The organism is Caldifarcimen microaerophilum (genome assembly GCF_055387105.1).
The window spans coordinates 745,080-802,750 of the sequence record NZ_AP038914.1; the positions used below are offsets into that span (position 1 = coordinate 745,080).

Here is a 57,671-nt window from a genome sequence, read left to right on the forward strand (position 1 = left end):
ACTCACGGATTCACACTCCCTTCGTGATCGGAAACGGCCTTATGATACAGCCCCCTGCCCGTACGGTTGAACCAGAACTGGGTCCTTCAGACAGGTTCCCTTTTCGTTGAGCAAAAGGGATCTCCAATGTCGATTTCCAGAATGGAGGATCACCATGGATGGTTCCTCCCTCATCCCCTATGCTGACTGCGTCAAACAGGAGGTGGAAAGGATGAAATCTCTCATCGGACTCGTCGGGCTTGCTCTGGTGATGGAGGCCTGCTCACCATCTCCTCCCCACCTTACACCCACCGAATGGTTCGCAGGGGGATATGAACAGCATCAGGGAAAAACCGTGTGGCTTGGAGGTTTCCTCCACGAAGCCGGTCCCATTCTGATGGACACCATGCAGGGATCGGACATCCTGGGCCTCCGGGGGACCTACCTCCTCTGGATTCTGGATGGCCATGACACCGTATGGGCCTTTGTCCTGAAGGGACCTATCCCCCAGAACCTCGAACCCGGGATGGGTGTATGGGTGCGTGGGAAAGGGGATGGGGAGATCCTTGTTGTGGAACAGGGGACCGACATTGTCCCCCACCCCGCCACCCACTACACCGGCGAAGTCCTCTCACCCCAGGCTCTGCGCAAACGCCTCCCTCCACCGGAAAAATAGCCGGAGAGAACCCTCAGTCCCCCCCGGCATCCTCCCGGGCAAACTCCGCCTCAAGCTCCTCGATCTCCCGGCGCAGACGTTCCAGACGGTCCTCCGGTGTCTCCCGTCGGCGGATTTTCTCCCGCACCTCCTCTCCCGAATAGGGGGTGAAGAGGCTCGCCAGGGCCGCCCCGAACACCGCACCGGTGAGAAAGGCCAGAAACCGTTTCATATCGCCTCCTCAGTGATGCTCCGGATGAAGGGAGTCCTCCAGATGGGGATCGGAAACCGGAACCACCGGAATGTTCCGGAGAAACAGGGCATAGAGGAAAAGGAAGAGCCCTGCAAAGCCCAGGAATCCTCCGATCTCCCAGATGCCCACAGGGGCCCCGGGATTGCCGTGAACCGTCGTCCAGACGGTGGGGACAATCTCCAGCACCCGTGCGAGATAGATTCCCAGAAGGACCACCAGGGCCACCGGCCCCACAATCCAGGGGGTCACCTTCGTCTTTTTCGGAATAAGCACAATGAAGGGAAGAAACCAGGCAGTCGTGAAGGCGCTCCAGAGATAGGGCTTCCAGGGCTCCACAAACCGGGTGAACAGGTATTCCGTCTCTTCCGGCAGACGACCGTACCAGATCACGAGAAGCTGTGACCAGAACAGATAGGCCCAGAAGGTGGAAAAGGCAAACACCGCCTTGCCGAGGTCGTGGAGGGTGGCCTCGTGGAACACCTCCCGAAGGGCGCCCTTTCGGAGAAGAAGCACCACCAGAAGGGTGGCCACCACACCCGCCAGGAACAGGCTCCAGAAGAAATAGCCCCCGAACATGTTGGAATAGAAAATGGGGTCCATGCCCATCACCATGTCAAACCCCACGGTGCTCCATCCCCAGGCAAACACCAGGGCATACACCACTCCCACGTTCACAAGCCGCTTCCGGATGCCTGCAAGCTCTTCCTCCGTGAGATCGCCGAACCGGGCAAGCCATCCCTTCCGCATCTCCGGCAACACCCCCGCATCCGCCTTGAGGGAAAGATACAGGAGATAGAGGGCGAGACCGGAAATCAGGGTCACGATCACCAGGTTGCGCACCGTGAAAAAGGGCAGGTTAACCCACACCTCCGGGTGGTGATGATGAACGTGTCCACCCACCCAGTAATAGAAGTCTCCCAGTTTCAGGAACAGGAGGAGCCAGAGGAAATAGGCCACGGGGATCAGGGCACCCAGGGCTTCCGCGGGACGGATGACGTGACGGCCCCAGCGGGCATACACCACCCGAATGGCCGTGGCAAACAGCACGCCCCCGTGGGCAAGCCCCAGCCAGAGAAACCCGTTGGTCGCCAGAATAAACCAGAGACGCTCATGGTTCAGCATAAAGGCGACCGGAAGACTGAGGATCCCGATCGCCATCAGGACATACGCCACCCAGAGCATCCGGTTCACACTTCCCTCCTTCACGTGGAGAAAGGCCAGTTCTTTGCGATCCAGGGTCATGGATTTCCTCCCTGCTGAACAAACCGGAGATACCGGATCACCGACCAGCGTTCTTCCGGGGTGAGGGTGTAATAGTACGGCGGCATCAGGGCTTTTCCACCCTGACGGATCACCTCATAAAGGTAACCGTCGGGACGAAGGCTGGGGTCCGTGTAGATCCCTCCCCGAAGGTCCGGAGGTGTGAGGGCAGGGATGCGCTGGGGAACGGGTCCGGCTGTCCGGAAATCGCCATGACAGGGCCGGCACGCCCGCATCCAGAGGGTTCGGCCCCGATCCACCACCTCTGGCGTCGCAGGCAACGGATTCCTCAGGATTTTTCCGGCCTCCTCATGACTCCGCTTGGGCTCCCACACCACGTTCCGGGGGATGGCTCCCTCCGGAGGGGCGGGATGAAGGACCTCATAGGGCTTCACGGAAGCCTGATCCACCATGTTATCCCACCACCAGGGCAAACGCGCCGTCTTCGGCGCCGGTGCGATCTCCACTTCCGGACCCTTAGGGGTCAGGTTCAAAAATCCGAGAACGAGCAGGATGGTCATCCCTCCACCTCCCAGCTGTGAATGTCCACCGCCTGAAAAGACCGGAAGATTTCCCGAACCGTCTGCTCCTTCTCCCCCGAAACGCCTTCCACCAGCACGCCGAAGTGATCGTCGGAAACGCGGGGGTCATAGGGCGCATACGACGTCGCGTCCCGCCGGGGAATCCGGGCCGTCCAGAGGAGTCCCACCAGGTTGAAGATCGCCCCAAAGAGCACCATGAGCTCGAAATAGATGACCACGTACGGAGGGATGGACACCACCGGCTTTCCGCTGAAGATCATGGGCCAGGATACGGAAACCCAGGTGGTGAGCACCACGGCGGTGAGGATGCCCAGAAGCGCCCCCGTGAGGGTGAACCACTTCACCCGGGAATCCCGGGGCATCCACCGATCTTCCAGACCGGGAAAGGTGGTGGGCCCGAAGAAAACCGGGTGAAAGCCCCGCTCCCGGAGGGCATCCATCGCCTTTTCCGCATCGTCCAGAAAGGCGAACACCCCCAGAAGGTTCTTCATGCCACAGCCTCCTCTTTTGCCCTCTCCCGGCGGGGAGGCGGCGTGATCTCTTTGAGCTCGGCGATGGGGAGATAGGGGATCAGCTTCATGCCGGAGAGCCACCAGAAGAAGAACCAGCCAAAGCTTCCTGCAAGGATCGCAAGTTCCACCAGACTGGGCGCGTAATAGCCCCAGGCGAAGGGGATGAATTCGTGGGAGAGGGACTGGGCCACGATGTTGTAGCGCTCAAAATACATCCCCACGTTCACAAGCAGGGAGATCACAAACAGGGCAAGTTCGTTCCGCCGGATTTTCTTGGAGAACACGAAAAGGGGCGTCACCACGTTGCAGAACACCATGAGCCAGAAGGCCCAGGCGTAGTGTCCGGTGGCCCGAAACACGAACTGCTCCCACTCGTAGGGGTTTCCACTGTACCAGGCAATGAAGAACTCGGTGATGTAGGCATAGGAGACGATCATCCCCGTGAGAAGCATGAGTTTGGCCAGGTTTTCCAGGTGGTTCAGCGTGATGTGGTCCCGGAGATAGGGGAACACCCAGCGCAGGATCACCGAAAGGGTGATCACCATGGCCACGCCAGAGAAAATGGCACCCGCCACGAAATAGGGGGCGAAAATGGTGGCATGCCATCCCGGCACGATGGACATGGCAAAGTCCCAGCTCACCACCGAGTGCACGGAAAGGACGAGGGGCGTGGCGAAAGCGGCGAAATAGAGATAGGCCTTCCGGTAGTTCTTCCACTCCAAATGGGAGCCCTGGAAGTTGAGAGAGAGCAGTTTGTAGAGGGTTTTCTTCCAGCCGGTTGCACGGTCCCGCGCCGCAGCAAAGTCCGGAATGGAACCCACATAGAAGAAAATGGCCGACACGGTGAGATAGGTGGTCACCGCGAACACGTCCCAGACCAGGGGGGATTTGAAGTTGATCCAGAGCTTCCGGCCGAAGTCAAAGGGGAAAAGCCAGTAGAACTTCCAGATCCGCCCCAGGTGGATGAGGGGGAAGAGCCCTGCCGTGAGCACGGCGAACACGGTCATGGCCTCGGCCAGGCGGTACACCGCCGCCCGCCACTTGCTCCGGAAAAGATAAAGAATGGCGGAGATCAGGGTTCCGGAGTGGGCGATCCCCACCCAGAACACGAAGGTGGCGATATACACCCCCCATCCCACCGGATTGTTCAGGCCCGTCACCCCCATGCCGGTGCGGATCTGATAGGCCAGCGCAAGCCCGGCCAGGGCGATCAGGGCCAGGTTGATCCCCTGGACCAGAAGATACCGGGGCCCCGGAGGCTCAAAGAGAAACCGCAGGGCGTCATCCGTGATCTTTCTGTACGTCATGGCCCTCCTCCCAGAGCTCTTTCAGATACACCACCGAAGGCTGGGTGTTGGTTTCTTCCAGAATCCGGAACCGGCGAGGATCCCGGGACATGGACACGATCTGGCTTTCGGGGTCCCGGAAGTTTCCGAACACGAGGGCTTCTGCGGGGCATGCCTGCACGCAGGCCGGGAACACGTCACCGTCCTTCACCAGACGCCCTTCGTCTTTGGCGTGGTCCTTGGCATACCGGATCCGCTGATAGCAGAAGGTGCACTTCTCCATCACGCCCCGTTCCCGCACGGAAATGTCCGGGTTGAGCTGCCAGTTCAGGGGTTCTGGCCACTCAAAGGTGAACCAGTTGAACCGCCGGACCTTGTAGGGACAGTTGTTGGCGCAATACCGGGTCCCCACACACCGGTTGTACACCTGCTCGTTGAGACCATCCGGGTCGTGATAGGTGGCGATCACCGGGCAGACGGATTCACAGGGGGCGTTTTCGCACTGCTGGCACATCATGGGAACGAAGTGAACCCGGTGGGACGATTCGGCGAAATACCGCTCCACCCGGATCCAGAACATCTCCCGGCCCTGGGCCATGGGCTGTTCACCCACCCAGGGGATGTTGTTCTCCGACATACACGCCACCACGCAGGCCGAGCATCCGGTGCACTTTTCGGTGTCCACCACCAGGCCCCAGTGATAGGGACTCTCTTTGTAGCGCTCCGTGTAGGCGTCGTGGCCGTACGATTCCCAGAAGGCGGCACTCCTCGGATGCTTCTCCCGGAACTCCTCTTCAAAAGAGGGAAGTTCTTTCCCCCGATTTTTGTGCCACTCTTCCAGGGTCATCACCCCCACCACATCCCGTCCACCCGTGGTGGTGGCCCCATCCGTGTGGGCCAGGATCACCCGTCTTCCGGTAGGTTCCACCGAGACCGGCAGGGTGTGGGAACCGTTGACCAGGGCAAAGGTGTTTACACCCCGTCCCCGGGCATACCGTCCAAAGGACCGGTGACCCTGACCGCTTTCCACCGCCAGAACCTTCCGGGGGAGACGGGGGTTGAAGCGAACGGGCACCTCCGCTTCTCCTTCGGATGTTTTGACCCGGATGACCTGGCCTTCCTTCACGCCGAGTTCCCCGGCATCCTCCGGATGGACCTCGGCGACATTCCGCCAGGAGACCTTGATCACCGGGTGGGGTACCTCCTGAAGCCAGGGACGGTTTGCGAGCTTTCCGTCCCAGAAGCGAAGGGAAGGATAGGCCACCAGCGTCCACGCCCTTTCCGCCAGCGTGGGACGTTCGGGAGGCTCGTGATTCCGCAGGCGGAGGGGTTTCGCCGGGACGTCCACGAAAAGCCCGCCCCGTTTGCGTACCTCCACCCAGAAGGACTCAAAATCACCCTGGCCATATCGGGCATGAATGCGCCGCCAGCGCGCCGTGAGGGCTTCCTGGAAGGAACCGGGAAGGGAAAGGCCATAGCGGCGCCCCACCTCCAGCAGGAGATCGCCCGTGCTCCGGGCGTCAAAATGGGGCACGGGTTGCATCCCCGGCTGAATGAGCGTGAATACACCGGGACGGGGCTCCAGGTCTCCCCAGTCCTCAAAGGGATGGCGGGAGGGGAGAACCAGATCCGCCTCTTCGGCCGTCTCGTCCAGGAAGGGCGAGAGCACAGCAAGGAAGTCCAGTTTCTTCCGGAGTTCTCCGAAGTCTTTCCGGACATAGGCCGGGTTCCGGTCCACCACCAGAAGGCCCCGGATCCTCTCCCCCAGAGAGGCATAAAAAGCTTCCCACTCCTCGGGGTCGGTCACCCGGTCCCAGGCCTGCGGACCCTCAAAGCGCAGGGCCTCCTCGCCGCCCAGAAGCACCGTCAGGGCCAGGGCCGCATACCAGAGGGCCTCGTCTCCCGCCCGGGGAGCCAGATCTCCTCCCAGGACCAGGGGTTTCCGGGCGTGGAGGAGATCGTCGGCGAGTTTCTCAAACGCCTGAGGATCCATGCCTGCAGCCCGGAGGTCTTCCTCGTGGTACTGGGCGGCAAAGGTGGCGATGGGACCGGTGATTCCTTTCTTCTCGACGACCTTCTGGAGCAGAAGCCCGGCCACCATGTGTTCCGTTCCGGGCCGGACGGCGAACCGCCGATCTGCCTTGAGTCCCGTGAGGGACGTCCGGCTTTCCACCTGGACGTGGCGAAGTCGGGGATTCTCCACCCGACGACGGGCATACACCCGGGTGATCTCCACCGGCGAAAGCCAGGTGTCCAGAAAATCCGCCCCGAAGGAGACCACGAGATCGGGGACCTCGAAGTCAAAGCGGGGCGTTTCATCATAGCCCAATAGCCTGCGGGAAGCCCGCCGGAGAGCGGTGGGGGCAAAGGCCTCCTCCATCACCACCCAGGCCCCATGCTCCCGGAGAAGATCCAGGAGTTCTCCGAGGGCTCCCGTCACCGGACCGGCCAGCACCCCCAGAGCGCGGAGGTCTTGAGGAAGACGGTCCCGGAGGACCTGGAGGGCCTCCTCCCATTCAATTTCCACAAGGTTCCCGTTTTTCCTCAGGAGGGGTTTCTTCACCCGGTCGGGGTTATAGAGCCCCTGCAGCGCACTCTCCCCCCGCATGCAGTGCCGTCCCCCCGAGATGGGATGATCGGGGTTCCCCTCCACCTTGATGAGACGCCCTTCCCGGGCCTTCAGGAGAAGGCCGCACCCTGCCGGGCATTCCGTACAGGCAGAGGCGTACCAGACCGGCTCCCCTGGGATGATGTTTTCGGGGGGCACAAGCTGGGAGATCAGTTTCTCCACGTTGTCCTGACCGGGTTTGCACGCCGCAAGACCGGCCGCCGTGGCTCCCGTCAGTTTCAAAAACTCACGCCGACTCAGCTTCATCTCGACCCTCCTCACTTGTGACAGGTCCAGCACTCAAGGGGTGCGTTGTTTTCACGGTGGCAGCTCACACACCAGCCCATGGTGAGGGGGGCCTGTTTTTCCACCACCACCATGGTCTCCACCGGACCGTGACAGGTCTGGCACTCAATCCCGGCTTTGACATGACGTTTGTGAGAAAAATACACGTGATCGGGCAGGTCGTGCACCTTGATCCATTCAATGGGCCGCTGCTCGTTCCAGTAGGCAAGGAGTTTGTCCACCTCTTTCTGTTTGGCGGTATCCGCCAGGGGAAACCGGTGGCATCCCACACAGCGCATCACCGGAGGAACACCGGCATGGGGGGATTTGTCCGCATAGGCGTGGCAGAACTGACAGTCGATCCCGAGCTTTCCCGCATGGGTCGCGTGGCTGTAGGCGATGGGTTGCTGGGGGGCATAGGGCCGGGTGCGGCCTCCAATCCCCCACATGGCTCCGGCCAGCAAGAGAACAGCGATCAAGCCTCCTGTTCCCACAAGTACCCCTTTCAAGACTCCGCTCCTTGTTCAGGGATCATCCGACCGAACCCCTCCGTGCTGGCTGGCGTTCCCGCCAGGCCACGATCTCCTTGATCAATACTTCCGCCTGAATCACCGTCTCATTGGCCTTGTTGAAGAAATAGTTCCGGACAATCAGGGCGGGGATGGCGATGATGAGGCCGAAGGCCGTGGTGAGCAGGGCTTCGGCGATTCCACCGGCCACCACCTCCGGACCGCCGCTTCCCGTAACCACGATGCTGTAGAAGGCGTTGATGAGCCCGATCACCGTTCCCAGGAGCCCCAGAAGGGGAGAGATGGCCACGATGGTGGAAAGCATCGGGAGGGAACGCATCAGGCGAGGACGCTCCTGGATCAGGGCGATCTCCATGATCTCCTGAAGACTCCCGGCATCCAGGTGGAGGTTCTGCAGTCCAGCCTGGACCACCCGGACGAGGGGAGCATCTCCCGTGAGAAAAGGCGCCAGGGCCTGCTGGGGCTTCCCGGTCTGAAGCCCGGCCCGCAGAGCGCTGTGAAGGCGATCAAAGTTCACCCGGTGGGTGAAGAAAAACACAAACCGCTCCAGGGTGAGGGCCACAAACACCACGGACGTGAGAAGAAGGGCCATCATCACCCAGGAGGAAAGAAAGATGTCCACGACGCTCCGACCGAGAATCATGCTACCCTCCCTGTGAGGTCATCCCGTACTGTTCCATCAAACGAAGCACACGGTTCCGGAGATCCTGGTCCGGGGCCACACTGGCCGCATATTGAAGAAGCTGCTGGGCCTGACCGGTGTCCCCTTTCTTGAGATAAAGATCGGCAGCCAGCATGAGGGTTTCCACCCCGTCCCGGGTGCGCCCCGCTTTGAGATAGGCCACCGCAAGATTTTTCATGGCATCCGGCATCACGTCCGAATCCGGAAATTCCTCTCGCAGGGTTTCCAGCACGGAAACGGCTCTGGGGTATTCCCCCATCTGGATGAGGACCGTACCATACCCGAAGAGGGCCTGCTCCCGCCGCTCGCTGAAAAAGGTGAGGTATTTCTCATACGCGGACGCGGCCTCCTTCCACATGGAAAGGGCCATGTAGATCTGGGCTGCGTTCATCAGGGCTTTTTCCGCCAGGGGGCTTTTCGGAAAGTCGATGGCCACCTGTTCAAACACCCGGGCTGCCTCCTCTTTGTCCCCCTGCTGATAGAGGGCTGCCGCCCGATCAAAAAGCGCCTGGGCCGCAAGATCGGACGAGGCAAACTTCTTCCCGAACTCCCGGACCCGCGTGGAATCCTGCGATGAAAGGGCATAATAGGCCTGTTCCATCGCCTGCTGGACGTTGTCTTTCATGGGATGGTAAGGGTAGAGCTGGAGAAACTTTTCATAGGTGGCGATGGCAGCCTGGTAATCCCCCTGGTTATAGTGGATCTGCCCCAGACGGAAGAGGGCTTCGGGGGTGCGGGGGTGATCGGGATGGCTTTCGATCAGCCACTGGAGAAGGGACTGGGCCTGCTCGTATTTCCCCGCCCGGGCATAGAGGTCCCCGGCACGAAAGGCGGCTTCCGCCGCCCGGGGGGAGGAGGGAAAGGTTTTGACCAGTTTCTCCCAGACGTTCACCGCATCGCCGTAATATTTGAGGGCAAAGGCGGACAGCCCCTTGTAAAACATGGCCTGGGGCGTGACCTGTTCGTCTTTCGGCGCCAGCTGCTCCACGGCGGTGAAGGAAGCGTAGGCGGAATCATACGCCCCCGTGTTGAACTGCGCCACCCCGAGACCCAGGTAGCTCTGGACCAGAAGGGCGGTGTCCTCCGCCACCCGGACCACCTCCTGAAAGGTCTCTTTGGCCACGCCATCCCGGTTCTGACGGAGATAGCACCAGGCCAGACCGCTCCGGGCATACCCCATGAGGCGGGGATCGGGGGGTTCGGCATCCACCACCTTGCGGTAGAGGGTTTCGGCCACCGCCACACTCCCCACATTATACAGGGCTTCCGCAAGGGCGAAGGTGTAATAGGCGCTCCACAGGGGATTGCCTTCCCCCAGAAGACGCTGGTACATTCGTCCGGCCGCCGTGGCCACCTCCCCGGGCCGGGAAGCCACCAGGGCTTCTAGGAGGAGGGCGGCACCGGGACCGACCAGGGGATGATTGGGCCGTCCGTTTTTCACCAGGTCGTCGGCAAACCGGATGGCCTCATCCCACGCCTGCAGTTCCTTGGCCACCGCCGCAGCCAGGTAGTTCCCGGTTTCCCCCTCACCGAGGAGGGCAAACATGGAGGGGAGCTGCTCCAGCAGGTCCATCACCCGGCCGGTGTCGCCGTTGGCCCAGGCAGCGTTCACCATCTGGACCGTGGCCATGGCGTTGAGGAGGGCGTCTTCCTTGAAGGCGCGGGCCTGCTGAAGCAGGGCATACACCTGAACGGTGTCCGTCCGCTCCAGATGAAACCGGGCCACACCGGCGAAATAGGCTGCGTAAGGGGCATAGGAAAACGTGCCGTCCTGGGCAAGGTTTTTCAGGGTGGTGTACGCCTCTTCATGGTCGTCGTTGAGGAACGCCCCCACCCCCAGGAGAAACCGGACCCGCGGGACGAAGGGGTGATCCGGGTAATCGGCAAGAAACCGCCGGGCCTTGAGGACGGCACCCGAGGGATCCCCATACAGCAACAGGGTTTCGATCATGCCGTAATCGGCCAGGGCTTTGAGATCGCCCGGGAGGTCCGCCTTGAGTTTCTGATACACCTCCAGGGCTTCCCGGGGTTCCAGCAGCTCGGTCATCACCCGGGCGGCCAGGAGCTGTCCGAGGGGCGTGGGCACTGAGGAGAAATCCGCTTTGGCCGCTTCGAGATCTCCGGCCAGGTAATGATAGATGCCCTGAACCAGAGGGTACCCCCAGTATTCTTCAAAGAGGGGATAGTTTTTGAGACGTTCCGCCACGTCCCGGAGACGGAAGGTGTCCCGATCAAAGAGATAGGTGAGACCCAGGACGACCAGCACGGGAGGTTCCAGATAGGAGCCCCGAACGTCCTTCGCAAGCCTTTCCGCTTCTTTCCTCACCCTCCGGAAATCGCCCCGGTGGAACTGGACCTCAAGGAGACGAAACCGGAGTTCGGGCTCAAAGGGGGTGCCCCGGAATGTCCCCACAAGATCCTGATACAGGGATTCGGCCCGGGCCACCTCACCCCGGGCAAAGGCCGCCTCTGCGCGGAAAAACTGATCCGCCACTGAAGGAGAAAGGGAAACCACCAGCACCAGTCCGAGAAGTCCCATCACCCTTCCAGAGAAAGAATCCGCACAAGTCTGCCACGGGCCCGGTGCACCTGTCCCGTGATTTCCTCCACCATGAGTTCATACCCGTACATTCCTTCCGGCACCACCCGCCCCGAGGCATCCCGTCCATCCCACTCCACCTGCAGGGGAGGATCACCTGTGCCTTCAAACACTCGCACGAGTTCCCCGGTGGACCGCCGGAGGGTCATGCGCCACCGGCGCACGGGCGTCCGGGTGGAAATGAGGAGACGGATCCTGACCAGTTCCCGCCCGGGCTCCTCCACCACATCCGGTGTGGCCTGGGCCCGCACACCAAAACGGATCTGACGCATTTTCAGGGCCACCCGCTGGGAGGGGTCGAACACATCCCGCCGGCCGTAGGGGTAACTGTAGGCATACTGGATGTCCAGCACCCAGGGGTCCATGGTGTAGGAGAGATTCAGTCCTGCCGAAACGTTCCGGTTGTCCACACCCCCGGCCAGGGCAAAGAAGGACAGAGGCTGGAACCGGGCGCCGATGCCCCAGCTGGCATCGTATCCCGCCGGCCACACCACCGAAGCCATCCAGGAAAGCCAGGGATAGGGTTCCAGAAGCAGGCCTCCCCGGAGGGTCACGGGGAAGGTGACCTGTTCGGTGTTCATCCGGACGGCCGGGGGCACGAGGTTGTCCACCGCGAGCCCCAGGGCCAGCATCTCATGAAGCCGGAACACAGTCCCCACATTGAGTCCCACTCCGGCACCGGTGTAGGGGTGGGCCTGGGCATACACCACCTTCATGGAAGCTCCCATGCCCCACCGCCAGGAAAACCGCCAGGCGAAGCCCACCAGGGCCTTGGCGAGAAGGAAGCGAAACGTTCCCTGAGGCTGCTGCACATCGTTGAAGCGCTGGATCTCGTCCGTCTGATAAGCCAGAAGATGGAGACCATACCCTCCCTGTCGGAAAGGCACGGCCATGAACCCCGCAAAATCCTGGACCAGTCCGAAATGCCGGCCATAGCCCGCCGCGGTCTCCAGGCCTTCCAGGTCATACAGCACGGCCGGATTGTAGAAAAAGCCCTCAGCACCGTGGAACCAGGCTTCCAGGGCATGCCCCACCGCATAGGTGGAGGCAAGACCGCTTTCCGTGTCCATATAGGACCAGGAACCTCCGGCCACAGCCACCAGCATCCAGATCACCATACCACGGCCACCATTCGTTTGGCAAAAAGAATCACCCGTCCACCGGAGCCCACCACCCGGTAGGTGAGCATATAGGGTCCCTGGGCCACACGACGGCCCTTCCCGTTGGTTCCATCCCACACCACCACCTGACGGACACCCGGAGAAAGCTCACCGGAGGAAAGGGTTTTCCGCCAGGCCGGTGCACCGGTAAGGTCATACAGCACGAGTTCGGCATAGGCGATGTCCTGCACCGCAGGCACAAAGATCATAATGTTGGCTTTTCCGGGTGGGCTGGTGAGGGGGTTGGGATACATGAGGAGCACGCTGTCCGTCACCGTGAGGGTCCAGAGTTCCGCGGTATCCTGGAGGGCACCGTGAGACACCACAACACGGGCCTGCTGAAGCCCCAGGGTGAGGGGGGCCTGATAATAGAACCGGGCCACCCCCGATGAGTCCGTGGTGGCCACCGTTCCCAGGAGCGTTCCCGGTCCGGAGAGGCTTGCCTGAACCTGCGCGGCCGGAACCGGGACACCGCCCGCCGCCTCCACGTGGACCTGCAGGGTTTCCCACCCGCCCGGACTCACCGTGTCCGTCTGGGGGAAGACCCACAGGGTCTCTGCCAGAAGGGTCACGGGGATCAGAGTGACACCCGACCGGACGGAAGGGCTGTCCACATCCACCCCTTCCACACCCCAGGTCCCCACCCGGTTGAAGGAAACCTGAAAGGTCAGGGTGTTTCCTGTGCCAAAACTGGCCTGAGGGGGTGTGCTGGCCCCCACAGCTGGCACAGGCGAAAATTCCAGAGCAAAGGTATGGGATCCAAAAGGCGTCGTGGAGGCCACAGGGTTAAAAAGGGAATCCACCAGCACGAGATCCACGTTGAAGGGCACGTTCACACTCTGGCTTGCGGGCGTTCCCGTCTTGCCCCGGCCGGTTGTGTCCCCGGGAAACAGCGTCTCGCCCGGTGCGAGAAGAACCACGCCCCGGGCCGCAGAGGGAAAGGCCACCACAGAGGCAGCGGTGTCCTCGCCCGGACCTCCCTGAAGGATCACGAAAAAGGACGAGTCGGCCACACGGGGGCGAATCCGCAGGGTGTCACCCGTGGACAGAACCGGCCCTCCCTGCACATCGGCCAGTCCGCCAGTACCCTGACCGTTCACCGGAACGATTATGAAGGAGTCCGAGGCCCCGGGGACCGGATTCCCGAAGGTGTCCACAAGTTCAACCACGTAGGGGATGGGCTGGTCCACGGGATACCGGTCCGGCGCCGGGAGGCCCACCCGTCGCCATCCCGGATATCCTCCATCCAGGCTCTGCCCCGGAAGAAGGAGGACCACGTCCGCATAGGGGCCGGGAGAGACGGTGAAGGAAGATGAGGTGTCCGTAAGGCCTCCGGGAGCCGTGGCCGTCAGCGTGTACGTCCCGGCACGGTAGACCTGAAGACTTCCCTGCGCCACCCCCTGCTGCATGGCCAGAGAAAGAGGAGTGTAGTATTGCGTCCCCATGGGCACCCCCGCCTCCAGAAGCTGGAGGCTCACCACGCCCGAAAGGGAGGTGTCCAGCCCACCAGCCGTGAACCGGGCCTCAATCCGGACGGGCACACGGTCCACCGCCTGAAACGCAGACGGGACCTGAATGATCAGTGTGTCGGCTGCGAACAGGAGAAGCCCCCACATGATGGAGGTGAGTATACGCAATCCGTGCCAAACTTTCAATCCTTGAAGGTTCCGCTTCCTTACACCATAATTGAGCCAACACACCGCAAAACAGGAGGTAGCCCATGCGGCGAATGATCATGGTGGCGGCGATGATGTTCGGGATCGGGCTTCTCGGAGCCCAGGGAGCCTGCGGTCAGCAGGTGGACCTCACCCCTCTCCAGAACCAGATCGCCGAAATCCAGAAACAGGTGCAGGACCTCTCCTCCAAAGTGGAAGGGCTCCAGGTGGTGGAAGGCGAGGGGGGGAAAGCCGTGGCCGTGGACACCAAACCCCTTGAGGACAGGATCGCCAAACTGGAAAAGAAGGTGTCCACCCTTGAACAGCAGGTGAGCAGCCTCTCCGCCAAACTGGACCGGGTGGAAAAGGCGGTGAAGTCCCTTGCCAAATAACAGGAGGTGGGACATGAAATGGACCCAACGTCTTCTTCCCGTTGCCGTGGTGGCCCTGTCCTTCTGGGCCTGCCCTGACGGTGACACCACGAATGGGGATGTGCCCGGGATGCCGGAAAATTTGACCGCCACGTCCAACTCCGGGACGGACCTCATTCTGACCTGGAGTGTGGGTGCCGGTCCGGTGGATCCGGAAAGCTTCTTCATCTATTTTAACAACACCAAGATCGCCTCGGTCCCCGGCACCCAGACCACCTACACGGTGTCCAGTGCGGATCTCGGAACCTATGGCGTGAGCGCCTGGGCCAACGGGAACGAGAGCGACAAAGCCACGGTTTCCACCGTTCCCGTGGAGACTTCCAACCTCCAGGTGTACGAACTCAACTCCACCGGCGGACCCAGCGGGATCTATGTGGATAACAGTTTCAACGCCCAGACCATCAGTGTGTGCGATGCCAGTGCGCCGTCCATGATGGACCTCTATTTCACGGATGACGCGGCTGGAGTGGATGTGGGCCTGGTGTATTTCAAGAGCGCTTCGCTGATCACCCAGGATGGCGGCTGGCCTGCCTGCAACAATCCCCCCTCCGGCCAGTGGAAAACCGCCTATGTGGCACGGGTTCAGAGCTTTAACGGCATCGCCGACCCCGGAAACAGCCAGGAGACCCAGGTGTTCTCCGGCGCTGCCGAGTTCGTGTTCAAGGTCAACGTGGGCGGAAACTGGCACTACGGCTATTTTGCCACCAGCACACCCGACGCCGCATCCCAGAGCGTGACCCTCACCACCTTCAAGGTCTCGCCCATTCCGGGATTCAAGAAGATCCAGTGAGCCGTCCCCTTTTAGCGGACGAACTCTTCGGGGGAGGCTTTGCCTCCCCCTTTTTTTCTCCGGGTTTCCTTGAGGCCCTCCAGGAAACCTTCGGACCCCTCCAGAGGGTTTCCTCCGTCCACGTCATTCTCCGGAAACGCCCCGGCTTTGCCCACCTCCAGGCCCTTCCCCACGGCCATCCCGGCATCCCCCCGGATGCGGAGCCCCTGGATCTCGACGCATGGAAAGGGGGCTTTTCGGGGCGGATCGGGCGCATTGAGGTGGTGGATCGGTTTCAGCGAGCCCACGGTACGACCTTTCGACGGATCGATCTGGTGGAGACGGTCATCCTGCTGGACGGAACGTGGGCAGAGGCGGAACGGCAGATGCGGAAAAGTCTCCGGGAACAGGTGCGACAGTCCCGTCGAAAGGGGGTGGAGGTTCTTCCCCTCACGGACGAGGACCTCCCTCGCTTTTTCGCGCTGGTGGAACACACCCACAGGAAGCGCCACGGCGTGAATCCGCCCCCCAAAACGTTTCTCCGCGCCCTGTGGAACCATGGCCAGGACCACCTGGTGGCCCTCAAGGCCGTCCAGGGGGAGCGGATGCTCTCGGGGCTGTGGATCCTCACATCCCGGGACGAGTGGTTTGCCTATCTCCAGGGGACCGATCCGGAAGGGTATCCCCTGCGGGCAAGTCCCCGTCTGTTCTATGAGGCCATCCGCATGGCCCATGCAGCGGGGGTCCGCCTGTTCTCCATGGGGGTCACCCCTCCGGGAAACGAACGCCTTCGTTTCTTCAAAGAGAGTCTGGGGGGACGACCCTACCGTTATCCTCTCTGGGTGTGGGAACATCCGGTGTATGGCGTTTTGCGACGGACTTACCGGAGTTTGAAAAAGCTTGCGGGCTCAGGGGAAATTGAGGTGGAAGGATAGAATTCCCCGTCCAGAATCCATCCCTCCGGGGGCAGAGGCAGTTCGGTCCCCGGCCGGGGGACCACCACCTGGGCATGGGCCCGGGCACCGGGGCAAAATCCCCAGTCATCCTCTTCACCCGTGAAGGCATAGGCCGCACCCGTGAGACGCAGAAGGACTTCCTGGAAAGGGACTTCTTCTTTCGCCGCTCGCACGAGATACGCCACGTCAAAGGGCATACCGTCCGAACCGTAGGCGTGGGGGAGCTGACGGGCGGACAGCCGGGAGAGGGGGTTGTTTCGCTCTGCACGCTTCCGGCCCAGTCGAAGTTCGTACATCCCCCCCGGCTGACCCCAGCGGCGTTTGAAGTTGGGTTGCACCGAAAGGCGCACGCCCAGCTCACCCAGGGCGTCCAGGGCTTCCTCCGAGGGGAACTCCACGTGTTCCAGACGGACCTTCCGAAGATTCATCCCGTCCCGGGCCAGGCGAGAAAGCACCCGGATGGCCTGGTGGATCGCCCGGTCTCCGATGGCGTGCATGGCCACTTCAAGATCCCGCTCGGCCGCCCACCGAAGGCGGGACAGGAGCTGCCGGTCAGAATAGAGCAGGACCCCGCTGGTCCCGGGATCATCCGCATAGGGCTCCTCAAACGCGGCGGTCCGCCCCCCCACCGATCCGTCCAGAAAGAGTTTGATCCCCGCAACCCTCAGGCGGTCGTCCCCGAAGCCTCCCGGGAGATGGAGCTTTTGCAGAACCCCCCGATCTTCGTCATAGAGATAAAACCGCACGTGCAGCACCAGCGCCCCGTCCCGCCACGCCCGCATCAGGGTGTTGAGCGCCTCCACATCTCCAAAGTCGTGGACCAGCAGGATGCCCTGACGGAGAGCGTGTTCCTGGGCCAGGAGGAAGGCCTCATCCCGCTGGGCACGGGTGGGCGGGAAAAGGTCCCGGATGCGGAGGGCCCAGTGTTCCGTGACCCGTCCGGAGTCCGGATCCACGAAGGCATCCTTTCGGGGAAGCCGATCCAGCGCGGGCGTGTTCAACACGGCCACATGGCCACACACCCGCCGGACCACAAGGGGACGATCGGGGAGGAGCCGGTCCAACTCCTCTCGGGTGGGAAGACGCCCTTCTTTCAACGTGGTCTCATCCACTCCCCAGAACACATAGACATCCCACTCTGGATATTTCCGGATGCCCTCCCGGATCTTCTCAAACACATCCTCCAGGGTTTCACCTTCCAGAAGGGGGAGGAGGTTTTCAAGCCCCCACCCCACGAGATGCATGTGGGTGTCCGCAAAAGGGGGCAGGAGAACGGCACCCGACGGGAGTGCCGGCGTGCGTCCTCGAACGTCGGGAGATTCCTTCCCCGGACCTGCATAGACCCAGCGTCCCCCGGCCGCGATCAGGGTCTGACGATCCCGGAAGCCCCGGGCATCCAGGAGAGAAACCCCGTCATAGCGTAAGATCATGAAGCTGGCTTCAGAAGTTCCAGATCGGGGCCCAGAAACAGCAGGGGATCCAGAGGGGTTTTGTCCTGATGCACCTCATAGTGGAGGTGGGGACCGGTGCTCACGCCGGTGGACCCCACAAACCCGATGACCTGCCCCCGGCGAACTGTGTCTCCCGGGCTCACCACCACGGACTGGAGGTGGGCATACCGGGTTTTCCATCGCTTCCCATGGACAATCTCCACCACTTTGCCATACACCGCATCCTCCCGAACGGCCTGAATCCGCCCATCCGCTGTGGTCACCACAGGCGTGCCATAGGGAGCCGAAAGGTCAAGACCGGGATGATCTTTGGAAAATCCCCGGCTCAGATACCCCCGGGTGGGAAGTCCCGTCGGGAGAAAGGGATCGGACGGCGGAGGGGGTGTCACCGGCACCTTCGCATCCAGGACCACCGTGCTGGAAGGTCCAGAGGCCTGAGTCTGGAGATGCTCCGGCACCAAGAGCCGGCCCACCCGATTCCGGAATTCCCGGAGACGGGCCACCTCTTCCTCCAGGTCCGTGATCGTTTCCATCCGGGCAAGAAGGGCGTCCCTTTCCCGGGTGACGGCGAGAAGACGTGCCTGGAGATAGGTCATCCGGGCAAACAGGGCAAACCCCGCAAGGGCGGCGATCAGAAAGCTCCCCAGCACCAGACCCCCCACCAGCACCTGCCACCGGGAAACCACAAAACGCCGACCTTCACCCCCACGGTGAAGGGGGAGGATCAGAATTTCCCAGCGGGGCTTCATGAAGAGAAGTAGGTCCGGTATTCGTCGGGCGGATACACCGAAACGTAGGTCCGGCCCTTCCGGCGCTCGAACCGGACAATCCCGTCCACCAGCGCGAAGAGGGTGTCATCCCCGCCCCGCTTCACGTTGTATCCCGGATGGATCCGGGTTCCGCGCTGGCGCACAAGGATGTTGCCTGCCCGCACCACCATGCCGTCGCCCCGCTTCACGCCCAGTCGCTTGGAAAGGGAATCACGGCCATTCCTTGTGGCGCCCTGACCTTTCTTATGAGCCATGGTGCATCACCTCCGTTTGACGCATAGGATAGGGCCTGCCCTCCAAACCTTCAAGTCTCCCTTTTGAAGGGACGGGCGGAGCTTTGTATAATATCCACCGCAAGGAGGTTTCCATGGCCAAGAAGAAAGACGTCATCCGGGTGGAAGGCACCGTCAAAGAGGTGCTTCCCAACACGATGTTCCGGGTGGAACTGGACAACGGGATGGTGGTCCTCGCCCACATTGCGGGCAAGATGCGCATGCACTACATCCGGATTGTTCCCGGGGATCGGGTTCTGGTGGAACTCACCCCCTACGACCTGTCCCGGGGACGCATTGTCTACCGGTACAAATAAATCCCGGAGCGGGGGAGGGGGCGTGCCCCCGCACACAGCATGAAAAAGGATCCCTGGGCGTCGCGTGTCGTGCGGCTTGCGTTGCCCCGGCCTCTTCCTTTCCGTCAGGGGTTTGTCCGGGGTCTGGCTATCCTGATCCCCATCGCCGTCACCCTCGGCGTTCTGTGGCTCCTGTTTGATGCCGTGGTCGGGCGGTTCGCCCGCATTCTGGACGCCCTCCCCCTCATCCGCCATCTGCCCTATCCCCTCCTGCTTATCCTCAGCGTGGCCTTTCTGGTGGCCCTGGTCTATTTCACCGGGGTGTGGGCCACCAGTTATGTGGGCCGACGAACCCTGGAATGGGTGAACCGGGTGTTTCTCCGAATTCCCCTGGCCCGTGCCATCTACCGGGCCTCTCAGGAAGCGTTCTCTGTCCTCTCCCACGATACCCGCCAGCGGTTCCGCCCCGCCCTCGTGCCCTTTCCCGAAGAACCCCTCTGGGCGGTGGGACTTGTGGCCCAGAACCGACCCGTACGGGTGAACGGCCGGGACTATTACTACGTGTATCTCCCCACCACCCCCAGTCCGGCCACGGGCTGGAGCTTTCTGGTGCCGGCAGAAAAGGTGCAATTTCTGAACGTTTCGGTGGAAGAAGCCCTCCGGTGGGTGGTGTCGGCCGGTCTGCTTCTCCAGGGTGAAGTGCAGGTAAGCCATGAGCCTTCGCGACCGGGTACTCCGGACCCTCCTCCGTCGTCCTGAGGATCTCGAGAGGGTACTGGTGCTGGCGCAAGAACGGGGGATTCTGCCCCCACGGGCCCTCAACCTGATGCAGGGGGTCCTGAAGGCGGCCGAACGCACGGTGGAAGAGATCATGATCCCCCGGACAGATATGGTGACCGTGGTGGAAACCATGACCCTTCGGGACGTGCTGACCGTGCATGCCCAAACCCCCTATTCCCGGTTTCCCGTCCTGTCCGAGCGCCGGGACGAGGTGGTGGGGGTGTTCTTCATGAAGGACCTTCTCCGGCGGCTGGACGAACTGGACACCCTCACGGTGAAAGACCTGATGAGTCCCCCGTATTTCCTGCCCGAAGTGAAACCCGTTCTGGATACCCTGGCCACCTTTCAGGAGATGCACCTCTCCATCGGTATCGTGGTGGACGAATTTGGAAGCCCGGTGGGCCTGGTGACCCTGGAGGATCTCCTGGAAGAGATCGTGGGGGAGATCTGGGAAGAGCACGAACGCCCCCACACCCCCTGGCGGGAGGTGGCGCCAGGGGTCTATGAGGTCCTGGCCACCATGAACCTGGAAGACTTTGCCGAAGTCACAGGGCTCCCCCTGGTGGACGAATCGGTGAACACGGTGGGGGGCTATATTCTGAACCGCCTGGACCACCTCCCCACGCCGGGAGAGGTGGTGGATCTGGGGAATCTGCGGGTGGAAGTGCTGGATGCCACCCCCCAGCGTCTCAAACGTCTGCGGGTTTATGTCCGCGGAAAGGAGGCGAGCCATGACGCGGGAAGAAGCCCGCAAAAGGATTGAAGAGCTCCGGGAACTCATCGCCAAATACGACTATTATTACTACGTTCTCGACCAGCCCCTGGTTTCCGATGCGGAATACGACGAACTGATGCGGGAGCTCCGGGAACTGGAGGAAAAGTTCCCCGAATTCATCACGCCGGACTCCCCCACCCAGCGGGTGGGCGCGCCGCCCCGGGAAGAGTTCGGAACCGTGCGCCACACCCTCCCCATGCTCTCCCTGGATGATGCCCGCAATCCCGACGAATTCCGGGCCTTCGACGGACGGGTGAAGCGGTTCCTGGGACTCCCGCCGGATGCAATGATCGAATATGCGTGTGAACCCAAATATGACGGCCTTTCCTGCGAAATCGTGTATGAGCAGGGCCGGTATGTGCAGGCGTCCACCCGGGGGGACGGCTATGTGGGCGAAGACGTCACCCCCAACGTCCGGACCATCAAGTCCGTCCCCCTCCGCCTCCAGAAGGTTCCGGGCCTTCCCATCCCCGAACGGCTGGAGGTGCGGGGCGAGGTGGTGATCACCAAAGAGGACTTTGAACGGCTCAACCGGGAGCGGGAACGGGAAGGGCAGCCCCTCTTTGCCAACCCCCGGAATGCCGCAGCGGGAAGCCTCCGTCAGCTGGACCCCAACATCACGGCCCAGCGCCCCCTGCTCTTTATCGCCTGGGGTATCGGTGTGGGGGATCTGGGGGTGACGAAGCACAGCGAGGTTCTGGATCGTCTGGCCAAACTGGGATTCCGGGTGGCAAGTCCCCGCCGGGTGTGTCAGGGCATGGAAGAGGTCATCGAATATTACACCTGGATGCAGAAGGAACGGGATCGCTATCCCATTGAGCTGGACGGGATCGTGGTCAAGGTCAACGACATGACGCTGTGGGAGCGCCTGGGCACCACCGCCCGGTCCCCTCGCTGGGCAGTGGCCGGCAAATTCCCTCCCCGGGAGCGGGTGACCCGAATCCGGGAGGTCCAGTTCCAGGTGGGCCGAACCGGCATCATCACGCCGGTCGCCATTCTGGAACCCGTGGAGATCGGGGGCGTCATCGTGAGCCGGGCAAGCCTCCACAACTTTGAAGAGGTGGAGCGAAAGGACATCCGTGTGGGCGACTGGGTGTTCGTACGGCGTGCGGGCGACGTGATCCCCGAGGTGGTGGCGCCTGTGAAAGAACGCCGCACGGGAGAGGAAAAACCCATCCATCCGCCCACCCACTGTCCGGTGTGCGGAGGGGAGGTGGTCAAAGAAGGGGCCTATTACAAGTGCATCAACCTGGCCTGCCCCGCCAAGCTGGAAGCCCTGCTCCGCCATATGGCCGGCCGGCGGGCGCTGGACATTGAAGGTCTGGGGGCCAAAACCGCCCAGCTTCTGGTGAAGAAGGGCCTGGTTCGGGACCCTGCGGATCTCTTCTATCTTCGGTATGAAGACCTCATTCGCCTTCCCGGTTTTGCGCACCTTTCCGCCACCAAACTGCTGGAGCAGATCGAAGCGGCCAAAACCCGGACGCTGGACCGGTGGATCCACGCCCTGGGTATCCCGGGCGTGGGGGAACAGATGGCCCGGGTGCTGGCGGAGCGCTATCCCTCCCTGGAAGACCTGGAAAAGGCCTCCATGGAAGAACTCCTGTCCATCGAGGGCATCGGGCCGGAAATCGCCCGGAACATCGTGAACTTCTTTCGTGAACCCCACAACCGGAAAGTGCTGGAAAAACTCCGTCAGGCCGGGGTCCGCCCCACCCCCATTGCGAAGAAAGAGGTCAAACCCAACCCCTTCCTGGGCAAGACGGTGGTGTTCACCGGCGCCCTCCGGTCCATGACCCGGGAGGAGGCCAAAGCCCGCGTGGAGGCGCTCGGTGGCAAGGTCACCAACAGCGTCTCCCGGAAAACGGACTTCGTGGTGGTGGGGGAAAATCCGGGGTCCAAATATGAACGGGCCCGGGCCCTGGGGGTGACGATCATTGACGAAGAAACGTTTCTGAAGATGCTGGAGGAAGCGGAAGGATGAGCCTTCGCCAGGGCCTCCGGCAGATCGTCGAGAACTTTCGGATCGCCGAACTTTCTCAGTGGTTCTTCCTGGCGTTTCTGGTGGGGACCTTCACCGGTCTTGCCGCCGTGGCCTTTGAATTCCTCTGGGATCTTGTGTACACGGGGGTGATGGAACACGCGGTGGGCTATCGTCCCGGCGTTCCACCCCATGTGGACGTGAAAGCCCTTCTCTTTCTGTTCCCTGTTCTGGGCGGGCTGGTTTCGGGATACCTCACCCACCGGTTTGCCCCGGAAGCCCGGGGGCTCGGGACGGATGCCGCCGTGTATGCCTTCCACTTCAACAACGCCTTTGTCCGGCCGGTGGTGGGCGTGATCAAGGCCTTCGCCACCATTGCGTCTCTGGCCACCGGGGGATCCGGCGGCCGGGAAGGACCCATGGTCCAGATCGGTGCGGCGCTGGGCATCCTCACCACCCGGCTCCGGAGAGATCTCCAGGATGTCCGATACCGGCGAATCCTGATGATCATGGGCATGGCGGGGGGTGTGTCGGCCATCTTCCGGCTCCCCATCGGCGGAGCCTTTTTTGCAACAGAAGTGCTGTATCGGGGACCGGACCTGGAGGTGGAAGCCCTGGTGCCGGCCATCCTCACCTCCATCATGGCCTATGTGGTGGCCGGCAGTTTCCACGGGTGGGAACCGGTCTTCTCCATCCCGCCTCTGTTCTTCTCCCTGAAAGAACTTCCCCTCTATGCCCTGCTCGCCGCCGCCGCCACCCTGGGAAGCTTCTTTTTCGTCACACTGGAACACTGGACGGAGCGCAAATTCCATCGGCTTCAGGTTTCCCCTCCCTACCTCCGTCCGGCCATTGGGGCCGCTCTCACGGGCCTTCTCCTCCTGGCCTTCCCCGCCGCCGCCTCCACCAGTTATGAATATGTCCAGTTCGCCTTTGATGGAAACCTCCCCCTTCTCTTTGCCCTGAGTCTCTTTGTGTTCAAAGCTTTGGCCACCGCCTTCACCATCACGAGCGGGGGAAGCGGGGGCACCTTTGGTCCCTCCGTGGTGATGGGGGCCATGATCGGCACCGTGATGGGCCACGTGTTCCACGATCTCTTTCCCCATCTTGTGACTTCCCCCGTGCCCTACACCCTCATCGGAGTGGTGGGGTTCTTCGCCGCGGGGGCCAACGCTCCCATCGCCTCGGTATTCATGGCCCTGGAGCTCACCGGTCGATACAGCATGCTGGTTCCGGCCCTGTTCGTGGCCACCCTGAGCTATCTTCTCGGCAGCACCTGGGGGCTCTATGCCCACGCCCAGGTCTTTTCCCGTCTGGACTCCCCTGCCCATGCGGCCGATTTCATCAACATCCTCCGGCGCATCCGGATCCGGGATCTTCAGTTGCGTAAGCCCGACGTGATGCTTTTTGAAAACGAGCCGGTGGAAGACGCCCTTCATCGTGCAGCCGAAATCAATCCCAACCAGGAATGTCTCCCGGTCCTGGATCCCGAGGGGAAGAAGGTGGTGGGCTATGTGTTCGGGCGGGATCTGCGGAAAGCCCTGTGGGAAGGTGTGCTCCACGGTGTGGGCCTGGCCGTGCTCGTGGAAGACGCCCTCCACCAGGACACGCCCACCCTGTCGCCCGATGACACCCTGGAGCGGGCGATGCAGGTCTTTTTCACCTCCGGGCTGGACGAACTCCCGGTGATGGATGAACAGGGCAACCTTCTGGGGCTTCTCCACCGTTCGGACATCCTGGAGGCCTATCGCCGGCGGGTGGAACTCGCCGGGCGATAGGGTTCAGAACGCGCCTCCGATCTGAAGATTCAGGGACCGGTATTCCCCTCCCCTCAAAAGGTCCCGTTCCCACGCTGCCATTCCTCTAGCCCGCAGCACACCCCACCGGATGCTCACGCCTCCCTGAAACCGGCGGATGCGATACAGCCCGAAGGTGGTCATCTCCTCTCCCACCGCGCCCCACACCTGTCCCCACCGTCCGGCAACCCCGAGGCGAGCCTCCATGCGAACAATCCAGCCATCACCCTTCTCCCCTTTCCATTTGCCCGATCCCTTCCCGGCTTCGGGGGTGATCCGCAGATCCACCGCCTTCCACCGAACCTGGGCCGGAAACGCCATTCCCGTATAGACCCGGAGAAAACGCGCGGTATCCACCACAAGGCTCTCCGCCCGCACCCCCCGCACCCCCTGGCGGATCCATTCTCCTTCCCGATCCACCCCCGCCTCGATCCGGTGGTATCGCCGATTCTGAGCCAGCCCTCCCTGACTCCACCCCTCCCCGTCGCCTGCTTCTCCCGTCACCACGATCTGCCACAGATTCAGGGATTTTTTCCATCGTATGCTTCCACCCCGGTTCGCCACAAGACCCTCCACAGGAATCAGGGTGTGGGCGCGGTTCCAGGAGGCCACCCCCTCGACCGTCCCCCAGCGCCCCGTTCCACGACCTGCAGCCCAGAGTTGTGCGGTTCGGGAGAACACGCCCCCGGTATCGGTCATCACCCGTTCTCCCTGCTGAAACACACCCCCTACCCGGCTTTCCATGCCTTTCCAGCGAACCCACCCATCGCCTCCTGCCCGCCAGAAACTGGACGAGGCAAGAAGATACCGGTCTGAACGGAAGGTTCGGGAGAAGTTCAGGGAGACGCCCATCCTGCTTCCCTGCAGGCTGCTCCGGCCCGACAGGGTGACAAGCCAGAGTCCCTCAAAGGTCCGTCGTCCCTCCGCACGCACCGTCAGGAAATCCTGAAAACCCATATGCGCTTGAAAGGTCTCCTGATGGCGGGATCCCTGCACCTCACTGTGGAGGGAAAACCCCATGCGAACTGGATTCCACATGAATTCCGTTTCGCCGCCTCCTTCCCACCACACGCCTTCCTGAAGGCCCCGGGCGGGGTAGGAGCCACGATACCGGGCCACCCAGATGCCCGAAGGCCCCCATCGTGCCTCCAGACGGAGCCCTTCCCGGGAAGACCACCCGTCCACCACCCGACGCGTGCCCGTAAGGCGAATCTCCCCCTGTTCGTTTCGCCCTGCGATCCATCCCTCCATGCTGCGAAGCCTCTGGAGTCCCGTTTCCCATGTTCCGTCTCCCCCCGCCGCAAGCCGCCCCCACCGGAATTCCTGGCGGGTGTGGATCCGTTCCCGAACCTGGATGGGCCCTTCCCCCGGAAGGGACACCGCACGGGGACGCCATACACCCGAGACTTCCCCCTCATACCATGCCGACGAGAACCGGGCTTCGCCGGAACCATAGATGACGCCCTGCCGTTCCATCCCCACCGCCTGCCCATGGATTTCTCCATAGGGGATTTCCAGTCCGGCTTCCGCGTATCCCCCGGGTTCTCCCCGGATTCCTCCGGGGGCATACGTTTGCCACACCCCTCCGCCGAAGGCCAGTCCACCCCGCTCCAGGCGCACACCGCCCGCCTGCACGCCCTCCCCCTCCCCGGCCACAACGTATCGCACCTCCAGAAGATCTTCCGGATAGAGCACCCGTCGGAGAAGCACCACCTCTCCCACCCAGTAGTCCACGTCGTAATCCTCCCCCCGCACGAGTTTTTTTCGGTCACCCTCCTGCACGAGAAACACCTCTTCGCTTCCTGGAAGAACCGGAGCCTCCGACAAACGATAGGGCCCCTGTGAATTCTCGCCCTGGATTCGATCCAGATGGATCCCCCCCTGAGGGAAGAACCACAGAGCCTCGGTCGTGAGGGAGGCCTCGTGGAAGCGGGTCACCGCCCCCTGAGCACGGGAATGGCGCAGCGGCAGGCTCCAGTCTTCGGGTGTGAGATCCCCAGCCCGCATTTCGAAGGGGCCCCGGGCATAACGGAGCCACAGGGTCGAAATCCCCGATGGAGCGGGATCCATCTGCCACCGCCCCTGAAGGGTATCCTCCAGCCCGGAAGCCTGCCAGTTCAGGGAACCGGTCAGACGGGAAGTGCTGTAGGTGTAGGCGTAGGGAACCAGCCCCCCCCAGGATTGGGTGGTGAAATAGCTCCACAGGGGTCCCCCGGTCAGGGTGACCGTCCAGTCCCCCTGTGTGGTGGTCCAGGCCATCAGCCAAAGCATCATGGATGTTCACCCCCGTTTGGGAACCAGTCCACGCTGAGCCCCACGATGGGTTTTCCATAGGGATGGAAGAGATAAACCCAGGACGGTGCAAACGCCCCAAGCCGGAGGCCGCCTCCCGCACCCCATAACGTTCCCCAGCCCGGGAAGGTCCGGCTTCCCACCGCGATCCAGCCGATGTCTTCATGGACCCCGCCACATCCTCCGATGCTCTTCCAGGTGCTTTCCTCCTTCGTGATCTGGAGCACCGCCCTTTTTGCGATCCGAATCCGCAGGCCCCCTCCCCCTTCTTCTCCGGGCATACGAATCCAGAGTCGTCCTTCCAGGAAAAGGAGGGGATGAACCGACAGACCGTGGACCAGGGAACCTTCCAGGGCGATGTCTCGGCTCGCAAAAACGCCCGACAGGCGGCGGGTTGCCAGGATGGCCTTCACCCCCACCCACCGGAAGGCCGAGAATCCTGCAACGGCCTGGAACTCCTCATAGGTGGCCGTGGCGGGACGGACCGTATCGGCAGGGTTTTCGTAAAGGGGCGCGGTAAATCCCAGTCGCCGGAGGCCCAGCCCTGCGGAGACGGTGGATGTGGAGAATGCACCGGCCAGGCCGTATTCCATCACGCCCGTGGGCCACTGAATCCCGGTGGCCGAAGCGCCCTGAACCATGATCTGAGGCTCACCGAACACCGCTCCCGGTGAGGGGAGAAAGGCCCATCCCCCGCAGAGAAGCTGGAGGGGTGTGAGGGGAATCATCGCACGAACACCCAGGTCTGGCCTTCGTCCAGCACGGCCCGACCCTCGAGAATCCGGATGTGCACGGCATAGGCTCCGGGCGGAACCCCTCGCCCCCGACGATCCACCACCGGCCACATCCAGACCATCCGGGGACCCGAAAGCACCCTTCGTTCCTTCCACACCGGGAACCCCCGCACATCCATCACCACCCCCTCCACCTCCACCCCCGGTCGCCATCCTTCCACCACCACCTCCACCTGCGCCATCCCTCCCCGCCGCACCACCGACGGCACCGCCCACACCCCGCGAAGACGAAGCCCTGCGATACGGCTCCCCGCCTCCAGCCCTGAAAGGGCCACCACAGGAACAGTCAGATGATACCGGATCAGCCGACCATCCATGAAAAGCACCCACAGGGTGTCCCCATAGAGCCGGAAGGAGCTCATCCCCACCAGCGTGTCGGGATGCTGCCACAACCAGAGTCCCGTGAGGGTGTCTGCCAGTCCCACCACCACCGAATCTCCCCATCCGAAAGGATCCGCGAAATCCCACACTCCCCACACCGGCCGCCCTTTCACAGAACGATACCCACCCCGCAGATCCACAAGGGGATACCGCACCACGGACGTGTCCACCACAAACCGACCGGGCGGGATCGTGTCTCCCACCAGCACCTCCCCCCGTAAACCTTTCGCCCTCACCCCGAACACCGGATTCCCTCCTGGTCCGCCGAAGGAGGGCTGTCCCGCCCAAAGGAGAAGGTCTCCCGTGATCGTGCCGTTTTCATCGAACCGGAGAGCCCGCAGCGTGTCTTCCAGGTTCTGCACGTCCAGCACCAGCCACCCCACGCCATCCACATCCACGCCCGAAAACACCGCAAACGGGTGCGGTATGGCCTGCTGAGACAGGGAAGCCACAGGCTGGAGAGCCCCATCCACCCGTTCCAATCGGAACTGCCCAAACACGTCACGTCTTTTGCGTTCTTTCACAAATCCACCCCCGCTGTCCCACACCACCCACACCCGCCCCAGCGCATCTTTCAGAAGTTCCACAGGATGCATCTCTATCTCATACCGCGTCCGGATCACCGTGCCGTCCGGTCTTTCCTCCTTCAACCACCCGTCCACCGGGCCAAACCCCATGGGATCCCCGACCGCCACCACCAGCGTGGTGTCGTTCCGCACAAAGTCCAGACAGGCATAGGGACTCCCCTGTGCCGTGTCGCACACCAGTTGCATCGTATCCACCGCCACCACCTGCGGCACCGCCACATGACGAACCAGCGTGTCCGCATTCCCCAGAAGATCCCGACCCACAAGTCGAAAGGCATACCACCCCGCCGGCTGCACCGAACCATCCCAGAACCCCAGCGTATCCCGCCCCGCCATGTTCGCCGCACCCGTTGCAATCAGCGTCCAGCTTGAAGGATCATGTCCCATCCCCCATTCCAGCGTCCAGCTCTCCAGATGGGGATCCGTGATCTCTCCGAAAAGCACAAGTTCCCGGTTCACAAACGCACTCTCCGGCGGTGTGGGAAGATCCAGCACCGGCGGCGTCCCGTCCAGACGAACCAGTGTATCCCTCACGCTTTCCCGATTCCCGACCGAGTCCACCGAATAGAAGAGAATCTCCACCAGCGTATCGGGAAGGCCGGTGAGATGGAAGGGCGCGGTGTAGATCTGCCAGAGGGTATCGGGCGCGCCGGACAGCCGAAGGGCGAAAAAGGTGGTGTCCACACCGGAGGCGTCATCTGTGGCAGAAAGTTCGATCAGGGTGGACGGCCCCACCACGGGCGTATCCCCGGTCACCACCGGCGGATGGAAGATGATCTGGGTGACCGGCGGTGTGGTGTCGGACGGACTGGAGGGTGAAAGAACCAGCACAAGGTTCCGCACGGCCTCCCGTCCCACCCGATCCACCGCCCGGGCGGAAAATCCATACACCCCGGCGCTCAGGGTGTCGGTCCACCCCACACTGTCCCGCCCGATCTGATTCCCTTCAGGTCCTGAAAGAAGCAGGGTATCCATGCCGCTGGCCACCTGGCCGGTATCCCGCGCCACCACCCGGACCGTGACGTCCCCGGCCACACCCTGAAAGGTGTCCACCACTACCTGTCCGTTCACCGTGAAGGAAATTTCGGGCGCCCAGCCGTCCACAAACACCGAAACGCGCAGCGTATCTCCATGACCCAGCCGATCCTGTGCCGCTGCTTCCACAAGATGCACGCCATATCCCGGCGCGATCTCTGGACTCTCCAGAGACATCCAGGCACCTCCGTCCACACGCACCGCCACCTCCCCAAGGCCCACCCCCGAATCATACGCCATCACCTGAATCAGGCTGTCCGTCCACACCCCGTTGCTGTCCAGCCGGCCCGTCATGGAGACCACCGGAGCCCATGCATCCACAAACACCGCCCGGCGCAGGGTGTCGCTCGAATTCCCCCATCCGTCCACCGCCACCGCCTCCAGGGTATGGGGACCGGGGGTGAGATGCAGGGGACCGGTGTAGGTCTGCCAGGTGCCCCCATCCACCCTGTAGTGCAGGGCCTCCACCGTGTCGTTATCCCATGCCGCAAGCAAAATCGAAGCGGTATCGTGCAGCCACAGCACGCCCGCCGAGTCCAGGGATGCCCCCTCCACCGAAAGGCTCACCGTCGGCGGTGTGGTGTCGGGAGAAAGGACAACCACGGAAAACCTTTGCGTCGTGACAAGACCGGCCCGATCCACGGCACGGACGTCCAGCCGGTGAACACCGGGCATCAGGGTGTCTGTTCCCACCAGCGTATCGGTGAGGGTGAGAACGCGGGACCCGCCCGGAAGGTCCCACGTGGCCGAAATTTCCCGGATCCCGCTCGTTACATCTCCCGTGTCCAGAGCCACCACCCGCAGGGTCACCACCGGCCCCACCACCGTGTCGAACCGGGTCTGTCCGTTGAGTTCCACCTGCAGAACCGGCGGCCATCCGTCCACGGGGATCGCGAGCATGGTGTCCAGCCCGTTCCCCACGCCATCCTGCGCCTTCACTTCCACCGTGAACCGCCTACCTTCCGAAAACACCACACCCGGCGGGTTGTCCACCACCGAACCGCCGGGCGCCGTGATCTCGTGTGCCGCCACACCTGAAGGATCGGAGAAAACAAACCGGATCGTGTCGCCCGGCGCAGGCCAGGTCGGCCCCTCCACCTCCACCTGTGGAGGAGAACGATCCACACGGAAGGCCCGGACAAGTTCGGCCACAAGCCCTGCCGAATCTTCGGCTTCGATCTGAAGCCTCCCCTGTCCTTCTTGCTCGGGAATAGGAATCGTCAGCGTGGTCTCCCGTGCGGTGAGGGGGATGTGTTCGGTGGCGCCTGTGAAATCCCATCCATACCGGAGTTCCCGAAGCCCCCGGTTGTCCCGAACAAGCAGGGCAAGTTCACTTGCCGGCCCAAGGATGGAGTCTCCGACACTTCCGGAGATCGACAGGGTGAGGGCAGGTGGAAGGGTATCGGGCTCGCCACCCCAGATCACCGGAACCGAATCCATCCGGGCTTCCTCGCCCATCCATCCCCGAACCACAAGAAGCACCCTTCCCGGAGGAAGTCCCACCTCCGGCATGAGAAGGGGCACATCCTCCCCCGGCTGCCATCCCAGCCAGACCGCCGTGCTTTCGGCCCGGAGAAACCACTCGATGGAACCGTCTCCCCCTTCGATATGGGCTTTCAGGGGAGATCCAGTCCACACCGTATCACCTGCACCCGGTGTTTCGATGACCACCTGCCACTTCGGCGCCCTCACCTCCACCGTTGCCTGAATCGTATCCGTGGGGGTGATCCAGAAAAGACGATAGGTTCCGTACCCGTGGGGCGGGGGATCTCCAGGCTTCAGGCCCTCAAAGGACAGCCCATAGGTTCGACGTTCGCCCGCCTGAAGGGTATCGGTCCGTTCCCCGAACCGCACACCGTCAGGTCCTTCCACAACGAAGTGCACCTGTCCCTTTCCGGAAAGGGCCTCGCCCTCAAACACCACACTCGCCGGTGGCGTGACCCGGCGATGGAGATCGCCCAGGACCCGGAAAACCAGAACGGGCGTTTCCCGAACCCACCGGACATAGCCCACCGGAGCGTTCACCGTATCGCTCCCGGCCCGAACGTACACATGAAGAGTCTCACCCGCCGGAAGGCTGTTCAGGGCAATGCCCACCCTGTTCGTGGCCATGGAGATCAGGGAAACGGACGTATGGACATATCCCCGGGCTTTGCCCGCCACCAGGCGTTTTCGGAGAGGGACCGCCGGACCCCGGGGAAACACAAAGAGATCCGCCCGGGTGCTCCGGGTCTGGTTCTGGATTTCAAAGGTCACCGAGTCTGCGGTCACCCGCTGAATCCGAACCCAGAGTCTGCCTTCCACGGTGCGGGAAGAATCCAGCGGGGCGCCTGCACTTCCCGCGGAAAGAACACCCGTCACGGTCGTGCGGATCAGGGAGTCTCCCATCACGTCCAGTGTGTCCTCCCTCCGGGTTGTGGGAATCCGGAAGATCCCGCCGTCGGGGGTGAGGGCATAGAGCACCGGCGGTGCGTCCAGGCTGTCCAGGTTCGTAGACCGGAAGGTGATCGAACCGCTCGAGGATTCGGGAAGCGCCTGGAACACGGGGACCCTCTGAGCAAGATAAGGAGTGGACGGTCCCCAATCCAGGGCGTCCGCCACCCTCATCCACAGGTTTCCGATTCCGGGTGTGTTGCGGGTGAAGGAAGCGCGGTGGAAAGGCGTGTACCAGATCCGGCCCGTATCGCCCACCCACACCGTGGTGGCGAAAAGCGTGTCGGTGCTTTGCGGGGCGGGACCGCCGGAGGCGGGCGTCCAGAGAAGGGTGACAGGTCCGGCAAGGCGTGCCGAAGGAAGAAAACCGATTCGCCAGTCCTCGCCGGAACGAACCGGTGAGGAGGGCGGAAGGTCCAGCCATTGACCGCGGTGAAAGGCCATCAAACGGCCGGGACGGCGGGCATGGACCGGAAGAGGCGCTTCCACATTCCAGTTGTGGTGGAACAGGAGGTCTACCCGATCGTCCGCGTAATTCCCCCAGCCGGAGTCTGTTTGCTGGAGGATGTCGGCGGTGAGGAGAGATCCCGCAAGATCGGCAAGCTGCGGACGCCAGTCCGTGATCCGGAGGAAGGGATTGGGATCGCCCTGAAGCCCTACCCGCAAGGGGAGAGAAAGATAATCCCATGTTTGAACAAGACGGAGGATGACGGTCTCGCCTTCCCCTCCTCCTTCGACGTGTCGTTCATATTCCACCCGACTCACCGAATCGATTGGCACAGGGAATCCTGAAAACGCCTGGGACACACGGTCGCGCCAGAACCATTCAACCGGCGGGATTGTGCGACATCGGCTGGATGGGCGAGTTAGATAAAGGGGAATCACCTTCATGGCCAGCACATCCCGCATTTCCATCTTCTCCACAGAAGGGCGCTGAAAAGGTGGGAAGGTTACAACCGTATCCCGCGGGGTTCCTCCCCGAAGGCCCAGGACAGAAGGAAATCGGAACAGCTGGCTCTTCCCCTGTGTCAGACACACGGCGTTCTGGTCGTCCGAGCACGGGACAATCTGAGCACCTCCTGAAGAGGAAAGCTCTGTTTCGCCCTCGGAAGTGATCAGAAAGATCCCGTTGTTCCGGATCTCCACAAAAGTGTCTCTCTGCATGAGGGCATAAGGAGCGTGAAGGAAAGCTGGAAGGGATTGAGGAGCGAGATCATATCCGCTGACACAAACCCGCACAGAGTCAAAGGGTGGAATGGGGGATGGCCAGACAGTGAAGGGAAGAACTGTCTCCCAGGGGAAATCACCCCGGGAGAGGGATCGCATCGAATCCACATGCCCGATTGTCGGGGGAGAAAGAACCGAGTCCTGAAATTGGATCCGCACCCCCCACAGACCGGTATCCACCTCCACCTGAAGCGTCCCCCATCCCGAAAGCAGCGTATCGTGAACGGCGAGAACCCGCGGAAAGGCCAGACCGGAAGGAAGTCCAAAGGTGTCCACGTCTCCCCCCGCCAGTGTATCCGTATAGTGGGCGATGATCGTCTGACGAAGGGCTTGAAGATTGGGACGAAGGGTCAACGTATGGAAAAAGTTCTCGGTCCCGGTCTGGACCTGAAGAATGCCCATGGGTCCCATCTTTCCAGACCACGGCCTTCCATTCAGCAGATCGCCGGAAAGAAACATGGGTGGGGTGGTATCGCTCCACGTTTGTCCCTTCCACCTCCCCCATGCCGCAATGCGAAACGCGTTGAGATACGTGTACGTTTGCTGGAGCACTGGATATTCAATTTCGACGGCATCAGGCTTTTGCCCAAGTTCCACCGTATCCTCCACACCCTCAACGTTGACCACCACTTCCCACAGCATTCCCGCTGGACGGGCAACCGCGGAAACCGTATAGACGCGCTGGAGTGGTACCACCACGGAGCGAGAAAGAAACCGGAAATCGTCACCCATGCGAACCCAGTAACGAAGGGTCACTTCTTCCACACCCCGGTTTTCCAGCGTGTCTCGCAGCGCGTCCGAAATGTCAAAGGAACCTGTCACGACCCCTTCTGACATCAGGTTGAGTTCCAGGGTCTCTTTTTCCACCACACCCACGCCCGGGAAGAAGGAAGAATACCGCACCACCCATCCCGACGTATCCGCCAGGGTGTCTCCTGATAGAACCTGGACAAAACGATCATCACGCTCAAACACATCGAAAGTATCTGGCGGAACCCAGAACACGAGCCGCGGATTGGACCAGTCTTTTCCGCAGTACATCGTATTGCTGTCCCGAACCACATTTCCCTGAAGATTCATCGTGACAACAAGGTATCGCCCAGGTTCCTGAATATTTCCCTCGGGATCCGAAATCGTACATCCCTGGTGCAGACTCCACCGGATGGTGTCTCCTGAACGAACCCAGTGTCCCGGGAAAAGAGGAATCCAGACCGAATCGTCTGAGGGAAGCCCCCATCGCCATGCCATTCCGTTGAACTGCACGCTGTCCAGAACCGAAGGGACCACAAACTTGTTCCCCGATGCTCCGCGTGTGATCTCATAATCTTCCCGAATTTCCTGCCTCACACGCCCATATGTCACTTTCAGGGAATCCACCACCACCGGAAGCGCATAGCCTTCGACAGGCACGTCAACGTTATACACCCCCCAGCTCCGCACCTCCCCCGCCGGCTGGAGGGAAAGGCGCACCCATCTATCCCCCGAAAACACCGAATCGTTCACACGGAAACGGGAAGGGATATAGAGCCACGGCGAATCCGCCGTCACCACCACCCCGTTCACCAGCACAAAAGATGCTTCTTTCACCACCGTGTCTGGCGGAAAAGCAAGATGCACGACATATCGCCCACCCGGCCACACCCGCGCCACCTGAAGGGGTACGGAGAAACGCCCCTCTCCTTCCAGCACATCCACCCACGCCTCCCCGCTGAGCCGGGACTGACCCGTTGAATCCCGGATCTCCCACACCACTCGCCGGTCCTGGTTCATCCACACCTTCACCGTGAGCGTCATCAAACTGTCCGGAAGCCCCGTCCGCAGCGTGTCCGGAAGGACCTTCACCCGCGAGACCACAAACCGCCGGCGAACGTCCACCATCACGCTGTCTGAAAGGACCTCCCCCGAAGGCTCCATCACCCGAACCACCACCCGATATCGCCCCGCCGGCACCGTCTCCAGCCCATGGGTATACGTCCCTTTCCACATAAACGGCCGCTCGCCCACCACCACCTCCGTGTCTGCAAAGGTCTTTTCAAACCGCCCCACACGAAGAGGCGCCCCCAGCACGTTCGCCCGCACCGGTCCCGTCCACACAAACCGCACCACCGTGTCCACCGGTACCGTATCCTGGATCCACAGGGAAAACGTCGAATCCCCTCCGGAAAGACCAGAAAGCCCCGCGCACGCGGGATCTTCGGGACCACACCCTCCAGCACCCGAAACCGGCATTTTGCCTCCGTAGAAATGAAGCGTAAGGGCAGCCATCCCCCGGGACGGCTTCCCGCGAAAGCCTACCACCACCGTGTCCCCCACCCGGCCCAGGAAGAACGCCCCGCCTGTCCGCTCCATTGGAGGGGATAAACCGTCCCCCATCTCCGGAAGACCGTCCACGCCCACCACCGAAAATCCACCCGCTTCAAACACCACCCCCTTCTCCCCCACCACCTGCATCCAGACCGTTCCTTCCGGTCCGGTATAGCGGGGCGTCACCTCTATGCGATCCCCCCGATCCGGCTGAAGAACAAAGGGGGTCACGCCCGAAAGGGTGGGATTCCGGCGAGGCGGAACCGTGTCTTCCTCCCCCGCCAGCACACGTGCCCTCAGCTCGAGGGTGGAGGAATACGGCACATCCGAAGGTTTCACCTGGATTCGCGCCGTATCCCACAGCACAAAACTGCTGTCCTCCGCAAAAAGCAACACCAGAAGCTCCTCCCCTTCCAGCCTCTGAAGGTTCAGGGTAGCAAGCAGGGTGGGCTCGGTGAAGGAAGACGTGGTATCCTGAAGATACGAAACGGCGCGGTCCGTGTTCCATTCGCCCGGCAGGGGAACCCCCGGTGTGGTGCCGGTGGAATCCTGAAGTCTTCGCCAGGCCACCTTCCATCGCCGCAGACCTCCGCCCTGAAGGGCGTCTGGATCGGACACCACCCCCACCACCCCCACCGGTCCAGGCACCACCCGCCCCCGGGGCGCCACCAGCTCCACACCAAACGTCCGATAGGCAAAGGCAAACCGCTCCCGCTTCACGTTGCCCGCCTCATCCTCCGCCTCCACCGTGAGGGTCCGCTGTCCCGGTGCAAAGCCCGAAAGGGGCAGGTGAACCTGCCACGCCCCCGATCCCGCAGCGCTCGACGCGGCCTGAAACACCACCGAATCGTCCACGCTCACGACCACCCGTATCCGCCCTTTCCCCCACGGCGCGTCGGGCTCGTTCACCTCCACCGGGATCACCGTGTCCCTCGAGGCGAAGGCAAAGGGGGTGAGGATCACGTCGGGGGCTGTGCGATCCACCCGGAACCGCGAGGCACCGCCTGTCACCAGATCCCCCGTCTCCAGCGTGTCCGCGTTCCCCGCACGGTCCCTCACCACCAGGGTCACCGTATACACGCCATCTTCCGGAAGAGGAAGGCTCCACAGAACCGTATCCTCTCCAGCAACATCGAAGGTCCAGATCTCCCCGGAGTTCACGTCCTGGACGGTGAACGTCCCCCGCACTGGCTCGCTCACCGGTCCCCTCACAAACCAGGCTTCCTGTGCGTTGATCAGCGTGTCTGCCCGCTCCTCCACCACCAGGTGCGGTGGCGTCCGGTCCACCACCACCGGCACCGACGCCGTGTCCGACCACCCCGCATAATCTTCAAGCCGGATGTGGAGGGTATAGGTGCCTTCGGGAACGTTCTGTGTGGGGATGGCAAGGCGATAGGGCGATGTGTAATACACAAAGGCCAGGGTATCGGTCCACACCGTGTCGCCGGTTTCGCCAATCAAGGCGGCGAGGGTGCGCCGGGCGTGGGTGCGATACCGTTCCAGGTTATCCCGGGCAAGAAGATGAACGGTCAGCGTGTCTTTCACCCAGAGCGTATCGGTGTGATCGGCTTCGGCGATCCGGACGGTGGGAGGCGTGCGGTCGATGGCGAAGGACATCGGAAGCACCGTGACCTTCTTCCCGTCGCTTGCCCGATAAACGATCCGGACCACGCCTTCGGGAGCGGTTGTTTCCCCGGTAAGTTGCTGGATGAAGGCGGGGAGGGCATCCAGGGTGATATGGTAGCCTGCCAGGGCGTCGTGGGGTTCATGAGGGTAGGTATAGCCGTCCGGAAGGGTTTGGGGGGTAGCCAGACCTTGGCCGGTCAGGGAGACGTGGAGGCTTTCGGCGGTGGCGGTTTCCCAGAGGTTCAGGGAGTCGTTGAAGGTGAGGGTGTCGAGCCAGAGGGAGAGGGTGTCCCACTGGAGGGTCCATCGGGAGGTGTCCAGGCCGAGTTTCACGAGAAGGAAGGAGAGGGAGTCGGGGAGGGTGGTGAACACGTTGCCCCAGGCGGGGTAGGGGGAGAGGGGGCGGAGGTGCCATCCGGAGGGCACGATCCAGAGTTTGAAGCATCGGTGGGTGTACTGACCAAGGATGGTGACCGCGTCGAGGCACAGGTGGTTCATGCCGGCGCCGACATAGCGGAAGGCCTGTCCCGGCACAAGGCTCCACCGGCCGTTGAAGCCGATGTGATCGGGATAATGCAGGCGATATTGCGCAGCGCCGTTGATGTCCAGAACAATCCGGGTGGAAGCCAGGAAGAAGGTGTTCCCCGCATAAAACTCCATGCGCAGGGAGTCCATGAGTTCGGCGGGGACCTCCACCGTGTCCACCGGGTTCTGACCGAGCCAGACGGTGTCGTATTGAACAGCCCCCTGTTCATCCAGATACGGCACAATCATCCGCGCCGAGTCGATGGTGAGGGGTTTCTCGAGCAGCGAAAGCACAATATCATCCCGGAACAAAATATCCTCGTGCGTTAACCCTGAATATTCCACTGTCCGCCCAACACCACGACAATCGCTCAGATCCACAAGAGGATCGGTGCTGTGGGCAATCATCTCAATATTGGCCATTGACCACGCCCCCATTCCAACATTGTACCACTTCGAAGGATCAGACAACGCCATAACCCCAAGCACAGCAAGAAGAAAATACCCTGTCCCCCGGATTCCATCTCTCGCCACATCGGGCTTTCTCACCATTCCAAAACTCACCATGCTCTGCTCACGGTGCGAGTTCCAAAAGTCTTTCAGACACACAGACGTTAAAGGCACGTCTTCCCAAACCCCCTCCACTCGATCCAGCCATTCTGAACCTGGTTCAAGATCCTTCAGCCCGTCCCCGTGACTTTCGCATGCCACCATCCCTTCCACAAGGTCTCGCGTCACCCCAAGCCATATCGCGCTCACCCCAAATCGAAACAGGTGGCTCAGAACATCCCCGGGAAACAGGTCCGCAATCCCCAGAAGAAGCGTTCCCAATCCGTTGTTCAAACACGAACTCGCACTCTCGTCACATGCTGCATTCCCCACGCAACGGCTAAATGCCTGACCAATCCAGTAAGACAGAAACAGCTGCCTTGGGTCCACGGGCATCCATGCCGTTGCGAGCTGAAAAAGTGGATAGTTCCCGATGACCAGAGGAACATATCCCTCCCGATAGGACAACCGCAATTGATGCGCTCCTCTCAGCGGGGATGCCAGTGTGATCACTTTCCAGATGTGTTCTTTCAACGACGGATCCTGTCTCAACGCCTCTGCCACCACAGCACCGCCCATCGAATGGGCCACAAGCACCACTTTCGCGTCAGGATTGAGATTCCAGGTGGTGTCGTAATACGTGAAAAGGACCTGTTTGATAAAATGCTGAAGTTCGTAACCCGCGCCTCGATCGGCAAGAACAGCTTCCACTTTCCGGCTTACCGTGTCTCCCGAAGACGTGATCGCCTTATACCAGTACCGTATCGTATCCCCCGACACATACGGCCCCTCATCAATCGATCCCGACGGATCGTCAAGAGAAATGGCGGCGAGATACGTGAGGGTGTCCGTTTTGATCCCCACCTGCAAAGGTTTGAAATAAGGCGACATGTACCTCAAAAATGGCACAATCATATGCCCTTCCATTGCACAACCTGGCTTCGCCCTTGTCGCGTCATTCCCCCTTTGCACTCCATCCGGATCGTAATCACACGGAACCCTCACGCCCCAGTGCCAGGAACCTCCGTTCAGCCCGTGAACAAACACCACCGGATAAGGATGGTAAGGTTCAGCCCATCCCCATCCAGCGCTAAACACCACACTGATCAGGGCACAGGTCCAAGATCTTGGCAGGGAATCACGCCACATAACATCCCTCCTTGATCAGGCACACATACACAGCATCCCCCAACTGTTCGATCCCCATTCCACTTCCATATCCCCCCTCCACATAGCGTTCCATGGGGAACCAGCGTATCCACAGGTGTGAGATCCACCCACTTAACAAATCCCGCCTTCTCTGCAATCACCAGCGTATCCCCCTTGAACCCAAAACTCACCACCGGACTGTCCACCACCGTGAAACTGTCCCTTCCTTCCCAACGAAGAAGACGGTTCCCGCCTGTAATGTACACGCGACCTCTCGGATCCGCTGCAAGCAGCCCCACAATCGGATAGCTAAACAGCACTTCGTCCATCCCTGTCGCCAAGATCCGCCTCTTCACCGTATCCGGTGTCGCATCTGTCCCCGTCTCGCACAGATACAACAGCGTATCTCCCACAGGGTACGTATGCGCCCAGCACGGCAACGAATCCAGCACCTGGTTGAACTCCGGATCATACAACTTCCCCCCAAGCCACCACCCTCGCCCCAGCGGATCCTCCCACAAATCCCCTCCACCAAGCTCCGGCTCCTCATGAATCACCCACACACTCTCCGCTTCCACAATCCACCACCCACTCCCACTGTCCTGATGAATCGTCATCGGATCCACATAAAACATCACATCCCTCGAATAATACCTCCTCCGATCCACCACCCACCACCCATCTCCCCTCGCACACACCGCCTGCTTCGTGTATAACCCCAAAACTCCCACCTTCTCCCCAACCCACGCCACCCCCCTCACATCAAACGTCGACGCATCTCTCCATCTGCACGGCTCACATCCCATCCACAACCCCCCCAGCACCACCCAAATCATCGCCCATCTCTTCATCTTCCCTCCTCCTTTTTAAACCAGTCTCAACTCCACGAAAACCCCCGACCCATGCCACAAATCCCGCGTTGCCGGCTGATCATATTGAATCCCGATATCCAGCACATTATCGATGAGACTCAGCGTGAGACGTTCACCATAGGGGGTGTAGATCCCAATAAGATGGAAAAAGTAGAGCATATCCAGCGCAAAATCCATATAAATTCCCCCGTGTGCAGGAAACTCCAGCCACCCCGAAATCAATCGAGAAAACGATTCTTTCCACCCCCATTTCCACCCCTGAGCCACCTGCGCAGGGTTCCCCAAACAGATCAGCCGATAGACTGTGTCAATGGAGGCAATCCGAACTCCTCCAATCAGAGCCATGGCAACATTGAGAGGATCATGGTTAATGACGAATTGTTCAACGGTTCGGGACAGTCCCTGAGGAGGCATGCAGGTTTGAGCAGCGACAAAGTTCACCAGAGCAGATGGATGTCAAAGGGCGGATGAGGAGGAACGCGGGGTTCCAGTGAAGGGCTGTGACAAAAATCGGTTTGTATCGGGGATGGGTGATATACAGGTCTTTCACCGGTGATCCCAGAACGATCACTTTCCAGATGTGTTCTTTCAAAGACGGATCCTGTCGGAGGGCTTCGGCGACAACGGCACCACCCATCGAATGGGCCACAAGCACCACTTTCGCGTCGGGATTCAGGTTCCAGGTGGTGTCGTAATACGTGAAAAGGACCTGTTTGATAAAATGCTGGAGTTCGTATCCCGCGCCCCGATTGGCAAGAACAGCTTCCACTTTCCGGCTTATCGTGTCTCCCGAAGATGTCACCTCCCCATACCAGTACCGTATCGTATCCCCCGACACATACGGCCCCTCATCAATCGATCCCGACGGATCGTCAAGAGAAATGGCGGCGAGGTACGTGAGGGTGTCGTACACCGTGTCCCCTCTCCAATCGAAACCCTTAATAACCCTCCGGTGATAGGGTGAAAAATATGGTCCCATGGACTTTAGCATGTGCCCTTCCATGACGTACCGATCCTTCACCCGAACCGCGTCGTTGCCATCCTCATCGTCATTCCACCAGATAAGTCCCCAGTGATGCGCTCCTCCATTGAGACCATGGACGAAAATCACAGGATACGGACGATACGCACTGTCCGGCGCAAGCTCAGTCTGCGCTTCAAGACCACGGATTGCCCCAAAAATCAGGGCACCGATGGTCCACGCGTGAGCAAATAATAATCGTGAATGTATCCGCATTGGTATCCTCCTGTTTGATCCAGAGTACATACAAGCGGATAGCGCTCGCCACCGGTTGCTAACCCTTTATCCCCGTTCCATTTCCACACTCCAAAAGAAACCTGGCCGTTATGAGGAACACTTTTGACATACGTTGTATCAACGACAAAATGAAAGTTGTGCGCACCTTGAGTGACCAAAGTGTCGTCCTTGAATCCAAAGCCTGCAACCAGTCCGTCAATAATCACCGTGAAACTGTCTCCTCCTTCCCAGCGAAGAAGACGGTTACCACCTGTAATGTACACGCAACCTCTCGGATCCGCTGCAAGCAGCCCCACAATCGGATAGGTAAACAGCACTTCGTCCATCCCTGTCGCCAAGATCCGCCTCTTCACCGTATCCGGTGTCGCATCTGTCCCCGTCTCGCACAGATACAACAGCGTATCTCCCACAGGGTACGTATGCGCCCAGCACGGCAACGAATCCAGCACCTCATTGAATCCATGATCATACAACTTCCCCCCAAGCCACCACCCTCGACCCAACGGATCCTCCCACAAATCCCCTCCTCCAAGCTCCGGCTCCTCATGAATCACCCACACACTCTCCGCCTCCACAATCCACCACCCACTCTCACTGTCCTGATGGATCGTCATCGGATCCACATAAAACATCACATCTCGCTCATATAAATCCCGATACCTGTACCCAAGCAAATTCGGACACTTCTCCCGCTTCCGGTACAACCCCAGCACCCCAACCTTCTCTCCCACCCACGCCACCCCTCTCACATCAAACGTCGACGCATCACTCCACTTCCCTTCACACGGATCTCGAAAACACATCGACCCCATCATCCCTGCCGCCACCACAGCCAGATATATCCCTCGCCTTTTCATCTCATCCCTCCTTTGCCTTTCGCCCCATTCTCCCAATCAATCCCCACCCGTGTTCTTTCAACGCCCGATCCTGTCTCAACGCCTCCGCCACCACGTCCCCTCCCATCGAATGGGCCACAAGCACCACTTTCGCGTCGGGGTTGAGGTTCCAGTCGTCGCCGTAATAGGTCCACAGGACTTTCTTGATAAAATGCTTCAACTCCGCTCCTGATCCTTTGTCGCGCAGGACCACTTCAACTTCCCGAGCAATCGTGTCTCCCTGACCGGTCACTTCGGTATACCAGTACCGAACCGTATCATCGCTGTCATACGGCCCCGGATCAATGGATCCTCCAAAATCGTCAAAATTCAACGCGGCAAGAAAGGTGCGGAGGTCTCTCAACGTATCCTGGCCCACAAGGTAAAAATAAGGCCGAAGCAAATTCCAGAGTGCAAGGGATGTATGTTCTCCAATCAATGTGTCCACGACAACGGGATAGTCTATACCATTCGCCGTGTCCACGGAATCAATCTCAAATCCCCATGTTCCGGCGTTGCTGTTGATCCCATGAACCAGAATGATGGGATAAGGGCGATAAGGCCCAGTGGCAGAAGTCAATGCAATGAGCATAGTCAGTAAGGTGAGCATTGCAACACCTCCTGTGTTGAGTCTTTCGGAACACAGATTCCTATGTTTGCCTCAAAACACGTAATGGCCATCCTCCCGTACCACTTCCATAAACTATAACAGTTTCCCGAAGCTCCACTCCACACACGACCTTCGGCCCGGACTGTATCCACGACCTGATCGTTATACCAGAAATAAAATCTGGATCCCTTCTCCACCACCAGCGTATCCCCCTTGAACCCAAAATACAGCGCCGGACTGTCCACCACCGTGAAACGGTCTCCACCTTCCCAGCGGAGAACCCGAGAATCTCCCGATATGTACACACGACCTTGTTCATCCACTCCAATCAACTTGATCACCGGATAAGTGAACAAATCCTCCACCACCCCACTCCCCAAAACTTTCCTCTTCACCGTGTCCGGCGGTACACTTGCACCCGTGAAACACACATAATACACCGTATCCCCCTTCGGATACACCCCCTGCACCCTCCGTCCTCCACAGGGCAACTCTTCCTGCACCTGGCGAAAATCCCTGTCATAAAATCTCCCTCCCAACCACCACCCCCGCCCAAGCGAATCTCTCCAGAGATCATATCCTCCAATCACACCCCCCGGCTCATGGATCACCCACACACTGTCCACGGCTCTTGTCTCCGGGTCCACCCACAGCATCACGTCCTGATCGTTCAGCGTGTCATAGGACGCACCCCACAACCACCCATACGTCACCCGCACATCCGTAAAATGACCCAGCACCAGCACCCTCCCATCCTCACTCCAGTCCGCTCCATACACCTTCAAAACCCTCTGACGCTCCACATCCGTCTTGCACGACAACAACCCAGCCACCAGCACGAGAATTCCAAAACCGATTTTCTTTCTCATCGCCCTGCCCTCCACTCATACTCAACCTTCATCCCCGGACCCTGCCCACGCAACCACCGGATCTCCCGAACATAGCCCGTCACCGGATCATACGTCCACACCCCCTCCACCACCTCACCTCCCACTTCCACCCGCTGCCTCAGCACTCGACCCTCTCCATCCACCCACATCTTCACCCCCACACCCCCCACTTCCCCTTCCACCACGTCCATATCACCCTCCTTCCGGAGCTGTGCGCTTTCCCAGAACGATGAGTCCATGCTTGCCGGGTTGGAAATCCGAAACATCGTGCCCATCAGGGAAACAGCGTCTCCTTTCTGTTCCACCATCACACTGTCCCCTTTCCGAATCTGCAGAAAACCCTGCGCCCGCCTGATCCCAAGCGTCTCGGCATAAACGTCCCCCATCTGGAGAATGATCTGTCCCTGCAGGGTGTCTTTCCCCGCAGGTTCCGGAGCAAAGGAATAACGCTCCATCCGGTTCATCACCGCCTGGATTTGGGGGGACAGGGAAAGAAGAAAAAGCAGAACCTTCATCATCCTTCACCCTCCTGCATAACTCAGTCCAGGCGAAGTAATAAGGTTTCTCTCGCGATCGTTCAACGTTTTGCGATCCACCCGGAACCGGGAGGCACCGCCCACCACCAGCTCCCCCGTCTCCAGCGTGTCCGCATTCCCCGCACGGTCCCTCACCACCAGGGTCACCGTATACACACCGTCTTCCGGAAGCGCAAGGCTCCAGAGAACCGTATCCTCCCCGGCAACATCGAAGGTCCAGGTCTCCCCGGAGTTCACGTCCTCCACGGTGAACCTCCCCCGCACCGGCTCGCTCACCGGCCCCCTCACAAACCAGGCTTCCTGTGCGTTGATCAGCGTATCCGCCCGCTCCTCCACCACAACCTGCGGTGGCGTCCGGTCCACCACCACCGGCACCGATGCCGTGTCCGCCCACCCCGCATAATCTTCAAGCCGGATGTGGAGGGTATAGGTGCCTTCGGGAACGTTCTGTGGGGGGATGGCAAGGCGATAGGGCGATGTGTAATACACAAAGGCCAGGGTTTCGGTCCAGACCGTGTCGCCGGTTTCGCCAATCAGGGCGGCGAGGGTGCGCCGGGCGTGGGTGCGATACCGTTCCAGGTTATCCCGGGCAAGAAGATGGACGGTCAGCGTGTCTTTCACCCAGAGCGTATCGGTGTGTTCGGCTTCGGCGATCCGGACAGTGGGAGGCGTGCGATCAATGGCGAAGGACATCGGCAGAACCGTGACCTTCTTCCCGTCACTTGCCCGGTAAATGATCCGGATCACCCCTTCCGGAACGTCCGTGATTCCAGTGAATTGCTGGAAAAAGGTCGGGAAATCATCCAGGGTGATCTGAAGTCCGGCCAGGGCGTCGTGGGGTTCATGAGGGTAGGTATAGCCGTCCGGAAGGGTTTGGGGGGTAGCCAGACCTTCGCCGGTCAGGGAGACCTGGAGGCTTTCGGCGGTGGCGGTTTCCCAGAGGTTCAGGGAGTCGTTGAAGGTGAGGGTATCGAGCCAGAGGGAGAGGGTGTCCCACTGGAGGGTCCATCGGGAGGTGTCCAGGCCGAGTTTCACGAGAAGGAAGGAGAGGGAGTCGGGGAGGGTGGTGAACACGTTGCCCCAGGCGGGGTAGGGGGAGAGGGGGCGGAGGTGCCATCCGGAGGGGACGATCCAGAGTTTGAAGCATCGGTGGGTGTACTGACCAAGGATGGTGACCGCGTCGAGGCACAGGTGGTTCATGCCGGCGCCGACATAGCGGAAGGCCTGTCCCGGCACAAGGCTCCACCGGCCGTTGAAGCCGATGTGATCGGGATAATGCAGGCGATATTGCGCAGCGCCGTTGATGTCCAGAACAATCCGGGTGGAAGCCAGGAAGAAGGTGTTCCCCGCATAAAACTCCATGCGCAGGGAGTCCATGAGTTCGGCGGGGACCTCCACCGTGTCCACCGGGTTCTGACCGAGCCAGACGGTGTCGTATTGAACAGCCCCCTGTTCATCCAGATACGGCACAATCATCCGCGCTGAGTCGATGGTGAGGGGTTCTTCGAGATCAGCCAGCACAAAGTCTGCTCGGGCGGGCAATTCCCCGTGCCACACCCCGCTGTGTACACGCTTGTTGATATCCAGCGCATCCCCCGTGAAAATCAGCACGTCCATGTTGGCCACCGTAAATTCCAGCGACGCAATTCCCGCCGCCCCCTGCGCTGCAAGCTTCCACCACCACGGATTCGTGGGATTCGCTGCAAGCGATATCAAAATCAAACCATATGCCCCATACGTCGCACCTCTCACTTTATCCCGCAGCGACGGCATGCTCACCCGCGCATCCGGTTGCCCCGCAACCCTCACAAAATGGGAATTCCAGAAATCCTTCCCGTAATGCCCATACCACCGAACCCCTTCCCACGGCCTCACCTCTCGCAGCCTCCTCTGAAATCCTGACCCATGCCACAAATCCCGTGTCGCCGGCTGATCGTATTGAATCCCAATATCGTGGATCGCATTAATCAATCCCAGCGTGACCCGCTCCCCCCACGGTGTGTAAATCGCGATAAGGTGAAAAAGATACAAAACATCTCCCAAAACCCCTATCACTCGCGCAGGGGCAGGATAACTCAACCAACCCGACGCCAGTCGAGATAGCGTTTCCTTCAAGCCTCCTTGCCACCCAGCTTCAATCAAATTTCGCTCCCCAGAACAAATGAGCTCCCGAACATCTTCCACCGAAGCCATATGCATGCTCCCAAGAAGACCCACCGCCACATCGGCCGGATTCAACGTCTGAAGAAGCTGGTTGATGGCACGGGATAATACCGACGGAGAAACACAAAGTCTGAATTGCGCGGCATCGATCAAAGCTCCGGCGAGCGGACGAACAAGGAGTATGAAAGGGTTCCAGTGCAACGCCGTCACAAAAATCGGCTTGTATCGGGGATGGGTGATATACAGGTCTTTCACGGGTGATCCGAGAACGATCACCTTCCAGATGTGTTGTTTCAACGACGGATCCTGTCGCAGGGCTTCGGCGACGACGTCCCCACCCATCGAATGGGCGACAAGAACCACCTTCGCGTCGGGGTTGAGGTTCCAGGTGGTGTCGTAATACGTGAAAAGGACCTGTTTGATAAAATGCTGAAGTTCGTAACCCGCGCCTCGATCGGCAAGAACAGCTTCCACTTTCCGGCTTACCGTGTCTCCCGAAGACGTGATCGCCTTATACCAGTACCGTATCGTATCCCCCGACACATACGGCCCCTCATCAATCGATCCCGACGGATCGTCAAGAGAAATGGCGGCGAGATAGTTAAGTGTGTCTCGCACATAGGGTTGGAAAAGTGGGAGTAATTTTGTGATCATATGGTCTGGCATCAACCGCGAAGGATTCACACGCAGTTTATCTCCGCCTCCTTCGCCCCTTTCAAGTCGACCCATCTCTTCCGAAGATAACAACACTCCCCAGTGCCATGCCCCTCCGTTTAAACCGTGAACAAACACCACAGGATAAGGGTGGTAGGGCTCCGACATGCAAACCCCCACCGTGAAGATTATTCCAAAAGCGATCGTGGATAAATAACCTCGTCCGTACATACCCATCCTCCCGTTTGATCCTGCTTACAAAATACCTCCATCGATTGAGGTGGACAAACAAACGCTTTTCCATCGTGGAATCGCCATGGAATGTAGCAATCTCCATTGTAGAATTCACCAAACGATCCGGTAAGAGGTACGCTGTCAAGAATGGTGAGCGTAACAGGGTCCCTCAAAACGAGATAACCGTCTCTCCATGGAACTCCCCACGTCACCAGCGTATCCCCCTTAAACCCAAAACTCACCACCGGACTGTCCACCACCGTGAAACTGTCTCCACCTTCCCACCGAAGAAGACGGTTCCCGCCTGTAATGTACACGCGACCTCTCGGATCCGCTGCAAGCAGCCCCACAATCGGATAGGTAAACAGCACTTCATCTACCCCCGTCGTTAATACCCGCCTCTTCACCGTATCCGGTGTCGCATCTGTCCCCGTCTCACACAGATACAACAGCGTATCTCCCACAGGGTACGTATGGTAATTGCACGGCAACGAATCCAGCACCTCATTGAATCCCGGATCATACAACTTCCCCCCAAGCCACCAACCTCGACCCAACGGATCCTCCCACAAATCCCCTCCTCCAAGCTCCGGCTCCTCATGAATCACCCACACACTCTCCGCTTCCACAATCCACCACCCACTCTCCTCGTCCTGATGAATCGTCATCGGATCCACAAAAAACATCACATCTCGCTCATACAAATCACGATACCTGTACCCAAGCAGATTCGGACACTTCTCCCGCTTCCGATATAACCCCAGCACACCCACCTTCTCTCCCACCCACTCCACTCCCCTCACATCAAACGTCGACGCATCACTCCACTTCCCTTCACACGGATCTCGAAAACACATCGACCCCATCACCCCTGCCGCCACGATCCCTAAAAACACCCATCGAATCCTCATCTCATCCCTCCTGTGAAATCTTTTTCAACGGTGATGCCAGCGTGATCACTTTATGCACGTGATCTTTCAGCGCCGGGTCCTGATGGAGTGCTTCTTCCACAATCACCCCGCCCATGGAGTGGGCGACAAGGACGACTTTCGCGTCGGGGTTGAGGTTCCAGTCATCGCCGTAATAGGTCCACAGCACCTTCTTGATAAAATGCTTCAGCTCCGCACCTGATCCTTTGTCGCGCAGGTTGACCAAAACGCTGTCCCGGACCGTATCGCCATGATCGATCCTGGCATAATAATATTTGATCCGGTTGTCGCTGTCATACGGCCCCGGATCAATGGATCCTCCAAAATCGTCAAAATTCAACGCGGCAATGTACCAGAGGGTCTTCCTCGGGTCTTGCGGATCTGGCTTCCTGTACGGCCTCATCAATCCTTTGAAAGTGAGGGCCGTGTGCTCGTGCGCACGCCCCGAATAGTCCAATGTTGTAATGTCTTTCCCGTCTTTGATTTCCTGATCGGTGAACGCAAATCCCCAGGTCTTCGCGTCGCTGTTGATCCCGTGGACGAAGATCACAGGGTACGGCCGATACGGCTCACCCCCAAGCACCCCCACCAGAAACATCAATCCAGCAATCCAGACGGGTCCTGAATTTGGTAACTGCATGACATCACCCCCTGTTGCCCTTCTTTTGGCACACAAACCGTTACACTCGCTTCACTGCAACTCACTGCCTTCTCCCCACTCCATTTCCACAAACTGTAACAATTCCCAATGGCCCCCGAACTCATGATCCCCGTCATCTTCAATGTATCGATTGGCTGATCCCCCACCATCTTTACAAAACCCGGATATCCGGTTCCTTCCTCTATTAACTTCTCCACCACCAGCGTATCTCCCTTGAACCCAAAATACAGCGCCGGACTGTCCACCACCGTGAAACTGTCTCCTCCCTCCCAGCGGAGAATAACGTCGCCCCATGAAAAATACACGGTTCCCAACGGCCCACCATGGAGAAATCCAAGCGTTGAGAGATTCACGATGTGACGCACAAATAGCGTTTCCGGTACGGCGTTCGTGATGTTCAGCGGTTTCCGAATAAAGTAAATGTCTCGATTCTCCTGACACGCATAGTACAATGTATCTGCCCAAAACGATATGTTCCCGCACCCAGGGATCTCCTCAACAACTTCACCAAAAGATCCGTTGTAGTGTCTTATTCCTCCATCCAGCAAAACCGTCCACCACCCCCTCCCCCGTGGATCTCGCCACATGTCGGACCCCTGCGGGATCACACCCCCCGGCTCATGGATCACCCACACGCTGTCCACAGCACGGCTCACAGGGTCCACCCACAGCATCACGTCCTGATCGTTCAGCGTGTCATAGGACGCACCCCACAACCACCCATACGTCACCCGCACATCCGTAAAATGACCCAGCACCAGCACCCTCCCATCCTCACTCCAGTCCGCTCCATACACCTTCAAAACCCTCTGACGCTCCACATCCGTCTTGCACGACAACAACCCAGCCACCAGCACGAGAATTCCAAAACCGATTTTCTTTCTCATCGCCCTGCCCTCCACTCATACTCAACCTTCATCCCCGGACCCTGCCCACGCAACCACCGGATCTCCCGAACATAGCCCGTCACCGGATCATACGTCCACACCCCTTCCACCACCTCTCCTCCCACTTCCACCCGCTGCCTCAGCACTCGCCCCTCTCCATCCACCCACATCTTCACCCTCACACCCCCCACTTCCCCTTCCACCACGTCCACTTCCCCTTCTTTCCGGAGCTCTGCGCTTTCCCAAAAAGATGCGTCCATGCTTGCCTGGTTGGAAATCCGAAACATCGTGCCCATCAGGGAAACAGAGTCCCCTTTCTGTTCCACCATCACACTGTCCCCTTTCAGAATCTGCAGAAAACCCTGCGCCCGCCTGATCCCAAGCGTCTCGGCATAAAAGTCCCCCATCTGGAGAATGATCTGTCCCTGCAGGGTGTCTTTCCCCGCTGGCTCCGGAGCAAAGGGATATCGCTCCATCCGGCTCATCACCGCCTGGATTTGGGGGGATATCTGCAACACGAGAAAAAGCCACAAAACGTTCATCTCTCCCCTCCCTTTGAGGTTTGGACCCGTCTTGAACAATATACGTGCGCACCCTCTTCATGTCAACCCCCAGGCCTGAGCGTCCGGCGTTTTTCCGCCCGATTGTGCCCTTTCATCATGAAAAGTGCCTTTTGTGCAAGTCCCATCGGCGCCGTATTCCCCCTTGAGGGGGAGGGTCAGGGTGGGGGTGAAGCGCCCCCGCATAAAACTCCATACGCAGAGAGTCCATGAGTTCGGCGGGGACCTCCACCGTGTCCACCGGGTTCTGACCGAGTTCGAGGGTGTCGAAGATCATCGCTCCAGACGAATCCAGTTGGGGCACAATCATCCGCGCTGAGTCGATGGTGAGGGGTTTTTCGAGCAGCGAAAGCACATAATCCAGTCGTTTCGGAGCCTCTGAATGTGTGATCCATCCCTCCAATTTCCTCCATACTTTTCGCTCCGCAAAAGACAAACCCCACTGACTCTTCGGCGGTACTGCCCCATCGCCCTTTTCAAACCACGCGATAAACCGATCCGCACTCACCAATTTTAGCGCCCCCCACGCACATGCCACCGGGTTCAACGTGGAACAATAATACCCTGCTTGGAGCGCGGCCACTCCCCTCACACCCTCCCGGGCCAGTTCCCCAATATCCCCGGACGTTCCACCCAAATAAAACGGCACCCTCCTTTGTACTGCCAATGCCTCTCGAGAATTCACTCGGCGAATGAACCCCGATCTCCCCACCCCAAGGGGCCATCCACTCCCCAAATCCTCTCCTGAATCCGTATATTTCGCGATAAACATCCCAACCAGCCCTGAAATCCCAGGCCTCGCAAACTCCACCGGACCCAGCTGGCCCAAAAACGAAGAGATCTGCCTGATCCATTCTCCACGAAATCCCTGTCCTGCCTGCAACGTTTTCCACCAATCCCAAACATCTTTTCCCATAAACTCTACCGGTAACCACTGGATCTCAAAGGCTAACCACATCTCTCCCATGGGAACGGCACTCATAGGCGGCGTTCCAAGATGCGGTGTGTTCAGGGTGATCACCCGATCAATATGGGGAATAAGCTCCGGATGCGTTGTGATCGCCCATCGCGTCCCCAATCCCCCTGCTGAATGTGCAATGATCACCACCTTGGCGTCGGGGTTGTTTCTCCAGTCGGGACCGTAATATTCACGAAGCACCTGCTGGATTCTCTGTGCGATTTCTTCCCCCCACCCGGGTTGTTCTTCTCCAGGTGGATAGATCGCAGGCTCAATCATGTAATCCCCGCCTGGAACATAATCCACCACGTCTCTCTCCTCATAATCAAAACTCCCAAGCGGGTAGTTCAGATTCACAATCTCCACAAAATCCTTGTTCGGATAGGCCGGATCACCGGGTAGGGTGTAGGTGGTGTCCAGATGGAGCGAATCGTACACACGCGCATACGGCATCATGAGACCGAGAAAATCATCAAAAATCCCGGGGTCTCGATACTTCTTGGGAATTGCGCCGTTTCGTGCTTTCAAATCATCAAAAACAAAAGAAGGGTAAAGGGTATCACTGGAAGGATTCGCAATCGGATTTGCCATTCCAAAAAGTAGGAAAAGCCAATACCGCACGTCGCCAACACGGTCGGGAACCGCACCCCATGTAGCACTATGAGATCGATATCCATGAACAAACAGAACAGGATAGGGTTTGTAAGGCCCCATCGATATAATCCAGCCAAGCATCAACATGCTCTTCATGGCCTACCTCCTGTTTACTCCTTACAAAATTCCGCGCTCGAAAGAACTCGCACTCCTTCTCGATTGTACACCGCACCGCCGCGCTCCTCCTCAAGAACATAAAGGGACGTGTCTCGCAACCACCTGAACGAAGAGATTTCTGGCGATGGAACGAAGAGCGTGTCACCCACGTTTCCTTCCAGATCAGAAATCACCGCATATCCTGATCCCCCGGTCCCAAACGTGAGGCTGTCCGGTCCCGGACCCCATGAAAGGCAAAACCAGGTCGAATCATACACCATGAGCGTATCCAGACCCCCTTCCCTCACCCGGAACAAAAAAGCACCACGACACAGCGTGTCACCCGACGGCGACCAGTCTGCAGGAACATATCCGGGAAGATCGATCACACCCCAGGGTGTGACCAGTCTGTGTTTTCCCCTTCCGCCACCGGAAACAATCCGGAATTGACCGTTTGGGGAAACACTCAACAGTATATAAGAAGACGTATCCACGTCCCCTGTCCGATCCACATACGTTCCCCCCACCACAAAATCACCGTTGCGGAGCCGAACCACGAGACCTTGCGTTACAGGGCATCCCTTCACAATTCCTCCGGACCAGTCCTTGTATAGCAATGTGTCCCTCTCGCCTCCAAGCATGACGAGCAAACACCGTTCCATGACCGTACTCGGTCCGGGACCGGTGGGATCGTTCTCCAGAACCCAGTTGGTCACATACTTCCGTTCGAGATAGACACATCCCATAACCATCCCACCCTGTTCATTCCGTCCCACTGCAGACGTCGTTACAGTTTCCCACCAGCTCACGGAGCAGGAGAGGAAGGATATTGCAACCAGCAGGCCCGCGCGCCACATCATCTCTTCCTCCGTTCACACACAAAACCTGATTCGACGCCCATCCCCCAAAAAGGTTCATTCCTCCCCCACCTCCACCACACATCAGTCCACGCCACATGGATCCCTGCCATCACCTTGCATCCCTCTCCCCACAAGCCTTGAACACCTATTTTGAATCGAACACCCTTACGCAACGTGTTCCCGGTTGAGTCATTCACGCTCCCATACAACCCCTGCATATACACTTTGTTTGCCCATTTCCACCCATGATGTAGAAAAACCCCCACTTCAGCCCCAAACAGCATCTGTCCACCCGTGACACGCATCACAGGGTATGCGTGAAGAAAGCCGTAGGGTTGTATCCTTTCACCACGGGCTATTTTGCCCACACTCAATCCCAGTTCCTCACCTCCCAGGAGGAAGGGACGCCAAGGTGCTCCCCTCATCTCCATTGCCACAATCCAGCGGGCCAATGAGATTGCGCCACCCACACCTACCAGCCAGCATCCAGATCTGAACAGATCGCACGTGATCAGGTTTTCGTGAGGCAAAAGCGTGTGCTCATACCGAACCCAGTACATTGGATTCCCATCTGAACCAGGAAACCCGGGAGGGGATGAAGCAAAACACCCGGATAGGAGCACAGGCCACAAAACAACCATGATCACCCAAACAGCGCCCTTTTTCATGCCATCCTCCATTTTTCACAGGTCCTGATGCAGCGCTTCTTCCACAATCACCCCGCCCATGGAGTGCGCCACGAGGACCACCTTCGCATCGGGGTTCAGGTTCCAATCGTCGCCGTAATAGGTCCACAACACCTTCTTGATGAAATGCTTCAGCTCCGCACCGGATCCTTTGTCGCGCAGGACCACTTCAACTTCCCGTGCAATCGTGTCTCCCTGACCGGTCACTTCGGTATACCAGTACCGAACCGTGTCATCGCTGTCATACGGCCCCGGATCAATGGATCCTCCAAAATCGTCAAAATTCAACGCGGCAATGTACCAGAGGGTGTCCTCGTCCGAAAGTGGTACCCCGTAGGGCCTCATCAACATCCAAAAGGCTGCTGCTGTGTGTTCGGCAAACCGGTACCGACGTGGGATCGTTAAATCCACTCCTCTTGCGATTTCCGCGCTGTCAACCTCAAACCCCCACGTGGTCGCATTGCTGTTAATACCGTGTACGAAGATGATGGGATAGGGACGATAGGGTTCGGAAGAAGCAGGCTGCGACACGAGAATTGTGGAAAAAATCAATCCAGCCATCCATGCGGATCTTGGATTTGATCGGAACATTCCATCCCTCCTTGTTGATGGAATACACACATCGTTACGGATGCCTCAATGCATCGTATCGCTCCCTGCGTATGCCATTTCCATAGACTAAAGCAATTTCCCGGAGATTCGGAGCCAAGATACCCCGATAAGGAAATGGTATCAACGGGGACAAGTGACGGGAGAAACAAAATAAACTTCCGATTTTGTTGCACCACCAGCGTATCCCCCTTGAACCCAAAATACAACGCCGGACTGTCCACCACCGTGAAACTGTCTCCCCCCTCCCAGCGGAGAATAACGTCGTCCGACGATATATAGATCTCTCCAGCACTGTTCCGCCCCACAAAGTTGACTTCCTGATGCGCAAACAACCGCACCGCCTGACCACTCCTCAAATCCTTCAGAAAAACCGTGTCCATGCCAACGTATTCAAGAGGTCCACACACATAGAGAAGCGTATCCCCCTGCGGAAAGGGCGACCATCCGCACGGTATCTCCTCCAATTTCCTCGAAAAATCCGGACTGTACAGATAGATCTTCCCCTCAAAACGGCTCATATCGAGCCACCACCCCCTTCCCCGCGGATCTCGCCACATGTCGCTGGACTGCGGGATCACACCCCCCGGCTCGTGGATCACCCACACACTGTCCACCACCCGGCTCACAGGGTCCACCCACAGCATCACGTCCTGGTCCTTCAGCGTGTCATACGACGCACCCCACAACCACCCATACGTCACCCGCACATCCGTAAAATGACCCAGCACCAGCACCCTCCCATCCTCACTCCAGTCCGCCCCATACACCTTCAAAACCCTCTGACGCTCCACATCCGTCTTGCACGACAAAAACCCAACCACCAGAATCCCAAGCAAAACCAGAATTTTCCTGCTCATCTCATTCCTCCCATTCATACTCAACCTTCAACCCCGGACCCTGCCCACGCAACCACCGAATCTCCCGAACATAGCCCGTACCTTCGTCATACGTCCACACCCCTTCCACCACCTCTCCTCCCACTTCCACCCGCTGCCGCCTCACTCGACCCTCTCCATCCACCCACATCTCCACCCTCACACCCCCCACTTCCCCTTCCACCACGTCCACTTCCCCCTCTTTCCTGAGCTCTGCACTCTCCCAAAAAGATGTGTCCATGCTTGCCGGGTTGGAAATCCGAAACATCGCGCCCATCAGGGAAACAGCGTCTCCCTTCTGTTCCACCATCACACTGTCCCCTTTCCGAATCTGCAGAAAACCCTGCGCCCGTCTGATCCCAAGCGTCTCGGCATAAAAGCCCCCCATCTGGAGAATGATCTGTCCGTGGATCGTATCGTTTTCTGCAGGCTCCGGCGCAAAGGAATAACGCTCCATCCGGTTCATCACCGCCTGGATTTGGGGGGATATCTGCAACACGAGAAAAAGCCACAAAACGTTCATCTCTCCCCTCCCTTTGAGGTTTGGACCCGTCTTGAACAATATACGTGCGCACCCTCTTCATGTCAACCCCCAGGCCTGAGCGTCCGGCGTTTTTCCGCCCGATTGTGCCCTTTCATCATGAAAAGTGCCTTTTGTGCAAGTCCCATCGGCGCCGTATTCCCCCTTGAGGGGGAGGGTCAGGGTGGGGGTGAAGCGCCCCCGCATAAAACTCCATACGCAGAGAGTCCATGAGTTCGGCGGGGACCTCCACCGTGTCCACCGGGTTCTGACCGAGCCAGACGGTGTCGTATTGAACAGCCCCCTGTTCATCCAGATACGGCACAATCATCCGCGCTGAGTCGATGGTGAGGGGTTTTTCGAGCAGCGAAAGCACATAATCCAGTCGTTTCGGAGCCTCTGAATGTGTGATCCATCCCTCCAATTTCCTCCATACTTTTCGCTCCGCAAAAGACAAACCCCACTGACTCTTCGGCGGTACTGCCCCATCGCCCTTTTCAAACCACGCGATAAACCGATCCGCACTCACCAATTTTAGCGCCCCCCACGCACATGCCACCGGGTTCAACGTGGAACAATAATACCCTGCTTGGAGCGCGGCCACTCCCCTCACACCCTCCCGGGCCAGTTCCCCAATATCCCCGGACGTTCCACCCAAATAAAACGGCACCCTCCTTTGTACTGCCAATGCCTCTCGAGAATTCACTCGGCGAATGAACCCCGATCTCCCCACCCCAAGGGGCCATCCACTCCCCAAATCCTCTCCTGAATCCGTATATTTCGCTAAAAACATGGAAAATTCTTCCGCTATAACAACCCCAACTTTGCCCACCGGATCCAGAGCACTGATAAAACTGACAATTTGGTGCATCCAACTCTCGCCTGAACCAGGCCCATTTTTAAGATTCTTCCACCACCGCCAAACGTCTTTTCCCAAAAATTCAACGGGTAACCACTGAATAAACCACGCCATCCATAGTTCTCCCATAGGAAACGCACTCATGGGCGGTGTCCCAAGATGCGGTGTGTTCAGGGTGATCACCCGCTCGATATGAGGAATAAGCTCCGGATGCGTTGTGATCGCCCACCGCGTCCCCAATCCCCCTGCTGAGTGTGCAATGATCACCACCTTGGCGTCGGGGTTGTTTCTCCAGTCGGGACCGTAATATTCCTTCAATACCTCTTGAATCCGTGCCGCGATTTCCTCACCCCATCCGAGTTGTTCTTCTCCAGGTGGATAGATCGCAGGCTCAATCATATAATCCCCGCCTGGAACATAATCCACCACGTCTCTCTCCTCATGGTCAAAACTCCCAAGCGGATAGTTCAGATTCACAATCTCCACAAAATCCTTGTTCGGATAGGCCGGATCACCGGGCAGGGTGTAGGTGGTGTCCAGATAGAGCGAATCGTACACACGCGCATACGGCATCATGAGACCGAGAAAATCATCAAAAATCCCGGGGTCTTTTAGACTGCTGATCCAGCTTGGTAGATCGAGATTTTGCTTTGCAGTGTCTAAGGCATATGTTGGTAATATAGTGTCTGAGGAGGGATTCGCTTCAGGATTTTTGCCTTTGAAAAACAGGATGTTCAGAAAGTAGTGAATCTGATCATAATGATCCGGAATCACACCCCATGTGGCCGAGTGCGAACGATAGCCATGAACAAACAAAATGGGATAGGGTTTGTAGGGTTGCAGAACCAGAAGAAGAATGATGCCCTTCATGTCCCACCTCCTGAGGCTTCGCAACCATGCGTACAATCCAGAATGACGGATCCTATCCTGTCCAGGACCCGGAGCCCTACAATGAGATATTCTCCATTTGATGACCATTGAACCCATGGCGTATGCACAAAATCCAGCGACCGGCGTCTGTTTCCTCTAATATCGATCACAAAAAAGGTTGAGTCGGATTGATCGAAAATCGTCAGACTATCGGGACCCGGACCCCATGAAACACACATCCAGGTGTCTGCATAAGACACGATAGGTTCCATGCGAAGAGGTGAGGGAATCAGGCGATAGAGGGTGTTCCCCACACAAAGGGTGTCGTCCACCGATGACCATACGGGGAACGGTCCCGAATACCGCAAAGTGT

47 protein-coding genes (2 of these 47 cut by a window edge) are annotated in these 57,671 nt (G+C 59.5%); 9 read left to right on the forward strand and 38 right to left on the reverse strand.

Features of this window, described 5'->3' with window-relative positions; translation table 11 throughout:
• Window positions 1-6, reverse strand: the start of a protein-coding gene (gene glyS / locus AC6HU3_RS03495) for a glycine--tRNA ligase subunit beta (protein WP_497474698.1). The gene continues 2,070 nt to the left of window position 1, outside the view; 6 of the gene's 2,076 nt are visible here — the first part of the coding sequence; its start codon is at window positions 4-6; the stop codon falls past the left edge of the window.
• A 205-nt stretch (window positions 7-211) separates the two neighbouring features.
• On the opposite strand from glyS, the gene AC6HU3_RS03500 reads away from it, so the two are divergent.
• Window positions 212-655 carry a hypothetical protein gene (locus AC6HU3_RS03500; RefSeq protein ID WP_497474700.1) on the forward strand — a complete coding sequence of 148 codons (444 nt, stop codon included), beginning with the start codon at window positions 212-214 and terminating at the stop codon, window positions 653-655.
• A gap of 13 nt (window positions 656-668) precedes the next feature.
• Here the strand turns inward: AC6HU3_RS03500 and AC6HU3_RS03505 are convergent, their stop codons facing one another.
• Genes AC6HU3_RS03505 through AC6HU3_RS03555 form a run of 11 tightly spaced genes read right to left on the reverse strand, consistent with a single transcriptional unit; the run spans window position 669 to window position 13,967 of the window.
• The gene (locus AC6HU3_RS03505) at window positions 669-866 is read right to left on the reverse strand and encodes a YtxH domain-containing protein (RefSeq protein ID WP_497474701.1); all 198 of its coding nucleotides are present in this window, start codon (window positions 864-866) and stop codon (window positions 669-671) included.
• A 9-nt stretch (window positions 867-875) separates the two neighbouring features.
• Window positions 876-2,129 carry a hypothetical protein gene (locus AC6HU3_RS03510; RefSeq protein WP_497474703.1) on the reverse strand — a complete coding sequence of 418 codons (1,254 nt, stop codon included), beginning with the start codon at window positions 2,127-2,129 and terminating at the stop codon, window positions 876-878.
• A complete protein-coding gene (locus AC6HU3_RS03515; protein ID WP_497474705.1) occupies window positions 2,126-2,668 on the reverse strand; it encodes a c-type cytochrome in 543 nt (180 codons plus the stop codon). Before AC6HU3_RS03515 ends, AC6HU3_RS03510 begins: the two co-directional genes overlap by 4 nt.
• Window positions 2,665-3,180, reverse strand: coding sequence for a DUF3341 domain-containing protein (locus tag AC6HU3_RS03520; RefSeq protein WP_497474707.1), 516 nt, complete (start codon window positions 3,178-3,180; stop codon window positions 2,665-2,667). The genes AC6HU3_RS03515 and AC6HU3_RS03520 overlap by 4 nt, the downstream gene beginning before the upstream one ends.
• Entirely contained in the window at window positions 3,177-4,508 is a 1,332-nt protein-coding gene (nrfD, locus tag AC6HU3_RS03525) for an NrfD/PsrC family molybdoenzyme membrane anchor subunit (RefSeq protein WP_497474709.1), read from the reverse strand. The genes AC6HU3_RS03520 and nrfD overlap by 4 nt, the downstream gene beginning before the upstream one ends.
• Window positions 4,483-7,362, reverse strand: a complete 2,880-nt coding sequence (locus AC6HU3_RS03530; protein WP_497474710.1) for a molybdopterin dinucleotide binding domain-containing protein — start codon at window positions 7,360-7,362, stop codon at window positions 4,483-4,485. The genes nrfD and AC6HU3_RS03530 overlap by 26 nt, the downstream gene beginning before the upstream one ends.
• Window positions 7,363-7,373: 11 nt before the next feature.
• Complete coding sequence (locus AC6HU3_RS03535) at window positions 7,374-7,859, reverse strand: cytochrome c3 family protein (RefSeq protein ID WP_497474712.1); 486 nt, start codon at window positions 7,857-7,859, stop codon at window positions 7,374-7,376.
• Between the two features lie 52 nt (window positions 7,860-7,911).
• On the reverse strand, window positions 7,912-8,553 hold the full coding sequence (locus AC6HU3_RS03540) for a MotA/TolQ/ExbB proton channel family protein (RefSeq protein WP_497474714.1): 642 nt from the start codon (window positions 8,551-8,553) through the stop codon (window positions 7,912-7,914).
• 1 nt (window position 8,554) lies between these two features.
• Complete coding sequence (locus tag AC6HU3_RS03545) at window positions 8,555-11,131, reverse strand: tetratricopeptide repeat protein (RefSeq protein ID WP_497474716.1); 2,577 nt, start codon at window positions 11,129-11,131, stop codon at window positions 8,555-8,557.
• Complete coding sequence (locus tag AC6HU3_RS03550) at window positions 11,131-12,309, reverse strand: hypothetical protein (protein WP_497474718.1); 1,179 nt, start codon at window positions 12,307-12,309, stop codon at window positions 11,131-11,133. Before AC6HU3_RS03550 ends, AC6HU3_RS03545 begins: the two co-directional genes overlap by 1 nt.
• The gene (locus tag AC6HU3_RS03555) at window positions 12,303-13,967 is read right to left on the reverse strand and encodes a hypothetical protein (RefSeq protein ID WP_497474719.1); all 1,665 of its coding nucleotides are present in this window, start codon (window positions 13,965-13,967) and stop codon (window positions 12,303-12,305) included. Before AC6HU3_RS03555 ends, AC6HU3_RS03550 begins: the two co-directional genes overlap by 7 nt.
• 104 nt (window positions 13,968-14,071) lie before the next feature.
• Here AC6HU3_RS03555 and AC6HU3_RS03560 point away from each other — a divergent pair, with 104 nt between their 5' ends.
• From AC6HU3_RS03560 to AC6HU3_RS03570, 3 genes are read left to right on the forward strand one after another with little or no spacing between them, the layout of a single operon-like run.
• A complete protein-coding gene (locus AC6HU3_RS03560) occupies window positions 14,072-14,398 on the forward strand; it encodes a hypothetical protein (RefSeq protein ID WP_497474721.1) in 327 nt (108 codons plus the stop codon).
• Window positions 14,399-14,411: 13 nt separating this feature from the next.
• Window positions 14,412-15,227 carry a hypothetical protein gene (locus AC6HU3_RS03565; protein ID WP_497474723.1) on the forward strand — a complete coding sequence of 272 codons (816 nt, stop codon included), beginning with the start codon at window positions 14,412-14,414 and terminating at the stop codon, window positions 15,225-15,227.
• The gene (locus AC6HU3_RS03570) at window positions 15,224-16,141 is read left to right on the forward strand and encodes a GNAT family N-acetyltransferase (RefSeq protein WP_497474725.1); all 918 of its coding nucleotides are present in this window, start codon (window positions 15,224-15,226) and stop codon (window positions 16,139-16,141) included. The genes AC6HU3_RS03565 and AC6HU3_RS03570 overlap by 4 nt, the downstream gene beginning before the upstream one ends.
• On the opposite strand, the gene AC6HU3_RS03575 is transcribed toward AC6HU3_RS03570, so the two are convergent.
• Genes AC6HU3_RS03575 through rpmA form a run of 3 tightly spaced genes read right to left on the reverse strand, consistent with a single transcriptional unit; the run spans window position 16,087 to window position 18,637 of the window.
• Window positions 16,087-17,592: an amidohydrolase gene (locus tag AC6HU3_RS03575; RefSeq protein WP_497474726.1), complete on the reverse strand. Its 1,506-nt coding sequence runs from the start codon at window positions 17,590-17,592 to the stop codon at window positions 16,087-16,089. The genes AC6HU3_RS03570 and AC6HU3_RS03575 overlap by 55 nt on opposite strands.
• On the reverse strand, window positions 17,589-18,362 hold the full coding sequence (locus tag AC6HU3_RS03580; protein WP_497474728.1) for a M23 family metallopeptidase: 774 nt from the start codon (window positions 18,360-18,362) through the stop codon (window positions 17,589-17,591). Before AC6HU3_RS03580 ends, AC6HU3_RS03575 begins: the two co-directional genes overlap by 4 nt.
• Window positions 18,359-18,637 carry a 50S ribosomal protein L27 gene (rpmA, locus tag AC6HU3_RS03585; RefSeq protein WP_497474729.1) on the reverse strand — a complete coding sequence of 93 codons (279 nt, stop codon included), beginning with the start codon at window positions 18,635-18,637 and terminating at the stop codon, window positions 18,359-18,361. The genes AC6HU3_RS03580 and rpmA overlap by 4 nt, the downstream gene beginning before the upstream one ends.
• 113 nt (window positions 18,638-18,750) lie before the next feature.
• Between rpmA and infA the strand changes: the two genes are divergently transcribed.
• Genes infA through AC6HU3_RS03610 form a run of 5 tightly spaced genes read left to right on the forward strand, consistent with a single transcriptional unit; the run spans window position 18,751 to window position 24,259 of the window.
• On the forward strand, window positions 18,751-18,972 hold the full coding sequence (gene infA, locus AC6HU3_RS03590; RefSeq protein WP_497474731.1) for a translation initiation factor IF-1: 222 nt from the start codon (window positions 18,751-18,753) through the stop codon (window positions 18,970-18,972).
• Between the two features lie 39 nt (window positions 18,973-19,011).
• Window positions 19,012-19,710 carry a DUF502 domain-containing protein gene (locus tag AC6HU3_RS03595; protein ID WP_497474733.1) on the forward strand — a complete coding sequence of 233 codons (699 nt, stop codon included), beginning with the start codon at window positions 19,012-19,014 and terminating at the stop codon, window positions 19,708-19,710.
• On the forward strand, window positions 19,664-20,494 hold the full coding sequence (locus AC6HU3_RS03600) for a hemolysin family protein (protein WP_497474734.1): 831 nt from the start codon (window positions 19,664-19,666) through the stop codon (window positions 20,492-20,494). Before AC6HU3_RS03595 ends, AC6HU3_RS03600 begins: the two co-directional genes overlap by 47 nt.
• Window positions 20,463-22,487: an NAD-dependent DNA ligase LigA gene (ligA, locus tag AC6HU3_RS03605; protein ID WP_497474736.1), complete on the forward strand. Its 2,025-nt coding sequence runs from the start codon at window positions 20,463-20,465 to the stop codon at window positions 22,485-22,487. The genes AC6HU3_RS03600 and ligA overlap by 32 nt, the downstream gene beginning before the upstream one ends.
• A complete protein-coding gene (locus AC6HU3_RS03610) occupies window positions 22,484-24,259 on the forward strand; it encodes a chloride channel protein (RefSeq protein WP_497474737.1) in 1,776 nt (591 codons plus the stop codon). The genes ligA and AC6HU3_RS03610 overlap by 4 nt, the downstream gene beginning before the upstream one ends.
• A gap of 3 nt (window positions 24,260-24,262) precedes the next feature.
• Here AC6HU3_RS03610 and AC6HU3_RS03615 read toward each other — a convergent pair whose 3' ends face one another.
• From AC6HU3_RS03615 to AC6HU3_RS03725, 23 genes are all read right to left on the reverse strand, one after another.
• On the reverse strand, window positions 24,263-26,551 hold the full coding sequence (locus AC6HU3_RS03615) for a hypothetical protein (protein ID WP_497474739.1): 2,289 nt from the start codon (window positions 26,549-26,551) through the stop codon (window positions 24,263-24,265).
• Window positions 26,548-27,297, reverse strand: coding sequence for a hypothetical protein (locus tag AC6HU3_RS03620; protein ID WP_497474741.1), 750 nt, complete (start codon window positions 27,295-27,297; stop codon window positions 26,548-26,550). Before AC6HU3_RS03620 ends, AC6HU3_RS03615 begins: the two co-directional genes overlap by 4 nt.
• Window positions 27,294-38,921, reverse strand: a complete 11,628-nt coding sequence (locus AC6HU3_RS03625) for a PGAP1-like alpha/beta domain-containing protein (protein ID WP_497474743.1) — start codon at window positions 38,919-38,921, stop codon at window positions 27,294-27,296. Before AC6HU3_RS03625 ends, AC6HU3_RS03620 begins: the two co-directional genes overlap by 4 nt.
• A gap of 215 nt (window positions 38,922-39,136) precedes the next feature.
• Complete coding sequence (locus AC6HU3_RS03630) at window positions 39,137-40,030, reverse strand: hypothetical protein (RefSeq protein ID WP_497474745.1); 894 nt, start codon at window positions 40,028-40,030, stop codon at window positions 39,137-39,139.
• A gap of 15 nt (window positions 40,031-40,045) precedes the next feature.
• Window positions 40,046-40,396: a hypothetical protein gene (locus AC6HU3_RS03635; RefSeq protein ID WP_497474747.1), complete on the reverse strand. Its 351-nt coding sequence runs from the start codon at window positions 40,394-40,396 to the stop codon at window positions 40,046-40,048.
• Window positions 40,397-40,433: 37 nt separating this feature from the next.
• The gene (locus tag AC6HU3_RS03640) at window positions 40,434-41,288 is read right to left on the reverse strand and encodes a PGAP1-like alpha/beta domain-containing protein (RefSeq protein WP_497474749.1); all 855 of its coding nucleotides are present in this window, start codon (window positions 41,286-41,288) and stop codon (window positions 40,434-40,436) included.
• Complete coding sequence (locus tag AC6HU3_RS03645) at window positions 41,234-42,166, reverse strand: hypothetical protein (protein ID WP_497474751.1); 933 nt, start codon at window positions 42,164-42,166, stop codon at window positions 41,234-41,236. The genes AC6HU3_RS03640 and AC6HU3_RS03645 overlap by 55 nt, the downstream gene beginning before the upstream one ends.
• Window position 42,167: 1 nt before the next feature.
• A complete protein-coding gene (locus AC6HU3_RS03650) occupies window positions 42,168-42,794 on the reverse strand; it encodes a lipase family protein (protein ID WP_497474753.1) in 627 nt (208 codons plus the stop codon).
• Window positions 42,779-43,663 (reverse strand): hypothetical protein, encoded by an 885-nt coding sequence (locus AC6HU3_RS03655; RefSeq protein WP_497474755.1) that lies wholly within the window; start codon window positions 43,661-43,663, stop codon window positions 42,779-42,781. The genes AC6HU3_RS03650 and AC6HU3_RS03655 overlap by 16 nt, the downstream gene beginning before the upstream one ends.
• Window positions 43,660-44,202: a hypothetical protein gene (locus AC6HU3_RS03660; protein WP_497474757.1), complete on the reverse strand. Its 543-nt coding sequence runs from the start codon at window positions 44,200-44,202 to the stop codon at window positions 43,660-43,662. Before AC6HU3_RS03660 ends, AC6HU3_RS03655 begins: the two co-directional genes overlap by 4 nt.
• A gap of 3 nt (window positions 44,203-44,205) precedes the next feature.
• Complete coding sequence (locus AC6HU3_RS03665) at window positions 44,206-47,001, reverse strand: PGAP1-like alpha/beta domain-containing protein (protein ID WP_497474759.1); 2,796 nt, start codon at window positions 46,999-47,001, stop codon at window positions 44,206-44,208.
• Between the two features lie 224 nt (window positions 47,002-47,225).
• On the reverse strand, window positions 47,226-48,182 hold the full coding sequence (locus AC6HU3_RS03670; protein ID WP_497474761.1) for an NHL repeat-containing protein: 957 nt from the start codon (window positions 48,180-48,182) through the stop codon (window positions 47,226-47,228).
• A 1-nt stretch (window position 48,183) separates the two neighbouring features.
• Complete coding sequence (locus AC6HU3_RS03675) at window positions 48,184-48,798, reverse strand: esterase/lipase family protein (protein WP_497536281.1); 615 nt, start codon at window positions 48,796-48,798, stop codon at window positions 48,184-48,186.
• Window positions 48,798-49,748, reverse strand: a complete 951-nt coding sequence (locus tag AC6HU3_RS03680) for a hypothetical protein (RefSeq protein ID WP_497474763.1) — start codon at window positions 49,746-49,748, stop codon at window positions 48,798-48,800. The genes AC6HU3_RS03675 and AC6HU3_RS03680 overlap by 1 nt, the downstream gene beginning before the upstream one ends.
• A complete protein-coding gene (locus tag AC6HU3_RS03685) occupies window positions 49,745-50,290 on the reverse strand; it encodes a hypothetical protein (protein ID WP_497474765.1) in 546 nt (181 codons plus the stop codon). Before AC6HU3_RS03685 ends, AC6HU3_RS03680 begins: the two co-directional genes overlap by 4 nt.
• A gap of 115 nt (window positions 50,291-50,405) precedes the next feature.
• Entirely contained in the window at window positions 50,406-52,016 is a 1,611-nt protein-coding gene (locus AC6HU3_RS03690; RefSeq protein WP_497474767.1) for an esterase/lipase family protein, read from the reverse strand.
• Window positions 52,017-52,030: 14 nt separating this feature from the next.
• The gene (locus tag AC6HU3_RS03695) at window positions 52,031-52,825 is read right to left on the reverse strand and encodes a hypothetical protein (protein ID WP_497474769.1); all 795 of its coding nucleotides are present in this window, start codon (window positions 52,823-52,825) and stop codon (window positions 52,031-52,033) included.
• 47 nt (window positions 52,826-52,872) lie between these two features.
• A complete protein-coding gene (locus AC6HU3_RS03700; RefSeq protein WP_497474771.1) occupies window positions 52,873-53,544 on the reverse strand; it encodes a hypothetical protein in 672 nt (223 codons plus the stop codon).
• 15 nt (window positions 53,545-53,559) lie between these two features.
• Window positions 53,560-54,123 (reverse strand): lipase family protein, encoded by a 564-nt coding sequence (locus AC6HU3_RS03705; protein ID WP_497474773.1) that lies wholly within the window; start codon window positions 54,121-54,123, stop codon window positions 53,560-53,562.
• A complete protein-coding gene (locus AC6HU3_RS03710) occupies window positions 54,111-55,031 on the reverse strand; it encodes a hypothetical protein (protein WP_497474775.1) in 921 nt (306 codons plus the stop codon). The genes AC6HU3_RS03705 and AC6HU3_RS03710 overlap by 13 nt, the downstream gene beginning before the upstream one ends.
• Before the next feature lies 1 nt (window position 55,032).
• Window positions 55,033-55,572: a hypothetical protein gene (locus AC6HU3_RS03715; protein ID WP_497474777.1), complete on the reverse strand. Its 540-nt coding sequence runs from the start codon at window positions 55,570-55,572 to the stop codon at window positions 55,033-55,035.
• 115 nt (window positions 55,573-55,687) lie between these two features.
• The gene (locus tag AC6HU3_RS03720; protein WP_497474779.1) at window positions 55,688-57,298 is read right to left on the reverse strand and encodes an esterase/lipase family protein; all 1,611 of its coding nucleotides are present in this window, start codon (window positions 57,296-57,298) and stop codon (window positions 55,688-55,690) included.
• Window positions 57,295-57,671, reverse strand: the final stretch of a protein-coding gene (locus AC6HU3_RS03725) for a hypothetical protein (RefSeq protein ID WP_497474781.1). 520 nt of this gene lie beyond the right edge of the window; only the last 377 of its 897 coding nucleotides appear in the window; the start codon falls outside the window, past its right edge; the stop codon is at window positions 57,295-57,297. The genes AC6HU3_RS03720 and AC6HU3_RS03725 overlap by 4 nt, the downstream gene beginning before the upstream one ends.

Bases quoted from the DNA above. Each gene is read 5' to 3' on its own strand.
- AC6HU3_RS03500 (WP_497474700.1), top strand. From the start codon at position 212: ATGAAATCTCTCATCGGACTCGTCGGGCTTGCTCTGGTGATGGAGGCC.
- AC6HU3_RS03505 (WP_497474701.1), bottom strand. From the start codon at position 866: ATGAAACGGTTTCTGGCCTTTCTCACCGGTGCGGTGTTCGGGGCGGCC.
- AC6HU3_RS03510 (WP_497474703.1), bottom strand. From the start codon at position 2,129: ATGACCCTGGATCGCAAAGAACTGGCCTTTCTCCACGTGAAGGAGGGA.
- AC6HU3_RS03515 (WP_497474705.1), bottom strand. From the start codon at position 2,668: ATGACCATCCTGCTCGTTCTCGGATTTTTGAACCTGACCCCTAAGGGT.
- AC6HU3_RS03520 (WP_497474707.1), bottom strand. From the start codon at position 3,180: ATGAAGAACCTTCTGGGGGTGTTCGCCTTTCTGGACGATGCGGAAAAG.
- nrfD (WP_497474709.1), bottom strand. From the start codon at position 4,508: ATGACGTACAGAAAGATCACGGATGACGCCCTGCGGTTTCTCTTTGAG.
- AC6HU3_RS03530 (WP_497474710.1), bottom strand. From the start codon at position 7,362: ATGAAGCTGAGTCGGCGTGAGTTTTTGAAACTGACGGGAGCCACGGCG.
- AC6HU3_RS03540 (WP_497474714.1), bottom strand. From the start codon at position 8,553: ATGATTCTCGGTCGGAGCGTCGTGGACATCTTTCTTTCCTCCTGGGTG.
- AC6HU3_RS03545 (WP_497474716.1), bottom strand. From the start codon at position 11,131: ATGGGACTTCTCGGACTGGTGCTGGTGGTTTCCCTTTCTCCTTCAGTG.
- AC6HU3_RS03550 (WP_497474718.1), bottom strand. From the start codon at position 12,309: ATGGTGATCTGGATGCTGGTGGCTGTGGCCGGAGGTTCCTGGTCCTAT.
- AC6HU3_RS03555 (WP_497474719.1), bottom strand. From the start codon at position 13,967: ATGTGGGGGCTTCTCCTGTTCGCAGCCGACACACTGATCATTCAGGTC.
- AC6HU3_RS03560 (WP_497474721.1), top strand. From the start codon at position 14,072: ATGCGGCGAATGATCATGGTGGCGGCGATGATGTTCGGGATCGGGCTT.
- AC6HU3_RS03565 (WP_497474723.1), top strand. From the start codon at position 14,412: ATGAAATGGACCCAACGTCTTCTTCCCGTTGCCGTGGTGGCCCTGTCC.
- AC6HU3_RS03575 (WP_497474726.1), bottom strand. From the start codon at position 17,592: ATGATCTTACGCTATGACGGGGTTTCTCTCCTGGATGCCCGGGGCTTC.
- AC6HU3_RS03580 (WP_497474728.1), bottom strand. From the start codon at position 18,362: ATGAAGCCCCGCTGGGAAATTCTGATCCTCCCCCTTCACCGTGGGGGT.
- rpmA (WP_497474729.1), bottom strand. From the start codon at position 18,637: ATGGCTCATAAGAAAGGTCAGGGCGCCACAAGGAATGGCCGTGATTCC.
- infA (WP_497474731.1), top strand. From the start codon at position 18,751: ATGGCCAAGAAGAAAGACGTCATCCGGGTGGAAGGCACCGTCAAAGAG.
- AC6HU3_RS03595 (WP_497474733.1), top strand. From the start codon at position 19,012: ATGAAAAAGGATCCCTGGGCGTCGCGTGTCGTGCGGCTTGCGTTGCCC.
- AC6HU3_RS03600 (WP_497474734.1), top strand. From the start codon at position 19,664: ATGAGCCTTCGCGACCGGGTACTCCGGACCCTCCTCCGTCGTCCTGAG.
- ligA (WP_497474736.1), top strand. From the start codon at position 20,463: ATGACGCGGGAAGAAGCCCGCAAAAGGATTGAAGAGCTCCGGGAACTC.
- AC6HU3_RS03610 (WP_497474737.1), top strand. From the start codon at position 22,484: ATGAGCCTTCGCCAGGGCCTCCGGCAGATCGTCGAGAACTTTCGGATC.
- AC6HU3_RS03615 (WP_497474739.1), bottom strand. From the start codon at position 26,551: ATGATGCTTTGGCTGATGGCCTGGACCACCACACAGGGGGACTGGACG.
- AC6HU3_RS03620 (WP_497474741.1), bottom strand. From the start codon at position 27,297: ATGATTCCCCTCACACCCCTCCAGCTTCTCTGCGGGGGATGGGCCTTT.
- AC6HU3_RS03625 (WP_497474743.1), bottom strand. From the start codon at position 38,921: ATGTCGCCTTATTTCAAACCTTTGCAGGTGGGGATCAAAACGGACACC.
- AC6HU3_RS03630 (WP_497474745.1), bottom strand. From the start codon at position 40,030: ATGAAGAGATGGGCGATGATTTGGGTGGTGCTGGGGGGGTTGTGGATG.
- AC6HU3_RS03635 (WP_497474747.1), bottom strand. From the start codon at position 40,396: ATGGCTCTGATTGGAGGAGTTCGGATTGCCTCCATTGACACAGTCTAT.
- AC6HU3_RS03640 (WP_497474749.1), bottom strand. From the start codon at position 41,288: ATGCGGATACATTCACGATTATTATTTGCTCACGCGTGGACCATCGGT.
- AC6HU3_RS03645 (WP_497474751.1), bottom strand. From the start codon at position 42,166: ATGAAAAGGCGAGGGATATATCTGGCTGTGGTGGCGGCAGGGATGATG.
- AC6HU3_RS03650 (WP_497474753.1), bottom strand. From the start codon at position 42,794: ATGCTCACCTTACTGACTATGCTCATTGCATTGACTTCTGCCACTGGG.
- AC6HU3_RS03655 (WP_497474755.1), bottom strand. From the start codon at position 43,663: ATGAGAAAGAAAATCGGTTTTGGAATTCTCGTGCTGGTGGCTGGGTTG.
- AC6HU3_RS03660 (WP_497474757.1), bottom strand. From the start codon at position 44,202: ATGATGAAGGTTCTGCTTTTTCTTCTTTCCCTGTCCCCCCAAATCCAG.
- AC6HU3_RS03670 (WP_497474761.1), bottom strand. From the start codon at position 48,182: ATGAGGATTCGATGGGTGTTTTTAGGGATCGTGGCGGCAGGGGTGATG.
- AC6HU3_RS03675 (WP_497536281.1), bottom strand. From the start codon at position 48,798: ATGTTTCTGGTGGGGGTGCTTGGGGGTGAGCCGTATCGGCCGTACCCT.
- AC6HU3_RS03680 (WP_497474763.1), bottom strand. From the start codon at position 49,748: ATGAGAAAGAAAATCGGTTTTGGAATTCTCGTGCTGGTGGCTGGGTTG.
- AC6HU3_RS03685 (WP_497474765.1), bottom strand. From the start codon at position 50,290: ATGAACGTTTTGTGGCTTTTTCTCGTGTTGCAGATATCCCCCCAAATC.
- AC6HU3_RS03690 (WP_497474767.1), bottom strand. From the start codon at position 52,016: ATGAAGAGCATGTTGATGCTTGGCTGGATTATATCGATGGGGCCTTAC.
- AC6HU3_RS03700 (WP_497474771.1), bottom strand. From the start codon at position 53,544: ATGAAAAAGGGCGCTGTTTGGGTGATCATGGTTGTTTTGTGGCCTGTG.
- AC6HU3_RS03705 (WP_497474773.1), bottom strand. From the start codon at position 54,123: ATGGCTGGATTGATTTTTTCCACAATTCTCGTGTCGCAGCCTGCTTCT.
- AC6HU3_RS03710 (WP_497474775.1), bottom strand. From the start codon at position 55,031: ATGAGCAGGAAAATTCTGGTTTTGCTTGGGATTCTGGTGGTTGGGTTT.
- AC6HU3_RS03715 (WP_497474777.1), bottom strand. From the start codon at position 55,572: ATGAACGTTTTGTGGCTTTTTCTCGTGTTGCAGATATCCCCCCAAATC.
- AC6HU3_RS03720 (WP_497474779.1), bottom strand. From the start codon at position 57,298: ATGAAGGGCATCATTCTTCTTCTGGTTCTGCAACCCTACAAACCCTAT.